Raw genomic sequence first — 57,671 nt, 5'->3', positions numbered from 1 at the left:
TCACATTTTTTGCGGGCATAAAAAAAGCCCTTCGGGGACAACCTCAGGGCTTATAAAATCTGGTTTCCTGAAAGGTCATCCACGGCCTTTCAGAATTTTGAAAGGCGTTGTTACTGCTTGCTCCACAACGGATGCATGCGCAGCTGGGCGTCGGTTCCACGCCGCTGAACAGTTTGTTTGGCATTGTCAAAAATCACATTGGGCATTTTTGTTCCGTTGTTTTCAGTTGCGGCCTGATCAGCCGAAAATTCAAGGGGGGAGGGATGTTAACAACCGCCACAAATCGTGTCAATCAAAAATTAACAAAATATTAACAAATGGCCAGGTCTCAGATCTGGCCTTACTCAGCCGACTTTAAGTCATTGGGGGCTCATTGCAGTCCTTTGAGCCACTGTTCAACGGTGTCTCGGGCGGCTTGCATGTCATGCTTGGAGCGGGCATCCACCAACATCGATGAGCCATGCACCGCATTGGCGATGACATGAAACTCGGCGCCGGCAGCGACCAGGATGTCTCGCTGTTCCTGGGAAGAGGCCAGTTCCATTTCTTTTTCCGGTCGAAAAACAATCACCGGGGCTTGCACTTGGTCAACCCACATCCGGGCCCGACAATCCACCATGGGGCCACCGGCAGCCGGTGAAAAAGCGGCCACGCCAGCGATCCGTTGGGGATTGTCTGCGGCCAATTTAAAGACCAATGAAGCGGTGTAGGAACTGCCCCAAACGACTACTTTTTCGGCCAAATCTTGCTGAACCACATAATCCAAAGCAGCCTGCAAATCGGGGCTGACATCACAATAAGATATTTTTTCTGTCGAGTTCAGCGCACTGGCTGTGCGGTTGTCGTGATCAAAGCGGGCTTTGCCTGATCTCAGGTCCCAGGCAATGGCGCGGAAGCCAGCGGCCTGTAACCAGGGAATGAGGTCGCCATATTCGCCACGACCATTGGAACCGGCTTGGTGGAACAACAGGATCAACGGTGCTTTGGCATCCAATGTCCCGAAGTATTGTTCACCGAAAACCCGCACCCCATCGTTGGCGGTGGTCTCCACTTCTTGTGATTGGGTGGCGTGGGCGGCGGCGGGCGAACCGGCCACAGCCAACGAGTGAAAGCTGAATAACAAAAAGCAGAAAACCATGCGCATGAGTAACTCCGATCCGATAGCAGAATGCATTGGACCCCGTCAGGCCAGTCAGGGTTCCCCAAACTGGGGGCTTCAATCCGTTTGTTTCAGCCGGTGGGCCAAGATCATGAAAAATTCCATGATGGGCAAGGCACCCTGTTTACGTTGTTCGTTGGCCAAATCATAGGGACTCAAACCCGCGGCGTTTTTGGCGTTGGGATTGCCGCCGGCTTGCAGCAACAGGCGCACGATCTCTTCCTGATCATCACCGGGGCGCCACGAAGTGGTCATGTCCCCGCTGGGCCAGGTTTGTCCGGAACAAAAATACAGTGCACTGTTCATGCGTTTGTCCTGGATATTGGTCGATGGGGATTTGGGTCAGTTGTTGTGGGACATTGCCATCGCTGAGCCAAATTTGTTCGGTGCCTGAGCGTTCGGACCAAAATGCAATCAGCGAGCCAATGGGTTGATATAGGGCATGATCCTCACCCAAGTTGGTTCGCTCCCATGCTGGGTAAGTCGCGCTGTGTGCCGCTTCGTGGTCGTCTACAGTCATGTGGGCCACATCACTGTCATGCGGCCCTTTGATCATCAACAAACGGTTACCTGCTGGGTGAAAAACAGGTCGGCCCACCCGCTCGGCCAGGGGCACATTGTTTTGGGTTACTTACCCGGTATAACTCAGGGTGAACAGCTGTCGTCCGGTGCTGAAAATCAAGCGATCATGCAATGGGTCAAAACTCGGGCGAATGATTCGAAAAGGCGCCATGTCCGGGGGGCGTTGAATGGGATGGCTGGAGCGCAAATGGCCGTCCGGCGAGTAGGTGGCATCGAGTTCTTTGTCGTCAGTTGCCGTCAACAAGCGCATGGCACCCTAGTTGTTTTAGAAGGTGTGTAAAGCGCTGTTGCATAAATCCATTCTGTAGTTGTACCAAACACGATAAAAAACTAACCGGTTGCTATCTGGTATTGTGATAAATTGTCCGACTTTAATCTATCACTAAACTGACCCATGAAATTTTCTTTAAGTTGCTTTTCAATGCTGGGACTGATGATGTTGATCAGTTGCCACCCACAAAACAAAACCAAATCTACCATTCAACCCAGAATTGAACCTGTTGAACAAGTGGTGCATGGTTATGAACTGGTTGACCCATACCAATGGATGGAAGCGGCTGACAACCAAAATGAATTAAACGATTGGTTATTGTCAGAGGGACGCCTGACTCATGAGGTGTTGATGCAGCACCCATCCAGAGAGCAGCTGTTGTCTCGCGCCACAGCAACGGAAGGCAACTGGAGTGGAGTAACAGGTCTGCGGCTGTATGGGGAACGGTTGTTTTACTTCCGTCGTGATGTGGGTGCCAGCAAGTTAAAACTGAGGATGCGCGATGAAGCTGGTGCTGACCGATTGGTGCTTGACATGGAAGCCTTTTCCGAAGCCTCAGGAAAAGAACAGAATTTAAATGGTTATGCAGCTTCACCTGATGGACATTTCTTGGCTTTTTTGGTGTCAGAATCAGGTGCTGAGATCACCACGTTGAAATTTTTAAACATTGAAACCGGTCAGCTTTTGGACGATGAAATTCCGCGTATTTGGGGTGAGATGATCCCACAGTGGTTGCCTGATAACAGCGGAGTGATTTATTCCCAGATGGACCCCAACTTACTGATTGATGACTCATTGGACCCGGTTCAAAACATGCAGCTATACATCCATCAATTAGGTGATGATCTGTCTGATGACAAACACATATTGGGCAGTCAGATCGACAATGGCATCATCATAGAACGACAGGAGTTTCCAGGAATCCAATACATCAGCAAGTCAGGTCATGTTGTGGCTTTTGCAGGTGGTGCCAGAAGTGAAAGAAGGTTGTTCATCAGCACCCTGGATAAACTGACAACACAGAATCAACCTTGGCAGACCATAGCGGAGTATAGTGACTTGGTCACAAGGGTCAGTATTGACAGAAACAATTTATATCTGATATCTGTTAAAGATAAACCCAATGGTGAGGTCTTGCAGCTACCTCTTGACAACCCAATCCTTTCAAAGGGCCGTGTGATTGTGCCGCATTCTGATCAAGTGGTTCAATCAATTGCAGCTGCTAAGGATGGTTTGTATATTAAGTCCATGCATGGTGGCTATCACCGACTGTATCGATATGATTATCTCAATCAACATTTATCATCTTTGAACTTACCTTTTGATGGTCGGTTGGACATTGCCACTGACTATCAGCAAGATGGCGCTTATTTGCGCTTGATTTCTTGGACCAGGAAATCAGAAGAGTTTCGTTACTTGCCGGACACAAAAGAGATGTTGTCAATTGACTTTGGCATTCCAGCCGACACTGAAATGGTAGATTATGTGGCCCACAGTGTTGAAGTCCCCAGTGATGGAGGTGTGATGGTTCCTATGACGGTGATTCATCATAAGGATATACAAATGGATGGTACCAATCCCACGATTCTGTATGGTTATGGTGGGTATGGGTCAACCATCATGCCGTACTACATGATAAGTAATGTACCTTGGCTGGAAAAGGGTGGAGTTTATGCTTTTGTTAATGTGCGAGGTAGCGGTGCCAAAGGCCGTCAGTGGTATTTGGATGGCAAAGGGAAAAATAAACAGAATGGCATCAATGATTTCAATGCGGCAGCGGAGTATTTGAGCGAAAAGGGTTATGCTGACAATAACAACCTGATCGCCCAAGGCGTCAGTATGGGCGGTATTTTGGTTTCAAATGCAGTGATTCAACGGCCTGAGCTTTATGCCGGTGCCATGATCAATGTGGCGGTTATCAACTCAACGCGATTTCATAAAGGATTCAATGGAGAGAATCAAATTCCTGAATTGGGTGATCCCAAAAACCCCGATGACTTTAAGCACCTGTTGGCAATAGATGCTTATCAAAACTTGAAGTCAGATAAAAACTATCCGTCGATGATGTTTTCTTTGGGGTTGAATGACAACCGTGTGCCTCCATGGCACACCGGTAAGTTTGCGGCTAAGTTAAAAGCCAGTGAAGCACAAACGAACCCCGTTTTTCTGCGGGTTTCCACAAAAGACGGGCATGGTGTTGGTATCAGCTTGGACAGTTACATTGACCTGAAAGTAGATGGCTGGATTTATGCCCTGATGTCATCTGGACGATGATTTGATCGATTGAAATAAAAAACCAATCAACTCATCAGAGCTGATTGGTTTTGATTTCAAGAATGTAAGGCTTGACCAGCTGGCCAATTGCTGTGCCAGCTCCAGATGATCATAATCAACTGTTGCCAGCTCTTTAAACCAGTCACTCCAAAAAGTCAGTAACCATTCACCATTGGCTTCTTTGAATGCGTCGTTTTCATAAATCTGGATGGTGTGATCGAATAAGTCATTGCGGTACAGCACAAATGGAGATTGACAGCAGCAGAAATCAAACCTGAAGCGGTGCACCATCAAAATAACAGTCTGTAGGCTGGCATCTGAAGCACTGCGCAAATCGCTTACCATGCGGCAGCCAGACGACTGCTTTAATGGTGGAATTATTGTTCTGGAACTCGCGCTTCTTTTCGGGTGGCTGTCTTGATAGGTCACACCTCAGGTTGCTTCAATAAGCCATCGCCACCTTTTGGGGTGGGTTGAGGTAGTCGTAGTCATCGGCGCTGAGTTCATTCAGCCAATCAGACCAGTATTTCAACAACCACTCGGCATTGTCATCACTGAGGGCGCCGTCTTCATAGACGTGAATGGTGTGGTCCAGCAGATCATTGCGGTACAGCACGGGATAGATTCTTTGGTTCTTTAAATCGAAACCCAAGACCACGGCTGGATCACACTTCAACTGGCCATCAACCGAGACCACATGGGCGTATTGCATGAACAGGTCAATGTGTGATGGCGATTTGTTGGGATATACTTGTTTGATGAACAGGCGCTTGCCGTCATCATTCATCAACATACCTTGCTTGAACTGGTTTTGGGGGTCAACAAAACCCCAGTTCAACATCTCTACAAACACATCATTTTCCAAATTTTGGCTCACAACACTGCTCCGAATATTTCTTTTTATTTCCCGCTTTCTCAACGTTTGGTTTAATTCCTCAGAGGACCTGAAGAATCAACTTACTTTTATGATAATCAGAGACATTTGACGGGACAATATGGAATTGAAAAACAATGAAAACTGCAGAAAAAAATCGCCCATTTGGCCGTCAAATTTTCAAATTTGGGATGGGATCGAGGTTTTTTTCACCGCGCTGGTTGATCAACTGTCAAATTTTGACACCCAAATTAAAAAAATGCCTTTGTGGTCAATGCAAAGCCACCACCCGTTATGGCTCCGTATTGGATGATCGATGAATGCAGGAAGACCCATGGTTTCATCATCTTGTAAAACAAGCTTAGTACGAAGCCCACTTGAGTTCCCTGCAAAGATGTGTGCGTTCACTGCAAGTGACCACATACCGTCATCGCACTTCCCTGCACATTCTCATTCACCGGCTGCATTGGGCCGGGTCTGACTTTCCTGCGACGGTGGAAAAATTTATAACGGAATGACCTTCTGGATGCAATTAATCAACGAATGGGAGCGGTTGGCTGGCTCAACACAAGTCAATAAGGTCCACACCGCTGGCTCATTGTCTGGTGGACATCCAGGATGTGAACAAAGCGTACAGAACAACACCCGAAGTGGCCACAACACAAACATTCCAATCAGTGGCTTTGGCTCCATGAGTCCTGCGGGCGTTGTCATCTGCCGGATGCAGGTGCCATTGGCGAGCAACGCCAATCGGGACCATTATTTAACAACCCTTTGGAGAACAAACCAATGAATTTGAAACGCAATCCCATTACCAGCGCGGTCCAAAAAGCCTTGTTGACGGGTTTGGTGGCAGCCACGGCCTTCGGTCCTGTGGCCCAGGCCCAAGACAGTGACGACGAGTCGGTCGAAGAGCAGGGCAAGATCACCGTTACCGGTTCGCGCATCAAACGCTCCGACGTGGAGGGCGCACTGCCCATCACCGTCATCACCCGCGAACAAATTGAACTCAGTGGTGAGTCGAATGCCGCTGATTTCATCCGCAACTTGACTTTCAACAGTGCCGGTTCTTTCCGGCCCCAATCGGGCAGCTCAGCCCAAGGTGACTCCACGGTGTCGCTCAGGGCTTTGGGTTCCGGTCGCACCCTGGTGCTGATCGACAACCGCCGCTTGCCGGTTTCCCCATCCACCGGCTCCTCACAAAATTTGAGCACCTTGCCGATGGGCGCGATTGAGCGCATCGAGGTGTTGACCGATGGCGCCTCGGCGATCTATGGTTCTGATGCCATTGGAGGGGTGATCAATGTCATCACCCGCGATGACTACCAGGGCGCCGAAATCATGTTGGGTGGTGCCGAAGTGTCGATCCCTGCCAATGGCGGCGAACGCGAAGAAGGCTCCATCGTGTTTGGGGCGTCATCGGATCGCTCCAGCCTGTTGGCCGGTGTGTCGTGGAACGACCGTGAAATCATCTTTGCCCGGGATTTGCCATGGCGCAACCCCGGTTCTTCGGTGTTCGGTAACAGCTTCACCACCTTGACCGCGGGGGTGGACAACAACGACTGGACCTCGTACATCACGGGTTGTGATTTTCCAGGTACCGGCTTTTTCACCACGCCAAATTCCAATGCCGTCAATCCCCAACAAACCCGTTGTGCCTATGATTTCACCTTGGTTTCTGCCGATGAAGCCTCGACAGAAAACAAGTCGTTTTATGCCAAAGCCAGCCATGAAATCAATGATTCATGGGAATTGTGGGCCAACGCCACCTTTTCTCAGGCCGAATCATTCGGTCGTTATGCACCGGTGCCTGACTCATCATTTTTCTCCACCCCGTTGACGGTCAACAGCCCGAACAACCCGACCAACCCCAACAGCCCCTTGTACGATCCGTCTTTGGGCCTGGACCCACAGCCGGTCAATTGGTGGCACCGTTTTGATGCCCTGGGCAACCGCGACAACACCGTGACCAACCAAGTGTTGGATTTCTTGGTCGGGACCACTGGACAAATTGGCAACGCCGAAGTGGAATTTGGTCTGCGTCACACCGACAACCGCACCTCAGATGTGGGTCGCAACTACCTGCTGCGCTCGGCCGCCGCCAACCTGATTGAGTCGGGTGCTTATAACTTGGCCAATCCCTATGCCAACCCAGCGACGGTGTTGAACACCATGCGCATCACCATTTTCCGTGATTCGAAGTACGACCAAGACGAGCTGTTTGGTTCGGTGGCTTTCGACATGTTTGATATGGACGGTGGGCCGGCTTCCTTGTACATCGGTGCCGAGCATCGCCAAGAAAAATACGCCGACATCTATGACCCCCAATCGTCAGCGGGTCAAGTGGGTGGTTCTTCGGGTAACTCGGCTGCTGGCGACCGTGACGTCACAGCGGTGTTTTTCGAAGCCTTGTTCCCATTCACCGACAACCTGGAAGTCAATGTGGCCGGCCGCTATGATGACTACTCAGATTTTGGTGACAACTTTGCCCCGAAAGTGTCATTGCGCTATCAACCCCTGGACAACCTGACTTTGCGGGCGTCATATGGGCAAGGGTTCAGGGCACCTACACTGGACATCCTGACCCAACAAACCACTTTCTCAGCCACCACGGTGCGCGATCCCCAGTCATGCTTGGCCCAAGGTCAGGCATCAACCTGTTCATTGCAAATCAATGATTTCATTCAGGCCAATGCGGCATTGCAACCGGAAGACTCCGACCAGTGGTCGGTGGGTCTGGCCTATGAGCCTGTTGATTGGTTCAACTTCACCCTTGACTACTACAACATCGAAATCACCAACCGCATTCGGCAGTTCACCGCGCAAGCCATCATCAACAATGAACTGAATGGTTTGCCGAACCCCCCAGGGCTGTCCTGTCTGCGGGCCCCGTCAGGTTCGATCATTTCTTGCCGCACCGGTTTCGGTAACGACGGCGAAGTGGAGACTTCGGGTTTGGATTTGAATGCCCGCTTCAACTATGAAGTGCTGGGCGGCAACATGACCACCCAGTTTCAGTTGTCGCACATTTTGGATCTGTCGGTTGATGGTGGTCCTGAGTTGATCAAAACCCCCGGATTTCCGCAGCAACGGGCGATCTTGTCGAATCAATATGCGTATGGTGATTGGTCGCTGGCATACAACATCAATTACATCAGTGACCAAAACGCCTCCACCGCCAATTTGTCGGCACCGTCCTGGACCACACACGATGTGCAGTTGAATTACCACGCGCCTTGGGACGGTCGTTTCACCGTCGGTGTGCGCAATGCCGGCGAGAAATTCCCACCAGTGAACCGCGGCAATGTGGGTGATCGCGATTATGACTTCAACCTGTATGACGGTTATGGTCGGGTCACTTATTTCCGTTACACCCAAACCTTCTGATGACAAAACCTCAGAAGCATTTGGTTGTTATCAACGAGGGCATGCCGTGTCGGTATGCCCTCCAACCGAGTTTGTGTCACCACCTGAATCATTTAATAAGTTCTTCTATTAATTGTTTATTCGCGTATCAAAAATTGCATCTATATGGTGAATAAAAAGGGTGGTGGCACAACCCCAAACCGCACCGTTGAGGCCTGGGTTTCAGCGGTGTTTTTGGGGTATCACTCCAGACATCAACGCTGATGATGGAGGTTGATTTTCAGGTATTGAGGCTGTTCAGAGAAATTGTTGTTTTGAGCTACACATGCAGCTTGGTTATCAGTGATTGCATCAGTGGTTCGTAGATTTCCGGTGGTGAGGCAAAAAAGGCTTGGGGGGTTTCGCCGGTGAAAGTTTTGAATTCTTTGATGAAGTGTGATTGGTCGTAATAGTCGGCTTGTAAAGCCGCATCCAAGACATTGTTCTGGCTTTTATGGCTGCACAGAAAATAATGCAATCGCTTGGCACGCAGGTAAAATTTGGGGGTCAGTCCGATCAGTTTTTTGAATTGGCGCTCCAAAGTGCGGCGGGTGATGCGCAGGGCATCACTCAGTTTTTGTACGTCGATCTTGCCTTGGTGTTGATCGATCAGATTCAAAGCCGCTTGGATGTTGGGATGGGTCAAGGCCGGCGGACCGACCACTTCAGGTAACACGCGTTGACAGATCTGAACCAGCGCTTTGGGGTCTTTCACATCGGCTGATCTGAGCTGGGCTGACAACACCGACAAGTGAGTCTGTTGCAGAGCAATGGTTTGGTTGGTCAGTGGTGCCATAGGGTGCTGGGTGCAGCGGTGGGCATGGCCAGGATTCAAGCGGATGGCGAACAGACGGGTTTGTTGCGGCCAAATGATTTTGAACAAACAGTTTCTTTGCCCCACCAAGACATCCTCAGCAACCCATTGACCCGCGGCATCACCTGGCCCAATGGCTTGACGAAAATATGGCTCGCCCAAATTAAAAATCACATCGACAACGCCTTCAGGCACCAGTATGTCGGGTTGCGCTTGTTTGAATTGGGGCTCGAAATACCAGCAGGCCTCAACCATCTGCTGGAGGGCTTTGGTGGGTCTGAATTCCTGATAGGTGGGCTTAGCCATGGATTATTGGGTGTCGCTTTTTTACTATAAGCATCTGATGGGTCATTGCTAGCATAGCAGCTTTATAGTTCAATTCACAACACCCAAATGAGGATCCATCACATGACAAAAAAATCAATCCGCCGAACCATAATCGTTGGTTTCTTGACCATACTGGCATCCCATGTACAAGCCGATGAAACCAATCTTTCGGCGGCCCACATGCAATCCTACCAGGCCAAATACACATACCATCTGCTGGATGACAATCAACAACAGACCCCAGCAGGAATCTGGATTGATCGGTTGACCATTAAGCAAGACCAGGTCATTCGCACCGTGACCAGAAAACCACTGGGTGCGGAAGTTGATTTGATCCGTACGGTGGCGGCCAATCGACACACATTGGCCCCGGTTTTTTCACAACAACGGTTTGGTCCAGACTTGCAAGGTTTGCTTTACACCGAATTCAAATCAAAGCAGCTGCAACAGTTTTACTTGTCGGATGTGGATGTCTCAGCGAAACAAAGTTCAACACAGTTGGCCTCGGTTCCCGTTGAGGTTCATTTGCAAGGCCTGTTGGCTGCTTCTTTGCCATTCACTGAAGCCACCAACATCACCCTCGATGGCTATGTCATGGGGACCAATCCACTTAACACTCAAGTCACTTTTGAAAACCATGGTCAAGAAGTCATTCGCATTGGCGATCAACAATTTACCACTTGGAAAATCGTTGAGCCCAAAAGTCATTGGACTTACTGGGTACAACGCGATTTTCCCTATTTGGTGCAAGTCACCCATCCGATGGCCGATGGTTCGATGTCAATCAGCTTGATCAGTGATTATTCTTTATCGTTCCAAACAATACAACAACCATAGATCATCGATTACCCTGCTGCTTTGTTCAGAGTTTAGCCAGTAAATAGACATTCTGGCACTGATTATTTCAGGCTTGATTTGTCATAATGATTCGGACTGAAAACAAGTGGACATTGATGGTGCAAAAAAAAATGCAATTGAGTGGTTTCTTGATGGGCTTTTGGTGGCTGCTGTTGGCTGCTTTTTCCAACCAAACCCTGGCGGCTGATGACTTCACCACGGGACCGTTTTGGTTGACCACCCCCAAGCAGGAAAAACTCAGTGGCATCATCAGTCGACCGAGCCACGCAGAGGCGACATCCATAGTCATCATCGTCCACGGCTATGGCCGCACCAATGTGGTGCAAGGCGATCACTACCGGACTTTGCGGTCGGCCATGACCGCGCAAGGCATTGCGGTGGTGGTGTGGGACAAACCCGGATGTGGTGACAGCGAAGGTGAGTTTGACATCAATCAGCCGATTGCCAGCAGTGCCGATGAGGTTTTGGCCGCGGTCAAAAAACTGCATCAAAATGAAGAACCAGGATCCGATCAAATTGGTTTGTGGGGTGTCAGCCGCGCCGGTTGGATTGCCCCATTGGCCATCAGCCAAGAACCCAGCATTCGATTTTGGATTTCAGTCAGTGGTACCGAGGTCCATGAAAACTGGGGCTACCTGCTGCGCTCGACGTTGACCATTGCTGGTTATGACGAGGCGAAAGTCAACAGTGTGTATCAAGGTTGGGTTGATAAAAACAAAGTCTATTGGACCGGTGGTGACTATGCCACTTATTTAGCTACCAGCAAACCCTTTTGGCAGGATGCCTTGGTTCAACAGTTAACCGGCCAAACGTATAACGAACCAGAACCAGGTAGCCTGGCATATGCAGCGGGCCGCAAACAATACCTAGAAAACCAAAGCCAGTGGATGGCATCAGGCAGTTCATTCAATCCAAAAAATGGTTTAGAAATCGTGATCAAGGATTTTGAACCCATGTTGCAAGCAGTGTCCATTCCGGTGCTGGCGATTTTTGGTGAAAATGACCGACAAGTGGATTGGCGCATCACCAAACAACTGTATGAGCAAACCATCGGCAAGAATGTGGGTGAGGACCTGGTGATCAAGGTGTTTGAAGGCGCAGATCACAACCTGCGGCTCAGCCCCACCGGCGACTTTTTGGAGACGCAACAAGAAGACTATTGGCAGTACCCACTGGTTGATGGCTACTATGAGTTGATGACTCAGTGGTTGTGTGCCAAAGGGTTTTGTGCAGCAAAACCTTAACCCCTCAGCATCGATGCCACCTTAAAATTAACTGATCTTGTAACTTCAGGCTGGGCTTTGCCCATTGGCAATCAATTCAGATCATGGCTGTCCATTCGGTGCTACAATGACTGGAGTCTGTACTGAGGGTGATGGAGATGAAGGCTGGATTATTGTGGTGTAATTTGCTGTTGATGTGGGTGGCTGATCAGGCCTGGTCGCAGTGTGGTGAGTTGGACACGCAGTGGGAAAACATCGGCCCCACCCCGATCAATTATGGTTTTGGTGGCGGTTGGATCAGTGGCGTGCCCGATCCGGTGAATTCTGTTTTGCCGACCGACCCCAAAGGTGTCTATGAACGTTATTTCTCACCCAATCCTGGGGTCACCGGCGTTGATGCCGTGCGGGTTGGCTTGGGCGGCTTGACCGACGCCAACGATGACATGACTTTTCAAGTGATGGTTTACGATGATGATGGCTTTGGAGCCCCAGGTGCTTTTCTTGGTGGCACTTCAAGCATCTCTCCGACTGTTTTAGGCGTGCCACAAAATGACCCCACCACCAATGAATTTGCAGAATTCTGGATTGATTTACCCACCAATCCAATACCCACCACCGGTGCCTTTCATGTGGGGGTGGAAATCTTTCCGGGTGGGGCTGATGATGTGTTGGTGGTCACCACCTCTTGTTTGGGGCCGCCTGGCTGCCCGGTGGCCGAAGGTGAAGCGGATGAGTCCAATCACATTTTTACCACAGGCTTTGGTTATGAAAATTTACTGACTGTTTATGGTGCCGATTTTGATATCAACATCGTCCCCCGCTTGATCGAACCGGCCAACATCGGTGGTTTGGTCTGGCTGGACCGCAATGGCAACGGAGTCAATGACCCAGCGCCGCCGGCCAATGAAACGCCGATCGATGACCTGGTGGTTTATCTCGATGAAAACGGCAACAACATCAAAGACCCCGGCGAGCCCGAATCAACCACCGCCCAAGGGCTGTATGCGTTTAATTGTTTGGCCGGCGGCAATTACGCGGTGGCCTTGGATGCGCCCACCATCCCCAGCGGTGTGTTATTGACAACAGGCATGAATCCCACCTTGGTCAGCCTCGCCAGCAACCAAACCATCGATGACCTGAATTTTGGTTTTTCACCCATTTTGGATTTGTCGATTGATGATGTGACCTTGCTTGAGGGTGATGCCGGGACCACGGCATTTGACTTCACTGTGAACTTGAGTTTTCCGGGTCTCGATCCAATTGACGTGAGTTATGCCACCGCCGATGGCAGTGCGTTGGCCGGCACAGATTACTTCGCGGTGTCTGATGCCTTGACTTTCGCCCCAGGCGAGCAGCAAAAAACCATCACCGTCGATGTCTTGGGTGATCAATTGTATGAAGGCGACGAAACATTTCAGGTCCAGTTAAGCAACCCAGTCAATGCCAACATCGCCGATGGCTCAGCCACCGGCACCATCCTCGATGACGACGACGTGATTTTTGCCAATGGCTTTGGTGGTGATTGAATCAGTCCGCTTTCAGCAGTTCACCGCCCAGCCAACAGAAACCCACGCCCATCGCCAGGCTGCCGATGGCACCACCCCACATGGGTGACAGCAAGCCAGAAAGCAGGGGTACCAGCAACATACCGCTGATGACCCAAAGCGGCCCAGTTTTTTGCAGGTATCCAGAGAACAACAAAGCCAGCATGTAGACCAGCCACCCCACCCCAAAACCCAAGATGGCCAGCAGCCCACTGGCCAAGAATCGACCAAAATGATCACTGGCATCATACTGATTCATCGCTTGGGGGATGATGCCGGCCAAATCAGGCAACACAAACAAATGATGGAATTCATTGGCAAACATACAAGCGGTGCCAAAAAACACCCAGAAAAAAGCGGCGGTGCGCCAGCGCCGGGCGCGCACTATCCCATCGTGCTGCAAAAACAACCCCACCGAACCGAACAACAAACAAGCCACCGACAAGGTGGCAAAAGCCATGCGGTACATGAAGGCCGCAGATGTGAGGGTGTCGGCATAGGCGGCTTGGAAGTCCACAAAGGGGGTAAAAACCACACTGGAGATGACTAAAAACAGGCCGGCCAAGATCAAGGCCAAGCCACTGTGACGGATCAATTGTTGCATGATATTCGGTTTACTTGAATGAACGTTTAATTGAGGCAAAGCCCCAATCACCGGTCGATCATGGGTTGTTGTGTTCCCGGGTTTGTGCTCAGAACCCAGGCCAGCCAGTATTTAGGCCAACCGCCCATGATCGTTGCTTCATTAAAGCAGAGCCCAATTTGAGCGGCTATCAAAAAATTGCTGGATTGGCCCCGATATCAGCGGCACGGGTGATTGGCCTGGGGTTCAGCTTGTGGATTGGGTCAACAGCTGTTGCCTGAATTCACGTGGCGTCATGTCGGTGTGTTGCTTGAAAGCCCGGTTGAATGGGCCCAGCGAATTGAAGCCACAGTCATAGGCGATGGTGGCCACCTGGCGGTGGTTGTGAGTTGGATCTTTGAACAGCCCGATGGCCCGTTCAATGCGGTGGTGATTGACCAACTGATTGAAGTTGCGGTAGGCCAATTGATTGGTGATACAACGGGTCACTTTGTATTCTTGTGTGGCCAAGTGGTCGGCCAAGTCAGATACTTTTAAATTGGGTTGGGTTAGCAATGCATCGTTTTGCATCGCTTGCAGCACCTGTTCCGCCAATCTTTGGTCGACGTGTTCTTGATTCAGTTCGTTTTTGGCTGTGGTCTGTAGTGTCCTTAAACGGTATGCAACCGCCAAGCGGCTGCCAGCCAAGCCAAACAAAGCACAAGCAGTCAGCAGGGCATCATTCCATGTGCCGGCAAAGGTGTTGGCGTCGGCGCCCATCACCCACAATACAGCCACCGCCACGGGCAGGCTGAATCCGCTCAGAAAAAGCAGGCGGAAGCGACGCTCTGCTCTGGCGCGTATGCTGTGAAAGCCAGCCAGGGCCTCATGCCACACCAAAACAATGGCGGCAATGCAAATGAAAGCGGCCACATTTTCGAACACCCGATGGAATTCAATGCTGCCAGTGCTCAAGCCGGTTTGCGGCATCAGCGCTTCGGTGGCTTCAAGCACCATGATCAATGGGGCCAAGAGCCAGATTTTTGATTTCAATGCGTGCTTGCTGCGGAACAGGAAGCGACTCAACAGCCAAAACCAGGCACAGCCGCCTGAACCCAAAACCACCATCAAGGCGTAGCGCAAACCGGTTTGATCGCTGGCATAGCGGGCCATTGTGGCACAACAAATGCACGCAGCCAAACCCCACCAAATCAAGTTCAAGGGTTCAAATTGCTTGCAGCGTTCCAGCACCCGGGTCCATGAAAATAGGAAGGGGGTGTTGGACTCATGATCGGCAACAAACTGTCTGTGCACTGGGTTCATCGGCTGGCTTTGCAATGGGTTGACCAATACTGGTCGATTTCCAAATCGGCATGATTTGTTCGACCAGAATCCGATAATGGACTGAGTTGTCGAGCAAATTCAAACGGCTGAAAAACATGATACCACAGTTGGCTCTGGCTGCCAGTATCGATGGTCATGGCTTGTGGTTCTGCTGCCGTTGACTTGATTGGCGTTCTTTCATCATTGTTGAGGAATTAAAAATGACCACAAACTCATTACCAACGCCCTGGTGGCAATCGGCTGCATGGGCGCAAAAGGCTTTGCAAAGATCGGCCCAATTCTGGTTTGCCACCGTCTTGCTGGGCCAAGCCATGTTTTCATATTACATCGTCATGTTGTATTACGTGGCCACCTTCAACCAAGACCTGGAGCGATTCAATACCGTGATGCCCGGCGGTCACATCGAAGGGGATGTGGGGGGCAACATCGCGGTGGTGGTGCATGTGATGTTGGCAGCCTCCATCACCGTCGGCGGCTTGTTGCAGCTGCTACCCCAAATCCGCCATCGGTGGCCAGCCATCCACCGTTGGAATGGCCGTTTGTATGTCACCACCGCCCTGCTCATGAGCCTCAGCGGCATGTACATGATCCTCACCCGATCAGAAAAAGTGGTGGGTGGCCTCACCGGGCACATCGCCATCACCATCAATGCCTGCATCATTTTGGTGTGCGCGATCATGGCCTTGCGCTTGGCGCGCCAGCAACGTTTTGCCCAACATCGTGTCTGGGCTTTGCGCTTGTTTCTGGCCGTCAGCGGGGTGTGGTTGTTTCGGGTGGGCTTGATGGCCTGGCTGACCTGGCACGGTCAACCGGTGGGTTTTGATCCGGTCAGCTTCACCGGACCATTTTTGACCGCGCTGTACGGCCTGGTTTACCTCTTGCCTTTGTTGCTGTTGGAGGTGTATCTGCGCGCCCAACGCAGTCCTTCAGTGGCCAAGCGATGGCTCACCGCCGGCCTGGTCATCGTCATCAGTTTGATCCTCGCATTCGGTGTGTTCGGCGCCACCTTGGGCATGTGGTTGCCCAGGATTTGATGGGCCTGGTTGCTGGTGATGGCACTGGTAAGAATTGAGCCGGGAAGGTATCATTGAACCTGAGGCCTTGAAGTGGGGTTTCCGTGACCAAACAGCAACCCCACCTGTTCTGATATGACAGTGTGTTTGTCTTTAGATTTTGGCAAACACCCATTCAAGGCCTTGCCGCTCAAAGCGAATGCCGTGGTCTTGTAACAGGCGCTTGAGAAAATCAAAGGCATGCACTTCCTCGGCCTTGGCATCCACCACCACGCCTTCCAACACATCCAGATTGACCAGAGTTTCTTCACCAGGGACCGACAAAGCAATCAATTGGACGATGTCTTTGGCTGGGGTGGCGTTGAATTCATAGCTGACCAAGGGGCCGCGATCGGCGGGGTTGGCCTCGGCAAAAACCCATTGCGTGCTGCCCAAAAAGAACAGCGCCGATAGGGCCAATAACAGGCCGCCTTTGAGCGGGTGATTCAGTTCAACATCATGATATTTCAGCATTTCATACCTCACATATTTGTGGTTTAAAAAAGTCAAAGAATGCGGCAGCAGCTGGGCCACAGCCACATTCCTCAGGGCGCTTGCATAGTGGTTTTTTTCCGTCTGATTGAGTGACTGAACCACCGAACCATCACAAGCGATTTCCTGGTCCTGAATGAATTCATTCCAGAAAATGTGGACCAACGGATTGCACCAATAAACCACCCGAAACCCTTCGGCCAACAACTGCACGTACAGGTCTTTGCGGCGCAGGTGCATGACTTCATGGGTCAGAATCATGCGCTGTTCTTCGGCGGAGTAACGGTCCGTAAAATCATGTGGTAAATAAATCGCCGCCCGCCACAAGCCAGTGACAAACGGGGTGGTGATGCGATTGGATGCATACACCGCAGGGCGTCGGGATAAACCATCAAAGGTGGCCAACAGGGCCGTGTTCAATTTGACGTCTTGTCGGTGTTGTTTGAGTTGGTTGTTAAAGGCCCGCCAACGGCCAATCTGGTACGCCAACATCAGTCCAGACCCCAGCAGCCAGCAGCCGGTCAACCATTGAATGTGGGCGCTTTGCACAAACACCGGTGAAGCGTAGGTGGGGATGGTCGGGTGTCCAAGCCAACCTTGGATCAATTGGCTGTGGGTGACCACCTGCGATGAATCGCGGAACAGGTAGGCCAACACCGACAAGGGCACCAAGGCCCAAAACCAATAGGCCGATTGCGCGCCCCAACGCCGGCGAATGAATTGGCGGCAAAACACCACCAACAACAAAGCGATTGAGGACAGCATGGCCGACTTGATCAACCAATCAATCATCTTTCAATTCCTTGATGATCTGATTAATCTGTTCAATGTCTGCTGCCGTCAAGTTCTTGTGCTTGGCAAAATAAGCCATCAATGGCCCCACATTGCCAGCAAAGAATTTGTGAATGAATGATTTCGATTCATCGGCCAGCACGGCCGATTTTTTGGTCACCGCTTGGTAAAAATATTGCTTGCCGTCTTTGGCCCGGCTGATGTGGCCTTTCTTGGTCAAGCGGGCCACCATGGTTTTGATGGTGCTTTCATGCCATTGCTGTGCCTCTGGCACCCGCGCAATGATTTGCCCGATGGTCAAGGGTGGGTGGTCCCACAAAATGTCCAGAATCACGAATTCAGCTTCAGAAATGTTCATAACAACTCCAAGGTTTGGCATAGTTTACATATGTAGTCTATTAGATGTCAAGAATAATCCAGAAAGCCACAGAATGATACTCACAGGGGTGACACCACCGACCTAACGGCGGAACAATGAGCCCGGGTCGTGGTCTTACATTGTCATTCAGTCAATCACCAAACAGGAGTCAAAGGATGTCCAAATCAATCGCCATGATGGCCCTCTTAAGTTTTTTATATTCCACCCAAAGCAAGGCTTGCTCCTGCGCCCACGCGACGGTCAGTGAACGCTTCGACGACGCTGATTATGTTTTTTCAGCCGAAATCATTGCCGCTGAAATGGTGGCAGACCCGAATGCTGAATACGATAATTCATACGACACATTCAAAATTGTGATGGGTCCCAGAGGTGAATACAGAAATGATTCAACATCATTGGAATTTCTTTACACCGACATCAGCGAAGCGTCTTGTGGCGTGCGGGTGACCATCGGCGCCCGTCACACATTCATGGTCAAAGACAACGGCAGGGTGTACCTCTGTGGCAGCCTGGTTGAACGCAATGAACAGCAAGCATTCCAGCAATTGTTGCTCGACCGAAAACTGATCGAACCACAGTGATGTTTATCTTTGATCCAAGAACTGAGGTGACTGACACCCCGTCATGCCTGCGCCGGCAGTCATCCCTTGATTCTCTGAACATCCATCCCATCCATGCTTAAGGCCATGTTTTGGGGTGGGCTCTGCCCACCATCATGAGCGCTCGCTTCAAAACAAGCAAATAAACAAAAATGAACAATATTAATGTGTATAATATAAATATACATATTTTTACACAATATGTATGGGTGTGTTGATGGGCTGACAACAGTTTCAGATCCCATCAATCCAGAGCTTGATCTGACAGCATCTGTCAGCTTGAAAAAAGAGAGAGAAAAGTATCATGAAAAATATCCATAAAAAAAGCATCGCACTGTTGTTGATGGCCCCATGTTTAGCGGTCATGGCCGGGCAGTACAGCGAATTCTGTTCTTGGGAAGATTCATCCAGTTGGGGACAAAACCTGGCTTGCCAGTCGCCCAACATCGCCTTTGGCATTTGTGGCAGCGGCAAGAACCAAGACTGTACGGGCGCCACAGGCAAGGTGTCAACCCAGCTGTATTGTTGCAGCGAACCCACAGTGGGAAACCCATCGTCAGAAAAGTTGTATGCCACCAACAACTGGGGCCAACGCTTGGCTTGTCCATCGGGACAAGTGGTGGTGGACTACTGCGGATCTGGTAAAAACAAAGACTGCGCCAACGACAACACCAACTCCATCACCTGTGCCACGGTCGATTCCATCAGCCTGCAAACCAACACGGCCACCTGGTACAGCACCAATGACTGGGGCAAACAATTGGCCTGTCCCAACGCCATGGTGCTCACTGGTCTGTGCGGCAGTGGCCAGAACAAAGACTGCCCCAACAGCATGACCAATGAAATCCAATGCACCACCTACACCATCAACAACTGACCTGAAAGCAAGGCCATCTGCCGATGGCAAAAAAACCAAAACCCATCTTGAGTCGATCAAGATGGGTTTTTTGTGGCAGGATGGATTTTATGGGATGGGGCCAACTCCTTATGACTGAATACAATGAACCAAATGATCGACTTACTGGCAGCGGCCGGCACCCAGTGATTTTTGAAAGGTGTAAAGCTCAGCAGGGTGGGTCATACCCCCAATACATGCCCAAAAAAAACACGTCATTCCTGCGAAGGCAGGAATCCGGGTATGAGGAGCCAATTGAAAAGATAGACGCAATGATGGGCAGAGCCCATCCTACACAGTAAGCAACAATGAACCAGCACAACACAATCACTGGAATATCATTCATCGGCCTGTTGCCGAAGGTTGTTTAATTTGCCCAATTATTTTCAGTAAGTAGGATGGGCTTAGCCCATCAAAATCACTTATCGGCTTTTATCACTGCAGCCCACCAACCCAGATCATCATGGCCCCATTGAACACCCAAGTGATGAGCAATCGTTCTCAACAATTCAATTTCAGTGGCCTGTTTTTCTGCGCTCATTAGGTGGCCTTGTTGAATGTTTCCATCCGCATCCTTGAACTCAATGTCCAGTGAACTGATTTGGCAACCTGGCCCACCCGGCTGCCCCAACCTGTGGTATTCATTTTGGTATGTTCCGTTTAATTCGAGGTATTGCACATATGATTGATGGTCAGATTTGTTGGAGAGGTAATCTGCATAAGCCTGAAAATGAAATTCACATTCCTTCATGAGGTGCTCATGGCCCTTCATCACGTTAACTTCATTGGCCAATTCTTTGAATTCATCCAGCAATTCCATCAATTCAGAACATTGTTCAATCGATGCGCCGTTATTGCCCCAAAGAACACCCGAAGGCAACTCATGAATGGTGTACTCAAGGTAATCAGCAATCCTATGGAATAACCTCTGCTTTGCCAACTGATCAGTGGGGTTGTGCTCAATGGCAGCATAGAGAAAAAACCAGTCTGTGAAATCTTCACCCAATTCGTTTCTGGCCAATGTGGATCGATAAATGTGCTGACAAAATCCAGCCAGCCACCGGGCACAGCCCGGATGTTTACTTTTGAAACCTCCATGCAAAACAGGGAATATGATCTGCTCAAACAAAGGCATGCGAATGAGAAAACCAGACTCACGGTCAATGACATCCTCACTCAATTCATACACCCAGCTTTGATATGTACTCAAGTCTGAATTGAGTATCAACTCAATGAATTGGTTCAGTTCGGTCAGATAAACGCTGCGAATACCACTTTCCTCAGCGGCAACATAAGTTTGCCACTGAGTCAGCTGTTGAGTGTTTAAAAGATTTTCCTTGCTCATGTGTTCATTCTATTCAAGTCGTAGGATGGGCTCTGCCCATCAAGAAGGTTGTTTAATTTGCCCAATTATTTTCAGCAAAGCCCATCTGGTCATGCAATTTGGACAATATTTGTCTTTCAGTGGTTTGTTTTCAACGGCGAGGTTGGTGATGGTGAAGCCACTGACGGTGTTTGCGGTTTGGGGCAGGTTCAATGCCGACGCCAGATGGCCCTGCAACGCCAAAAACTCTTCCAGATAGCAGCCATCACAGAGGATGATGTGATGGCCAGATTCAATGTGGTATTCAGTGAATGGCATTGAGTCATTGAGCCGTTCAACCTGCCCCTCCCAAGCGCCACATACAAAGCAGGGCGTGACCTCCCTAATTTCGAGGGGCGTGTAACAGTTGGGACAGTTATCAGGATTCATTGGCTCGGTAAAAAACGGTGTCTGAATCCATATCATCCTTGTCAGCGTATTGGTAAATCAATCTATGATTGCCAATTTCAAACAACATCGAAGAAAATTTGTTTTCACCACCGATGCATTCGATGTTATTGACACGCTGACCCTTTAGTTTGAGTTCTGTGCCAAAATCAACACAGGTTAGATCTGAGTAATCTGCAAAGGCCGCTTCTTTTTCCAACGCCTCCCAAAAACCAATACCGGCATCCAAAAACAACCGTTGCCACAGGTGTTGCTCCTTCAGTTTGAAAATGATCATGTCAAAGCATTGCGGGTTGCCAGCCTCATAAAATCCATAGAAAGCTTCCACTTCCATGCCTTCCAAATCAGTGCAGGCAAAACTGCAATCATTGATCAACCTTTTTCCTTTCATGTCCTTACCTTCTAATATCTATTATGATGGGCAAGGCCCATCCTTCACTTAATCAATAATTGTAAGACTCAAAACAGCCATCAAAATTTCTGAAATCACCCAAGCCGATCGAATCGAATTCATCTTTTTCTTTATCTTTCACCACGCCTAAGGCTGCGAGAATTAAATTGATGGCGTTCTCTGTTTCAGGAATCAGCTGATTGCCATTTGAATATAATGTCGCATATTGTTCTCCCATACCACCAAAATACTCGGTTCTGATAATCGCATACGATTTCAGCCCCAATTGATTGGCCATGTGGTGTATTACAGGGCAATCGCAAATGATATCACCACTTGCAACATAAGGCATATCAAGCTTTGATGACCAATGATCTGAGTGGTTGGGATGTAGGGCAATGATTGAACTATTACCTCTGCGGAAAACCGGTAAATCAAAAGAATTGGCAACCGCTTCATCAATGGGGTCTTGGGTAATCATTGCTTCAATGTTATGTGCCATTTTTTATCTCAAATCTAACAAAAAATTTTGTACTTTCGTAGGATGGGCTCTGCCCATCAATAATTAATGATAATCTTTCAATTGTGTGAAATCACACCAACCCGGTTCATAGTGACCTTCTTTCACAAATTTTTGAAATGATGAATGCCGCCATGCGCTTGGTTTTTCAACCAACTGATGTTTGACTGGGTTGTAGTGAATGTAGTCAGTTAAATGGTTAAGCTCCGTTTGGTCTCTTATGGTGCGCTCAAAAAATCTTCTTTGCCACACGCCACTTTCTCTTTTGATGATTTTACTGATTGACACTTCATTTGAAAGCTCTGCTCTCAGGGTGGTGGGTAAACTTTTGGTGAAATATATTTTGATCAATGAAATGATTTTTGGATATTCAGTGATGATTTTGGGTCTGATGATTATGTGGAAATGATCGGGCATCAGAGCGATGGCATGAATTTTAAATGCACAAGACTCTTTGGCAGATTGAATGACCAGTTTAAATTCATCTGAAAAATCCGTCAGCAATGTCCGATCACGGTTGTTGATGACAGCAGTGACAAACACAAAACTGTTTTCAACGAAAATCCTTTTAAAGTTTGGCATGGATTGATTTTAGCAGATTTTCAAGCCGCTACTATCATGATGGTCAGCGCTGATTCTTGATGACAATGGTGGTTAAAGGGTCTGAAAGATGGCCTGGGTCCAAACATAAATGATGGTATGCTTTGAACCGGACGCAATGACGGGCAGAGCCCATCCTAAACAGTAAGTAACAATGAACCAGCACAACAAAATCACCGGAATATCATTCATCGGCCTGTTGCAGATCGGCTGCTTGGGTGTCTTGCTGGGCAGCTTGGCGCCGCTGTTGGCGCCGTGGTTTTGGCCGGTGGATTTGTTGGCCAGTTTTCGGGTTCAGTATCTGTTGTTGTCGCTGGTCTTCGCGGTGGTTTTTGTGCTGAAAAAGCAACGGGTTTATGCCTCGATGGCACTGGTCGCTGTGCTGGTCAACGCGGTTTGGGTGCTGCCCTTGTACTCCCATGCCATCAATGGATCGGCCCATGCGGCGGGGCCTGCCCCAGCCAATCGGCTGAAGCTGTTTTATGCCAATGTCTACTCCGGCAACCATCAACACGATCCTTTGATCCAACAGGTCCAGAATGAAAACGCCGATGTGGTGTTGTTGCAAGAAGTGAATGCCCGGTGGCTGACCGCCTTGGATGTGATCAAAGCCAGCTACCCCCACCGCATTGAGATACCCCGTGAAGACAATTTTGGCATCGCCGTGTTCAGCCGATTGCCCTTCGAATCTCAGCAGATTCATGACTGGACTTTGTTGGACATTCCCAGCATCGAATTCGAGATCGAGCAGGGTGGTCAGATGCTGCGCCTCATCACCACACACCCACCACCGCCGGTGAATCGAATCTATTACGACGCCGCACAGCAACAATTCCAGGCCATCGCAGAGCGGCTGAATAATAAACAACAAGCCAGTATCCTCATCGGTGACCTCAACACCACGATGTGGTCGAAACACTACCCGATCCTCACCACCGACACCGGCCTGGTCAATGCCAGCCAAGGCTTCATGCCCACCTGGCCGACCAACTTACTGCCTTTGTTGATCCCGATTGACCATTGTTTGGTGTCCAGACATTTTGAGGTGTTGGACATCCGCACCGGTGCAGGCTTTGGTTCGGATCATTGGCCTTTGGTGGTGGACTTGGGGTTTTGATTAACCAAATTCCTCATGAGCAACTGACGCCATTGGTCTTGATGTCAATTGATCGGAGACTTGACACACGTAATCTGAGGATGAACAATCTTCGATGCAGATCTGTTTTTATGGAGCAACTTTGAATGAAATTGGTTTTGATGTGCATAACTTCTGTTTTCCTGCAGTTGCTGACAACTGTTCAGGCTGCTGAGGTGAAACTTGAGTTCAGCAACGGTTGGGTTGTGATGTTTGAAGACTCAAAGTTTGGTGATTATGATTACAAAGGACCAGAGGAAAAAAAGTGGGTTCATAAGATCTATCAATTAACGGCGTTTACTGGCACAGACCGTATGCTGAATAATGATGCCGTGATCTATCGGTCCGGTGTTTTTCAACACACCTTAAGAAACTATAGATTTCCGGAAAACAGAAGCCTCATTGAATTCACCCAAAGTATCCGGGAAGATTTTGTTGACAACAAAGCCCAGTTGTTTCAACAAGATCAGATATTATTCAAAACCCTCAAAAGAGAATTTACTGGTATGACCAATATCTCTGAGGCGTTGCAATCCAGTATCGGCCAAAAAGGTTTTTATTCTGCGATTCATCTAGTCAAAGACCATCGGGATTCAACCAACAACAAAAAGACTGAGTCCCGGATCACACTGGTTGCCATGACCATCAATGGGGTTCAGCAAGAGAAGAATCACTGATCAATGATGCCATAGTCAGGCACCATCATGTTTTATCGTTTATTGGATGAAATGAAAAAAGTCGCGGTGGATTCGGTAGCCGTCCGTGGTTTTTCTCCAGATGATCAGGGCCCTGGTTTTGGCAGTGACTGCTTGGTCTTGGTCCTGGTAAGTGAGGTGGGATGTGACCAGGCTGGAAACCACCTGGCCATGTGATGCAACATCAAGCAGCTCCAACTCCCAAGCAATTCCTTGACCGTCCAATGACTGCCAATAGGCCTCAATGGCCTTTTGGCCGCGGTGAATCCGGCCGCCTGGTTCCAGCATTTGTGCATCGGTGGTGTAATGCATGGCAATGGCCGACATTTGGTTGGCTGCAAATTGTTGCTCCATTTCCTTGAGCACTGCATTCAAGGCCTGTTTTGGCTCAGTCGAAGGATTTGCTTTTGTGGTCCTGACATACAAGCCGGTGAATCCAGCGGTCCAGGTTTGGCCGTTGTCGGTCGAGTTTTCTGCCGCTTGCAACACGGTGTCATCGCTGGGGTTGTGGGCCCAGGTGGTTCTGGTCAGCGTGCCATTGGCCAATTGGGCCTGCATGGTGATGGCGTGTTCAGTGGCGTCTGTTTCGATGTAGTTGGCCACATTGTTGCGCAAATCCACCCAGACTTGCTTATACAGCCCATCGTTGGGATCATAATAATTCATGCTGCGCCCCTTAAACCCACTTTGGTGGGCGTAGTCTTCATACAAGGTGCAACCGTCTTGGCTTTTATAAATGCGGCTGGTGGCCACTTTGGCTTGGTTGGTGGGGTTGAGGATGTCCCAATCACCCAGCCAGAAATCCAGTTTTTGGGTTTGTTTTTGGGACAGGCAAGGAAATGCATTGTCATGCACTTGGGCATAAGCGGTTTTGAAGGCGGGGTGGTTGCGGTAAGGCGCAAACACCGCTTGGTTGTCGAGCAAGGCGTAATTGGCAAAGCCCGATGCAGGCAGCTGTCCCAGTAACGTGAAGAATGCCTGCTCCTGCTGACTGCCGGCGTAAGCGCGCAACAGGTTGGCATGAGCCGGGTTCACTGGGAATCCATACTTGATGGCGGCTTGCAATGGCTCGATCGCTTGCTCATATTGTTCCAGGCGAATCAGACAAGCCCCCCGAAAAAAATGGGCTTGGGCTTGTTTGGGGTCTTTGGCCAACAACTGCTGTGCGGTTTCAATGCACTGCCCATATTCACCGGCAGCGAAGATTTGACGGAGGTCGCTTTGGGCCAGTGCCGGCTGGAAACACAGGATGATTAAGCAAATTGGGGCGATGCGGTGACGGTTGTTCATGGACATGGTGGCAATGACGTAAAGGATTCAATACACCCATGCTAAAAACTTGGCTGGTGGAAAAATAGTAATTATCGCTTAAGTTCAAATTTGGCCATTGTTTCGAAGTGCGCTTGCCATGGTCAGGGTGATGGCAGGCAATCAGCCTGAACCTGATCAAAGGATCAGATCCAGGCGGGTTTTGATCAGCGGCGTGGCTGGGTCATGATTTCCTCATCCAAAGAGCGGTTGAGTTTGGGGTGGTGGTTTTGCAGGTAGGTTTCCAGGCTCAAGCCAGCCATGCGCAAGCGTTGGTCTTGTTGCCACAGTTCGAAGAGGTCTTGGTTTTCTTCGATCAAGTAGGCCAGCAGGGTGGCGTTGTCCTGCAGGTTTTCGGTGGTGTCATGAGCAAGCGCTTGTTGCAACTCGTATATGTGGCCGTCGTAGGTGCTGGCCAGTTGATCAAGCAAAGGCTGGCGGTAGAATCCTGACAAGGCATGGGCGTATGCCAGCAGCACGTCGGCATGGTCGAACAAAACCAACATGGACTTGTTGTGAAAGCCACAACTGCCACTGGTTCTGACGATGGTTTCTCCGATCTGGATGAAGTCACCAAAGCCAACGATTTTGTATTGGGTGCATGGCTTCAGGCCCGCCGTGGGTGGGTTGATGGTGAACAGCGCCGGTGAGGCCGGCAGGTCATCAATCCAACCGATGTTTTTGTCCGAATACAACCAATTGCCAAAAGGGTCAGACTGACACTTGCCAGCAAAGTCAAACACCGGATTCCAGCGCTTCTTGTAACAAATACGGGTGCCGCTGAACCACATCATGTGGGTGTGATCCATCTCCACATCGATGGTGGTGGCGGTCACGCCCGGGGTGATCAAGTAGCTGGAAATGGGGTCTGGCACCGTGCTCGATGCATCGGTGTTGGCATAAACGGTGCCAATGGTGCGCCATTTGGGGTTCTTCCAATTGCCAAAAATATTGCGGTGTTCACAATGACATTTGACCCTGATTTTGTACTCCGTACTGGCCGCCAAACCGGTGATGGTGAAACTGGTGGCACTGGTGTAATTCACCGTACCGCCACCACATATGGTGGCCCAGGTGCCACCCACTTCATGACAAATCATGTAGTCGTTGGCCAGGTCATTGGACAAACGGTAATCACCGCTGGGAGGGGTCCAACTGAGGCTGATGCTGTCATCGGTCACCCCGGTAACCCACACCGAACCGATACCGGCCTGGGCCGTCATGGAAAGCATCGTCAGGGCCATGATCAGGGGTATGAGGATGGTGCATTGAAATAACTGATTCTGGAGTCGCTGTTGACTCGGATGGGTGGAAGAAGGGTTCATTTTATGTCTCCAATTGGGTTGATAAGCGTGGCCATGCCACCGGAGATTTCAGTATAAAAGCGCCCACATTCAGCGCCAGCGATACCCCAGGAAAGATTGGAACGAGCCGGTAAAAAATGGAAAAATCAGCACAATAATTGAGGGATGACTGGGTGTGTGTTAAGGCCTTTGCTCATCATGTTTTTTGCAATTCCTGTGGCAACAGGAATCTCAATGGTGGGCCAAGCTGATCTGACAAAGCTTGATCAAAGCACGGTTCAGCCTGATGTTGGTTGGATAACTTGTCCGTTTTTCAGCACCAGATGAATGTCCCTGGTGTTGGCAATGTCGATCAGCGGGTTGCTGTGGAGGATGACCAGGTTGGCCTTCTTGTTGATGTCGATGGAGCCATGTTGGTGATCAAGTTCGAGAAACATGGCCGGGTTGATGGTGGCGGTTTTCAAAGCATCAGCTGGCGACAGACCGGCTTTGACCAAATGGTTCAATTCCTCATGCAGCTGATCCATGTTCTCAGCTGTGAGCACGCCCCGATCCGTCCCCGCCAACAACACAACACCGGCCTCATTCAACCATCGAATCATGTCGTGAAACAGGGCCATCAAGCGCCGTCCGGTGGCTTGGGCCGCCTCGCCCTCAAAATTCGAATACATGTCATCCATGGCATACAAAGTGGGGGTCAAAGCGATGCCATTTTGCCGCAAATAAACGGCCCAACTGGCCACATATGACTCATTCAAAGCAGTCAAGGCGTCAGCCAGGGTGTTGACCTCATTGGATGGGTCCAACACGATGCCACTGAGCACTGAATTGATGTGTTCAATGCCCTGAATCCCCACCGCATCCAATTCCATCAGGCCAATGCCCACGGGGATGTGGCCGATGATTTTTAAGCCCAGTTGATCACTGATGCGTTTCAAGTTGTACAGCTGTTCCCTGGGAAAATAATTGTGGATTTTGAAAAAATCAACACCCATTGCACCGAGCTTTTGCACCGCATCATTGATGTCGTCATGGCTTTGTATTTTGTGGTGAAACGGGTCCGCCGCTTGGTTGCCATCCAAGGTCCAACCAGAAAAATAAACATCGGGACCGGTCATCTCGCCACGTGCAATGCCTTGCCTGGCCAGCGCCACTGATTCGGCCACCCCGCCCAAATCTCGGACCCCGGTGATGCCGCGTGCCAACAAATGCCCCAGTTGCGGAACCGCATTGTGGTCCTCGACCAAATGCAAGTGCATGTCAAACAACCCCGGGATGATGAATTTGCCCCGGCCATCAATGACCCGAATGGATGGGTCTTGGGACATGTCAGCCAGTGGCCCAATCTGTTTGATGAAACCCCGTTCAATCCAAATGGAGCCAGCATAGGCCACACCATATTTCACATCAATGATGGTCGGTTCCTTGATGATCAATGCCATGTTGGAGTCATGGTTTGGGCGGATGCTTGTTTGGTCACTGTGGCAAGCCGTCAGCAAAGCCAACAGCAGTGAGGCGATACATAAGTTGAGCACAATTTTTATATTCATCTTACCCTCTGGAGCAAACTTTGGTTTCCACACCAATTAAAGCAAAGCCGGCTTGAATCGGCTATCAAAATATTGCTGGATGAGACAAACCAACATTTCACTTGATGACAGCCCTGCATATGGACAGTGAATCTTGCTCATTCTTGTCATTGTCTGCCAAGCACCACAAGAAAAAACTTGATTCCCGCGTCGCAGAACAGGTGTCAAATTTGTCTTGTGGTTAGGTACTGACCATCATTCATGGCAGATTTAAATTCCAGCCCACTCGAAAGCGTTCAGAAAATATATACAAAAAAGTAAGAATATTTGGATATCACAATCATACATAAATGGACAACAATGGCCCTGAAAGGAATCCCAAGGGAACAGGACGTTTTTTCAACAAGCCACCAGGCTTGTGTGTGTGAGTTAACCAAAATAGGGGAATACAATGAAAATTAAAATCTTAATCACCATCGGCATTTGGCTGTCGGTGTTGTCCGGTTGCACGTCGGTGCGTTTGTCGTTGGAGACCAAACCAATTTTATCCAGTGGCAACAACTGGACCCAACACAAGGCCATCACCTCCACCGGCTCGAAAGGGGCTGAACATCAAGTGGTGGTGACCGAAGCCCAAGACATCCGCATCAACACCCTGGCCAAATCCAAGGATGCCAACATCACCGAAGTCACCATCGATGTGGTGACCAACGGTGCGGGTGGCGTGACCACCCGGCCACCGCATGTGGACACCATCAACCCGGCCAAATCGGAAGTCCATGGCGGCATTCGGATCGGTGCGAATCAATGGGAAAGCCTGACCATCAAGGCTTCGGCAAAGGACAGCAAAGGGCGCCAGGTCACCACTGGCCCATATGAACTGCAATTGTTCCAACTGGAAACCCTGCGTTGGCGCCTGGCCCAAGTGGGCGGTCCCAATGAAATCGACTTCCAAACCCAGTGGATCAGCCGGCGCCCAGCGAACTGGCCCAATGATGATCCGTCAGCGCGTGTGGACAACCGCACCATTGGCTTCATCCAAAACAACGGCAATACCGCAGTCACCATCGACTTTATTTCGATCCAAAATGGCCGGATTTTGGAAACCTTCACGGTGCAACCAGGGGCCGCCAACCGCAACCGCCAATTGACCGGTCGCACCATCGGCAGTGGCTACTTCCGCATCATCGGCGGCACCAACCCAGGCTCCAGCCTGCAAGTGGCTTTTTAAGCAACGCCGCCCATACAGGGGTCAGTGCCAGGCAAACAATTCAAGGCATCTGGCCCCATGCCACTTGGCTCATCAAATAAGAAACCACCCACCTCTTCTGCGAAAGCATGCCCTTTGTGGAAACAAGGGCAGGATTCACGTGGTTGAAAAGCGACACCAATTAGATTCCAGCCTTCGCAGGAATGACGGGTATTGCGGATTGTGGGATCAAAAATGCACCATACTCCAATCGGGCTTTTCCTCTTTGAAAGCGATGGTCTTGCAAACCAAGTCATGGGGTTCGGTCACACAGGCCAAGGCCATGTGCGTTTCGCCGGGCCATTGACTGGAGCGGAAAAACAGCCGGGTGCCACAATCGCGACAGAAGCCCCGCTCTGAGGCTTCACTGGAGCGGTACCAAACCAATTTCGAGGCCCCCGCCAACAGTTCAAAGTGGGCATCAATCACCCCCACCCAAGCCACCACCGAGGCGCCATGAGCCACCCGACAGGAATGACAGACACACTCGCTGACGAATTTGGGCTGTCCGTTAAAAGCAAATTGCAGCGCACCACACATGCATTGGCCGCGGTGTTGTTCAGTCATGATTGGGCTCTGCTTGATTCAAGGCATTCATAGATGTTGAGTATGCATGATCTGAGCTGGATGTTCAAATGCAGGCTCGGATCACTTTGAGTTACCAGAGAATGGTTGCTAATTCTGAGTAAATGCAGACAATGAAGTCATGACCACAGCGGCCCAAGTGGCGGCCCTATCAATCAACAGCTCCAACCAATTCATCCATTTGTGGAATGTCGGTGGTGGAGGCAATGAGGTGTTGCTGCTCACCTGTGAACCAGATTCGGTGGACATCACCACCTTTCCGGTTTTGGCCATCGGTGATGAATTGGACTTCGACAATGACGGCATGGCCGATGCCGTGGTGACTGATTTCAATGCATCGGGCTCACTCGGGCCCGGGCTTTCATTGGGAGAAAATGGCCAAATCCACGTCGAGCTGGACCTCGATTACGGCGCCGGTGACGTCGAAGCCATTGTGCGCTTGGCACTGCCCCCATGCGCCTCGGACCTCATCTTTGCAAATGGTTTTGAAGCACCGTAAAGCCACGCAGGATGGAATCTGCCCATCATCAGATAATAAAGCGCTGCATGGCTTCAACTTAGCCAAGTAGGATGGGCTCCGCCCATCGAACTGCAGCCTGGATTCATGATGGGCCAAGCCCATCCTGCGTCATTGGCTTAATTTACAAAAATCCCAGACATATACCGATGGATGATTGAACAGCAGATTTGGGTGAACAACATGACTTTTGGTGAACCACAGCCGCCCCCTTATTTTTTAAAAATATTCCTGATTGATGCGAAGTCTTCAGAGATAAACCCCACAATGACAGCAGCATAAATTTTTTTTCAGCTACAAACGTCCCTTTTTTCTGTCAATTCACGGAGTAATGATCATGTTTTAGTTAATAGGAGATGAATCATGCGAAACATGATTATAATATTGTTCATGATGGCCACTGGCAATGCCTGGGGCTTTAATTTTTGGCCGGGAGGATCGGGCCCTTGTGGCACCACTTTACAAGCGTGCATCGATGGCGGTCCAGCAGGCGAGTTCATCGAAATTCGCACCAATGCCTTGATCAACGAAAACATTTTTACCAACAAGGTGGTTTCGCTGGTTGCCGGTTCGGGATATCAGCCGACCTTCAGTGTGGGAAATGGCATCCAAATCAATTCCAACACCGCCTCCCCCAACACTTTTAGGGTAGAAGGAATCACTTTCCAACGCGGTGGGATTGTTGTGCAACACAGTGGCGCAAGCGCAACGGCAATCATTGCCAAAAATAGGTTTTTGGATAATCAAGGCAACAACCCCAGCGTCAACATCCTCTCAACCTCAAACGCACAATTGTCATTGCAGATTGACTACAACATCATCAGCAATGAAGTGGAAGGAGGTGGCATCCCCCCTGAGTTTGGCGTGATTCGTGTCAACAAAACCAATGGCGATGCCGGCAGTGTCACTGGCCAGATTTACGGCAACCAAGTCACCTCTATTGGTGTCGATTCAGTGGCAATCATCTTGCATGATGAAACAGATGGTTCATTTGATCTCAATGTCACCGGCAATGAAATATTTGGTGGTGCACAAGGCGGGCTGTTGATACACAGTTCTGCGGGCACCGGTGTCATGAATGTGGATGTGTCAAGCAACGCCTTTTACAAATATGACTCGAATCTACCTTCAGGCATTCATGTGATCAGCGATTCGGGCGCCCTCAATGTGGATGTGGTTAACAACACCATGCTTGATGGTCATTACGGAGTTTTGGCATTGGAGTCATCAGGCAGCTCCGCATCAATCAATGTGTTTAATAACATTGTGGCTTATGCCAACTTTGGATTCAGTTTCGGGGCTGGTGTGGAGGTGGATAATGATCATAACTTGTACCATGCCAATGCCGTTTATAACAACTACGTCCCCGGCCCCAATTCACTGCAAACTGATCCGCTGATAAAAGACCGAAAAAATGCGCGGTTGAAGGCCAATTCCCCCGCCATCAACGCCGGAGATGCTTTATCACTGTTGCTGGTTGCTGATGCAGAGTTGGTGGATGCTGATGGGACTTTCCGGCTTAAATCGGTTGCTGGGCCGGAGCAGATTGATATCGGTGCTTATGAGTTTGGTGATATTAATTTTTGGCACCGCCAGACCCAAAGTGGCACGCATTTGAGTGTCATTGATAATGTGGCAACCAATGGCTTTTTCCCGTTGGATAAATTATTGCTCACATCGGTTTTCAATCCCGAACAAACGGGTGGGGTTTTTAATGATGCCAACGAGGGCCTATTCTATGACGGTATACAGAATAAATGGGTGATCTTTAACCAGGAAACAGGCACCGATATCAACTTCAGTGCCGCCTTTAACATCGCCAAACAAGGGTCTGTTTCCAGAACATTTGAGCATGAGAACACCACTGCTGGTTTAAACAGCACGGAGTTAGACCAACCGGGATTGAATGGCAACAATGATTTAATTCTGCAAGTGGCCCAGAACTGGACTGGCGTCTATAACCCACATCCAGTGGGGGTCATCTATTTTTCAGGCAAATGGAGAATCGTCAATACAGATTTGGCCAATATGCCAGTGGGGGCCAATTTCAATGTGTATTATCAACCCAAAAGCAAAAGTGCCTGGGAACATATAGCCACTGCAGGCAACAGCTCTGGTGGCGTGACTGAATTAGATCATCCATTACTGAATGGCGTGCCTTGTGCTCAGGTCCAAGTCACACAAAGCGCTTCACAAGGCGTGTTTAATGACAGCCCCATAGGCGTCAGTTTTTTTGCCAACCGATGGCGGGTCTTTAATCAAAACGGCAACCCCATGCCGCTTGATTCGGCATTTCATGTCATGATAAATCCTGACCAAATTGCTCAATGCAGTGATTTGATTTTTAAAGATGGGTTTGATTGAACTGTTTGTAAAACCGGCAACTGTGGTCACTGAGTTGGTGAAAACTGGTCCCGATTCATGAGGCCACAGTGGCATTGCAAAAACGGCTGATCAGGATGACCCACCTGGGGCAACAAGCCCAAGTGACCAACCGCCATTTGTATGGTTTCATGTTGATGGCACAGCCACCTCATTGATCGTCTGTTTGACACTTATCTCATTGATATCAAAATGATTTAAGAGCACTTAACAGCGTGGTTTCATGCCTTCATGTTAAAATGGTTTATTTTCTTGGCATCAGTTTTAATGGGCAATGGTCAAATCACAACCCTTTTGGAACAGGCACACATGGGCAATAAACAGGTGTTGGATAAAGTTTATGAATTACTTTATGCTGAAATCAGGTTGATTGCCGGCCATCAGTTAAAACAATTGAAAACTGGCCAAACCATTACACCCACTGTGTTGGCCAATGAGTGTTATTTGAAAATCAGTAACAATAAAAATTTCAGCTCGGCCAACAAGCAACATTTTCTGAATTGCTTATCACTCAGTATGCGGGGTTATCTGATTGATCAATTAAGGGCCCAAAACAGTGCAAAACGAAGGGCACAAAGTGTCAACATGGGTGTGACAGAAATCATCGGAGATCAAGACGTTGCTTTCAGGTTAATGGACATCAACCTGGTGCTGGAAAAAATGCAAGCGATCAATGCCCAGTTGACTGAAGTCATTCAGATTAAATTACTTTTTGGTTTAACATTTGCAGAAATGGCTGATGCCTTACAAATTTCAGAAAGACAAGTGAAACGTCGCTGGAAACAAGGCAAGGCATTGCTGCTGTCATTGCTGGAAGATCAATCACATGAAAGACCTGAAACTGATTGATGTGGAGCAATGGCAATTAGCCGATCAAGCTTATGCTCAGCTCATTGACTTGACGGTGTCAGAAGCCATTCAGCGATTGCATGAAATGACCGACTTGGATGATGAGGTCAAAAGCAAAGTGCTGACTTTGATCATCAATGGCGATCAGTCCAGTCAATATTTCAATCAACATGTGAGCTCCGGTTTTGATTTCAGTCAGCACATCAAACGTGAGTACCAAATTGGCGACCAGGTTGGTGGATACGTGTTGTTGGAGGAAATTGGAACCGGTGGAATGGCCAAGGTCTATAAGGCCATAAAAACCAAATCGAAATCACAAAAAGCAGTCGCCATCAAAATCTTTAACCACCCTTACTTGTCAGGTGTCTTGCTGGATCGATTTGGGGTTGAACAAAAAATCTTATCCAGCTTATCTCACCCGCACATCGTAAACATGCGCCACAGTGGTCGCACTGATCATGGTGTGCCTTATACGGTAATGGAGTTGATTGAGGGGGGTGCTGATATAGATGAACATGTCAGATCCAACCCCACTTCATTGCAACAAATAGTCAGGTGGATGTTGGACGCTGCCAGAGCCATTGCCTACGCACACAGCAATTTGGTCATCCATCGTGACATCAAGCCATCTAATCTGCTGATTGATAAAAACATGCAGCTTAAAATCGTGGATTTTGGCATTGCCAAACTCATGAGCAAAGTCAATGCCACACAACACAGCACCATCATGGCACTGACCCCCACATACGCCTCTCCTGAACAAATCAACTCTGACCACATTACGGTATCAACGGATGTGTTCTCTTTGGCTGCGGTTTGTCTGGGGCTGATCTCTGGGCAAGAACCTTTGCCCAAAGACCGGTTGTTAAAATCTTGTGCCACTGATGAAATATTTATTTCGCGTGGGTTGAAAAAGCATGTCACCAACAAAGATTTAAGGAATATCCTCAACAAAGCGTTGCAGAAAAATCCGTTGGATAGGTATGCCAGCATGGAATCTTTTGCCGATGATTTAAGTGCCTGGTTAACACACAAGCCTGTTAGGGCGACGGGCCATTCTTGGTTCTATGTGGTGACCAAATTTGCCAAAAGAAGGCGCGCACTGTTTACCACCTTAATGATCTCGATGGCCACATTGATATTCATGTTATTTGTGTTGAGCAGACAAAATCGTCTGGTTAACCATGAAAGACAAAAAGCCGTTGAAATCAATGATTTTATGCTCGACTTGTTTGCCTCTGCCGACCCTGGAAAAAACAGCAACGGCAAATTAAAAGCCGTTGATTTGTTACACATGGCCAACAAACAAATCGCCAACAGATACCAGCAAAACCCGGAAACCAAAGCTGAACTGTTAACCATCATCGGATCAGCCTTCATCAGTCTGGGATCTGTGAATGATGGTGAACAATTGCTCTTGAATTCACTGGAGGTGAATCCCAACAACATCGATGCTCAGCTCAAATTAATAGAACATTACATTGATTCCAGCCAACTGGAAGAATCAACCGTCCTCATCAACCAATTGGAAGCGCTGAAGCTGTCCACAGACAGTATAGAAAAACTGAATTTGGATTTACTCAAAGCCTATTCATACTTGATCAAAGAAAATTTCTCTGAATCCATTGCCCTGGCACAAGCCACCCAAAAACAATTCATCCTGTCAGGCAATACCCAGGGAATGGTCAGAAGCACCGAGATTTTGAGTTCGGCATTGTCTTCATTGAATCAGCCTCAAGCTGCCATTGACACCATTTTGAAAATCACGGGCCAAATCGAGCAGACACAAATCATGGACAGTTTAGGGTATATCAAGCTCAAAGAGCTGCTGTCTGTGCTCTACCGGAAATCAGGTGAGTTACAACTGTCTTTACAGGTGGCCAATGAAGCCATTTTGTACATTGAGCGGTTTCTGGGCCTGAACCACCCATTGTTCATTACGGCAGCCATAGAAAAGGCCAGGACACTGTCAGTAATGGAACAGTACGATCATGCCTTGATGACAGCCCAACAGGCCTATGATGTGGCAGCCAAGATGTATGGCGACAGGTCAAAATTAACCCAGCATGCCATGTACGGCCGGGTTTTTATTTATGAGCACAAAGGGGCATTGGGACCTGCCATCAAGACGCAGCAACAAGTGGTTGAGCTGTCTATGGAAAATTATGGTGTCCATCATTTCATCACAATCAATGGTCAAATTGGCTTGGCTAAATTGATGTTTCACAACAACCAACATGAGCAAGCCATCAAATACATTCTGGAACTCAAGGATCAATGGGTCGAGTTGTTTGGTGGTGCCAATGAGCATGTTATCTATGCCACCAATATGTATATTGATTTCATGTATCAACGCAATCAGACCGAATCCGTATTGGAATTGATCAAGCATAACCACCAACTGGCAGTCAACAATTTGGCCAAGGGTCATCCACAAATATCATACGCAAACAATCTCTTAAATAAAATATCAAGGAATGAATGATGGTTTCAGTTTCTGCGAGACTCTTATACATGGTACATTGATGGGCCAAGCCCATCCTACGAGATATTCGTGCCATTGAATGGCATTGTCTCACTGACCCTTGCGAAACACCGCAAAGCTCAGATAAAACAGCCCCATGATGGTGAACAAGCCACCCAATGACGTGCCCAACACCAACCGGCCCATCAACATCTGCTGCTCGGCCGATCCGGGTAAGGGCTTACCCGTTTGTTTGACTTGCCACACTTCCCACAACAAATAGACTTGACCCACCAAGAACCCCCAAAAACAAAGCCAGCGCTCCTGGCCATCTTGGCATCGGCGTGATCTGAACCACAGCACCAACAGCACCACTTCCAACAGAAAAATCACGGCCGCTGGGATGAATTCAAGCATGATTTGGGTTTGGGGTGGTTAATGGCAGCATGGTCATGAGTATGCCTGATTGGGGGTTGATGTTCAAACAATTTGCATGTTTCTGCCCCTTCCATTGAATTGATTAAAAAGTAACTCGAATCCGTGTCTTTGACCCCAATGCTCGCGCAAAAATGTTCTGCCAAAAGAGTAAAAACCCTCTCAATTTTTCAAGCGGGTCTTTTGGCTGAGTGACCGTTCCAGAATCATCTCCAGGAAATTCCTGTGGTTACCGGTATTGACTCAGAAAGGATTGAATTTTATCCCTCAGATCATCCAGTTCAGTGGTTGATTCCAATGCCATGAGCTGCTCTTGATCGGCTGGTAGCTGATGTTGTAAAAATTTGAGCTGGGCCATTCTGAAATCAATCCAATCCTGTGGAATGGTTTGGTCTTTTGTGGGCAGTGCGGCATATAACTGAATGTTTTTGAGGCCAACATCGAGTTGAGACTGGGTTTCTGCGGTTAATTTGGCCAATTGATAAAGGCGCATGGCTGCTGATTCATGATTCAGTTCGTGATCGCCAGAATCAATTGCCTGCATGATTTCGAGTGCTGTTCTGTGGTGACCATAAGCTGAAAACCACATCGCAGCGTCAAACTGAAATTGGTCTACACTGTGTTTAGAAGGCAAATCCAATGCATCAACATACAATTGCTGAACAATTTCGAACGGCTTTTTTTCCAGTAACATGGGCGCTTGCAACAAAAAGGCCGATCTGGCATCAACACCTCGCAATTGATTGAACAGTTCTGGGATCATGTGTTTGTCTGATCCAGCCATCACAGGTGCTTGTTGATGAAAACGAATCAAACCAATGATGGCATCTTGGTGTTGGGGGTCAAGGTTAATGGCCTCGGTGAAGTGTTTTTTTGCCGCCCTGGCAAAGGACAGTTGGCTGAATAAATTGGCTTCCTGTGCCTGTTGAGCTGCGATGCGACCAGCCAAATAATGATACTCAGCTTCTTTCTGAGGCGACTCCAACAGCTGTTCAATCAGTTGCTCAGCCTGATCCAGTTTGTGCGCAACAAGTGCCGCCTTGGCTTGGTTATAAAGATCATTGACTGATGTCTGATCCTTGGCGTTGAGAATGGGGGATGATAACAGGATAAAAAGACAGAACATGCGGTATTTAAAGCACTGCTTTTGATCAAACGTTGATGTGACATGGCATGAATTCATAACGGTGATTCCTTGAATATAAGTTAATAAGAAACGGTGTGTTTTTTTGCTGGACTTTGGGTTTTGCCTTGAAAAACTTTTAATTTAAGCGCCCAGAAATAAATGTATGCCAAGCAAATGACGGTGGGTGTGAACCAGTTGTAATAACCTCCCAATATGTCCTGCGCGACAAAAAATCCAGTGACAGCAGTGGCGTAACCGGCCAGCATTTTTGCCAGGTGGCTGAACAACCAAAACCTCTTGAGTTTTTCGGGTTGATGGAAAATCCATAAGTCAATCAAGCCAAACAACAAGGCAACCGCACCAAATACCGTTCGTAAGGGGCTCAATTCCCCATACACAAAAACAGGGTGTAAAAACAAATAAACACTGACAACAATCAGCATGTAAACCATGCCCTTATCGACCATCAAACTGTGATTCCCGTTTCTGTATGACAGGCTGCGAACACCACCAATCAGGAAATACAAAGTCATCACGCTGATTTGAAACATCGATGGGCTGATGTGAAACGGCATCACCGACACCACCAGGGTGAATGCAGCAGAATAGGTCATTAACCAGAAAAAGATTTGGCCTGATATGACATGTAATGGACTGCCTTTTTTGGCCAACAAGGCAGGTGCCCCCACAATGAATGCCAGGGAGCCAAGAATCACATGCATCACAATCATGGCATTGACCAGTCGAAAATCAAAAAATTGATTCAGCACAAAAGTAGCCACTAGGGCACCAACAGCTGTGATTAAAAGGGTTTTGTTGGCAATCAAATTAAGCATCAGTTTGTTCCGATAAATAAACGCAATGTAATGATTTCATGATCAGAAAACCTCTTAAAAGCTCTTTTGAGAGTATTCTTTGCCTAAAATGATCGACTCTGGTGTTGATTGTGCGGCGTGTTGCCGCATAATCACCCACCTTGTTTTGCATCATCTATGCCAATAGAATTTGAGTCATGACTTTTTCGCTGTTCGATTTATTGCTGCTTATTGGAATCACGCAGGGCGTTGTGGCTGTCATTTTGTTGCTGATCACCCACAAGGAAAGCCCCAGTCATGTCTTTTTGGCGCTGGCTATTTTGACCTTTTGTTTGCTTTTTCTGAAAATCATCATGAACTACAACGGCATGTCTAACATGCAGGCCTTCAGGTATTTACCCAATGCTTTTGAGTTGGCCACAGCGCCGTTGTTTTATTTGTATTTGTTGGCACTGACGGAAAAAGATTTCAAATGGCGGCCAAAATACTTGCTGCATTTTGTGCCTTTTGCCATGGCTGAAATGTATGCTTTGTGGTTGTTCTTTGGTTCTTATGAGTTACCAACAGTCAACGCCAAAGACTTGTTTGCCAATCGTTTTCACTATGGATCCATTAAGGAGATAGAGGATTGGTTGATTGTGGCATCCATCCTGACCTATTTGTATTTTGGTTACCAAAAATTCAGCCATTTCCAACAGCAAGTCAAAAACAACACCGCTGACAGTGCCTATCCCACCTTGCATTGGTTGCGGAATATTTTGTTTTTGAGTGGTGTGTTGATCATTTGGCTTGTGGTCAACATGTTCCTCAGTCGATTGAGTTTAATAGACCAAGAAACACAAATTCATTGGAAGCTGTATTTCATTTATCAGGCGGCAGTGACTTACTATCTGGGATTCATGGCTTACCGACAACAACAGCCGGATCTGGAGCAAATTTATCATTCACAAAATACCCAAGAAAGCCTCAAAGTCACGGCTGAGAAGGCCCAAATGTTGACCACTGAATTGCTGGTTTTATTGAATGAGAAAAAAATCTATTTGGATCCTGGTTTGAACATTCGTCAAGTGGCCAAACGCCTTTCCGTCAGCCCATCTGTCTTGTCACATGTGATCAATGAACGACTCAACAAAAGCTTCCGAGAATTAATTAATGACTACCGCATTGAAGACATCAAAATCAAACTCACCAACCCTGAAAACAAAGCATCCATTTTGTCCTTGGCATTGGAGTCTGGTTTTAATTCTGAAGCCAGTTTTTATCGGGTCTTCAAAAACAGCACCGGTCAAACGCCGAAAGCCTTTATGAATAACCACCCTCGATGATCTGACTTGATACATCAGGCAGACAGCATTCAATGGCAGTTTCATAAGTCGCCACGCGGCATCACAACACCTGCATTGTATTTTTATCAACAGCATATTTATAAAAAATTAACGCAAAATTAGCAAATTGAGTGGATTATTATCTACGAATGATTTAATATTCCTTGCATAGTATGAAAATCTTAGTATGTAATGTGTAGTACTTTGAGCCTGATTGGTTCGTCAGTACCAAGCACCCATTCTATTCATGCTTACCTATATAGATGCTGTAGCGATGTATTTTGAATGATTGAGCACCAATCGAATTTGGCTCGCATTCAAAATGGCTGCTACTGATGAAGTTTTGGATTTTGTCACCATCATGTTGAATGCAATTAATTGGCAGGTGTTGATGAATGATATTTATTTGGAGAACACATAAATGAACATAAAACGTAACCCCATTACAGATGCTGTGCAAAAAGCATTGTTGACAGGTTTTATCGCTTCTTCTGCGTTAGGAACCGTTGCACTGGCACAAGACAGTGATGATGATTCTGTCGAGGAACAAGGTAAAATCACTGTCACAGGTTCGCGCATTAAACGCTCAGACGTCGAAGGTGCACTGCCCATCACCGTCATCACCCGTGAACAAATTGAACTCAGTGGTGAGTCTAATGCCGCTGATTTTATTCGTAACTTAACATTCAACAGTGCCGGTTCTTTCAGACCTCAGTCTGGCAGTTCAGCACAAGGTGACTCAACGGTGTCTTTGCGGGCTTTGGGTGCTGGTCGTACATTGGTGCTGATCGACAACCGCCGTCTGCCGGTTTCACCATCAACCGGGTCATCACAAAACTTGAGCACCTTACCGATGGGCGCGATTGAGCGAATTGAGGTATTGACTGATGGCGCCTCTGCGATTTATGGTTCTGATGCGATCGGTGGTGTGATCAACGTGATCACCCGTGACGATTACCAAGGTGCTGAAATCATGTTAGGTGCTGCTGAGGTTTCTATCCCAGCAAACGGCGGTGAGCGTGAAGAAGGTTCAATCGTCTTTGGTGCCTCTTCTGACCGTTCCAGCTTATTGGCCGGTGTATCATGGAATGACCGTGAAATCATCTTCCAACGAGATGTGCCTTGGAGAATTCCCGGTGCTTCAGTTTTCGGTAACAGCTTCACCACCATCACCAATGGTATCGACAACAACGATTGGACTTCATTCATCACGGGTTGTGATTTCCCAGGTACCGGTTTCTTCACCACCCCCAATGTCAACTCGCCCAACGGAACGCGTTGTGCCTATGACTTCACTTTGGTGTCTGCTGACGAAGCGTCTTCAGAGAACAAATCGTTCTATGCCAAAGCCACCCATGAGGTCAATGACACTTGGGAAATTTGGGCCAATACCACGTTTTCTCAAGCAGAGTCATTTGGTCGATACGCGCCAGTGCCAGACTCATCATTCTTCTCAACACCGTTGACACCGAACAGCCCGAATAACCCAACCAACCCCAACAGCCCGTTGTATGACCCATCTTTGGGTCTGGATCCACAAGCGGTTAACTGGTGGCACCGATTCGATGCCTTGGGTAATCGAGATGACACCGTTACCAATCAAGTGCTTGATTTCTTGGTCGGTACCACCGGTCAAATTGGCAACGCTGAAGTTGAATTGGGTTTGCGTCACACGGACAACAGAACGTCAATCGTCGGTCGTAACTATTTGTTGCGTTCAGCGGCGGCCAACTTGATTGAATCAGGTGCTTACAATTTGGCTGATCCATACAACAATCCAGCCAATATTTTGAATCAAATGAGAATCACCATCTTCCGAGATGCCCGTTTCGACCAAGACGAGCTGTTCGGTTCGGTGGCGTTTGACATGTTTGACATGGACGGTGGCCCAGCTTCAATTTACTTGGGTGCAGAGCACAGACAAGAGAAATATGCTGATATTTATGACCCACAGTCTTCAGCAGGTCAAGTCGGTGGATCAGCAGGTAATTCTGCAGCGGGTACCCGTGATGTGACCGCTGTGTACTTCGAGGCTTTGTTCCCATTCATGGACAACTTGGAAGTGAACTTGGCGGGTCGTTACGATGACTACTCAGATTTCGGTGACAACTTTGCACCCAAGCTGTCTGTTCGTTACCAACCAATGGATAACTTGACGCTGCGTGCTTCTTACGGCCAAGGTTTCCGCGCACCCACTTTGGACATCTTGACCCAGCAGACCACATTTTCTGCCACCAATGTTCGTGATCCGCAATCGTGTGTGGCCCAAGGCCAGCCATCCAACTGTACCTTACAGATCAATGACTTCCAACAGGCCAACGCTTTACTCCAGCCTGAAGATTCAGACCAGTGGTCCGTTGGCATGGCATACGAGCCAGTTGATTGGTTCAACTTCACCTTGGATTACTACAACATCGAGATCTCTAACCGGATCAGACAATTCACGGCCCAAACCATTGTTAACAATGAAATCAATAATTTACCGAACCCTCCAGGTCTGTTCTGTCAACGTGCACCGTCTGGCAGCATCATTCAGTGTTTCACTGGTTTCGGTAATGACGGTGAAGTGGAAACTTCAGGTTTGGATTTGAATGCGCGATTCAACTACGAAGTTCTGGGCGGCAACATGACCACTCAATTCCAGTTGTCGCACATCCTGGACTTCTCAGTCGATGGTGGTCCAGAATTGGTTAAAACCCCAGGATTGCCTGAACAGCGTGCGATCTTGTCCAATCAATATTCTTATGGTGATTGGTCATTCGCTTATAACATCAATTACATCGGCGCCCAGGATGCAGATGCCGTCAATCCATCGGCACCCTCTTGGACCACCCATGATGTCCAAGTGAATTACCACGCCCCATGGGATGGTCGTTTCACCGTCGGTGTGCGTAACGCCGGTGAGAAATTCCCACCAGTTGGACGCGGCGCCGTAGGAAACAGAGACTACGACTTCAACCTGTATGATGGTTATGGTCGCATCACTTACTTCCGCTACACCCAGACTTTCTGATGGGTGTGAGGTAAATAAGCAACCAGTACGCTGCTGCTAAATGAACGAGGCAGCAGCGTCCTGAAACCCGGTTTGTATCATCACTTTATGGCAGTAAAATTGCCCTATTAATTGATAAATGTTCACCATACCAATTGCATCTATATTGTGACGATCAAAGTGATGATACAATTTTAATCAAACGGGTCAAAGTAACTGGAAACATCATTTTCTATCAATGACGCTGACCCCAATGATGATGCAGTGGCACCAACGGGTTTTGCACAGAGCGTGATTGAGAGCCCAAAGCATGTCCAAAAACTCAGGCTTTGAAAATCAAGGAATTCAGTCACATGAAGACCATCACAATGCTCTTTTTCAACATCGTTTTACCCATCTTCCTGGTTCTGATGGGTATTGGATTATCATTCAAAATTGATCATGGCTGGCCTGCCATATTGGGTTTTGGCGCAGCTGGCGTGATCAATCACATGGCCGTTCAAAAGGCAAAAAAAGACCGAATGAATCGAGTTGAACGAATCATAGGCAGTTTGGATCAAGAAAAAAGCAAGGATTAAACCCCGCAAGTCATTTCCACCCCTTTCTCTGGGATGGTTCTGTTTTCTTAATCAAGTCGCTCAAGGACGGGCAAAACTCACGACTCAAAAATCAATTCTGGCCCCTTGATATTCAGGCAGAAGTTCAGCGCGGTGCTGAACTTCTGCCGTCATTAAACAAGACCAATCCTACTTCCTGCGCCGCAACAGGATGATCAGGATTAAGAACAGCAACAGGGCGATGATGATCAACACCCACAGTTGTTTGATGCAACAACCATGGGGGTCATTGAGCTCTTTGTCATCGCCATCGAGAATGCCGTCGTTGTCTGAATCGACATCCTGGAAGTTGGGTTTGCCGTCGTTGTCGGTGTCAACAACCCCTTCTCTGGCATCGGGCACGTCATCACCGTCGGCATCGTCATCGCGATAATCCGGTAAACCATCCCCGTCGGTATCCACGTGGTCACCGCCCTCTATGTGGTTTGGAATGCCATCGCCATCGCAATCTGCGCTGTAACAAGGGGGCAACTCAGCGACATCGACAAAGAAGGCCGAGCGATCGGTTCGTGTAAATTCAGCCACATCGTCCAAGTCAGCGGCGGGATCGCCAAATATGGACTCGCCATCCAGTTTGCGAACATCCTCATCAACCGTGGCGGTCACCACCGCTTCATAAATACCGCGTCCGGCATAGTCATCGAAGTGGGCTGAGACGGTGCCGGTGATGAAGTGGGTGGTGAATGTCAGCGGGCTCTTGATGCCATCTGGACGCAGCACATAGCCTTGGTAATCAACGTTTTCATCCAGTGTGGTGAAATAGCTGGTTTCCAGGGTGATCAGGGTCGGCTGGCTGGTGTCCGTTGTGACGTTGGGTAAGGCATCCACATACAGATCGGGGGCAAAATTCTCCACATGGGCTTGGACAAAAGACCACTGCGGCAGGTTGTTGCCTGAGGCCACTTCAATGCGCCAAAGGCCCGCCTCAGGGGTGGGTAAGCGCACGATCGAGTAATACTTGTCGGTGGTGATGAGGGTGCTGTTGTCACTGGAATAAGTCTGTCCGCTGGGTGAGGTCAGCCGGAAGATGATGTCCCAGGTGTCCATGTCATCATTGCGACCCGACAGAAAAATGTTCAGTCGTTCTGCCGACGTTTCCACCAGAAAATCAAATGAATCAACATAGGGACTGTTGTTAGGCGGATTGGTGGCCCCATTGGTGGCTGTGGTGCCCGAAGTGACAAACGCGTTGTCCCCAAAGGCGGCCACCGAATGGGTGGTTTGTTTGTCGCGCTTGAACGGCTCGACAAAAGATTCCTGACGAGACAGGGTCAAGCTTTCTCCGCGATACCGCGCAAACAATTCGGCATAGATCGGGGGCAGTTCATCGCCGTCAGGCGCATCCAGCATTTCGCCATCGGTTTCTTGGGCCAAGCCACTTAACAGCTCGCGATCCGCGCCATCACCGACCGGGATGGAAAAAATTTGCACGCCCATATCACGCAGCCTGTCGGCGACCACCTCGGGGTCTTCACCGCGATTGTTTTCACCGTCAGACAGCAAGAAAGCAGTTCTTGAACGCACATCAAGACCGTTTTCTTCAGCGATCAAAGCCGCCCTCTGGAATTCAGTGACCGAGCTTTGTAAGGCCGTACCAATGCCGGTGTTGCCGCCATGCACCAAGTCATCCACTTTGGTTTTGAATGGATCCGCATCAGCGGCTTCCAACAACAGCATGGGCCGTTCCAGTTCAGAGGTTTCATTGAAAGAAATCAGCCCCACATCCACGCCCATGCCGGCCTGCAAATCAATGAAGGCCCTGGCCGCTGCTTTGGCAAAATCCAAGCGGGTTTCTTCGGCATCTTCGCGGATGGGCGCATCCATGCTGCCTGATCGATCTATGAACAAGATCACCTGATCTGAGCCAACGATCTTTTCGTCGAAGGTCAACTCGGCCCGACAGTTACCGGGTTGGGCTTCCACCGGGGTACCGGCTGGCACCGTCACAAAGGGGTAATTGGCTTTCAAGGTCGCCCAATCAGACTTGTTGTGTATCGCTGTTTGTTGGGTCAGTTCATAACGCTCCGTCACGGGATCCCAACGGGGAATGCAGTTACCCGCACCGTCATCGATACAGATTTTGGGGTTTTCATGAAAACCATTCACCTCATCCACATCACCAAAGGCGATGGGCACTGACAGGTCATCGGCCCCATTGGCCAAGTTTGCCAGCTCCAGGGTGAAATCAGCCGGTGTTACCGACGCCAATGGAAAGCGGTCTTTGTCATCCTCGGTGCCGCTCATCACAATTTGGGCGGTACCCAGGTCTCGGTAATCGCCAGCCGTGCCCCCATCAAACGCACCATCATCGATGGCAAAGTGGACATCCCATTCATGATCGTCGGTCTTCACCACATAGGCGTAAATGAGGTGATTGGTCGACAAGCTGTCCATCACGTTGAATTTGGTCACCACCACACTGCTTGCTTTCGCCGTGGCAAAACTGCTGTCATCAAAAGCGCCCACAGCCAGGTCCGGATCCACCGTGGCTTTGTAAACCAAATCACCGTCGTCATTGGTGGTCATGCGGCCGCACATGTAATAGGGCAAAACCCCTCGATTGAGATCGTGGTTGTCATCGACCGACAGTTCGGTCCAGCTGGAACCATGCATGATTGAACTGTTACCGGCTTCATCTTTAAGGAATGACGTGTCAGCCGGATCCGCAGTGGTTTTGAAATTCTTGCCAATACAACGGTCTTCTTCGGCATACTCATCGCCAATGCCAAACGCATGGTGCCCCAGTTCATGGGCAATGATGCGACCGATCACGTCATCTGAATACAAATTCACATGGCGTCCATCCGCCCCTAAATTGTCGCCGTTGAGATAAAAAGACACCGCGCTGCGGCCGGTTTGAGGCAACAGCCAAATGTCCCCTTTGGCTTCACTCATTGCGCCCCCGGTGATCTTGACTTCGCCAAAGCGGATCTGACCGTCAGTCACATCACAAATTTGATCCGCGGCCAAGCGCGTTTGCTCTTTTAAGCTGTCGATTTGTGCCTGCGTGGGGACGTACCGGTAGTGGAGCTCAAAATCCATGATCCCCGTTGTTTCATCAATCGACCCGCCCCCGGCATAAGCCAATTGGCTCAGACAAGCAATCAGACTGAGGCCCCAAGCCATCCAGGTTAAATGTAAGTTTTTCATGTGAATTCTCCCAATAATTGCCAAATAATTGAACATCAATCAAGGCAACCATTGGGGTTTCGATACCGCTGCCGCCTGTCGATGCGGTCAAAGAAAGGAGCCAAAGTATGGAATTAATGGTTATATAAGAAAAACTTCAACCCACTCAGCAATTCATTAACACAAACCCTTTATTCCCTTGATCTGTACCATCGTGTACTAAATATGGATTCACAGATATGGCAAATTTCTTAAACGCCTGTCAATGATTTCTTACAAGGGAGTGTGGGGAGATTGATTGGAAGGGGGGGGCAATTGGGGAAGTTTGGATTGATTCATCGAAAATCAATGTTTCTGACCCCATTGGTTTAAAGCTAGTTTTCAATTGAATCTGTCGAGGTGTTCATATATGACCCCGCAGAAATAACCCCGCAGATAAAAACCTTTTTCTTAATCAAGCCCAGAAACGTGATAAAACTTTCCACAGGTAAAAAAAACAACATGATCATCGATGGAATGGCAGTCCGCGAAAAAAATTGACCAAGCACTGTATCGGTTCATTGATCCTGAACAACCATTGCTTGAAAACGATGTGTTTCTTCCCAGCGTGGATTTTTCTGTCATCGAACTGATTTGGGTGGTGTTTTGGGTGCTGGTGTTTGCAACAGGTGTGTTGGGTATTTCATATGGGCTGATTGATCAGTGGCTGACTGCTGATCATGCCCAGTTAATGCAAGGATCAATCATCGCCTTCAATGCCTTGTTGGTGGCGGCCTGTTTATTTGGGGCCTACAAGACATGGCGTTCCTTTTATTGGAAACTGTTTCGTCGCAGACTGTTCAAAGCTGGCCGTTATCGGCACGGGCTGTTTGTGCTAGAGGATGGCTTGTTACTGCATTCGATGTCACAGATCTGCCTGATTGATAAGTCACGCATCCGCCGGCTCCATGTGGTTCACAAAGGGCGGGGTGATCCGCTGGAACTGCTCTTGATACTGCATAAAAACGGTCAAGAAAATGTACACATCAACCTGAAAATGCTGCAGCTGTCTCACACGGCAACAGAACTGGAAAGATCGTTATGCCAATGGATCAACAGCGGGGTCTGGAAGATCAATTGACCAACCTGCGGACAGGCACCGCTAAAATAAAGCTGTCATGATGCGGTCAGTCTCTTCGGGACTGGCAGCAAGTTTCGGCAAAAAGATTGTTCGTTTCACCGCCTGTGATTCGTTTTAGTGGTAAAACAGTCAGGAGAACAGTCATGAAGTCGATATTTCGATGGCTTGGTATGGGTTTGGTTTTGCTACAAGCAGCCCCGGCGCCAGCCGCCATTTTTTGTGTGACCAACAGCACCGAATTTTTGGATGCTTTGGATCAAGCCAAAAACAATGGCCAAAATGATGAAATCAGGTTAAAGCCAAACATTTACAGCAATGGCAGCACCGGTTTCATCTATTTCAACCTCGATGACAAAAACCTGTCCATATCGGGTGGTTGGCAAGGCATCAATGCCAGCAGCTGCAATACCCAGTCAACCGGTGTATACAACACTGTGTTTGATGCCAATTTCCAAGGTCCCAATTTGAGCATTGACATGCAGCAAGGTGGCCAATTGACTGTATCTGATTTGGGCTTTGTGAATGGACAGGCCCAAGTGACCAGTGGTTTGGGTAGCAGTGGAGTGGGACTGTATGTCAATGCGTTGAGTTCATTGTCTGGTGATGTGGTGATCGAACGCAACCTCTTTCAAAACAACACGGCCCAAGCCGTTGCGGCCTTGGAGGTGTTGAGAGGCCACGATTCGGTGCGGGTCCGCAACAATGTGTTTGAAGGAAACAACAGTGTGACTTCAACCGGGAACATCCGATTGAACAGTTATGGTCAAGGCGTTTATTTTGTCAACAACACCGTCATCAACAACAGCGTTGACAGCACGTTGCCACAGGCATTTTCCGGCGTGGAAGTGATCTTACAAGATGAGGCGTCAGGTCTGCTGGCCAACAACATTTTTTGGGGTCATGTCGATGCCGATTTCTTGGTTCGCCGCACCAGCAACAACACCACCGGTTTGATTTATTTATACCACAACAACTATGTCACGGGGACGGGTGAGGTGGATGATGAATTCGGTAACCTGAGCGTGGACCCGCAATTGACCGGCAGTGCCATTTTTGCCTATGTTCCAGACTTTTCATCGCCGATGTACAACGCAGGCTTGGTCAGTCCTCAGTTTGTGGTGCCCGGGGTGTTCCTTTCTGAATGGAGTTATGGCCTTGAAGACCTGATTGGCACCAATCGGGTACAAGACGGCCGGGTCGATATCGGCGCTCGGGAATCGGTTGCTGAAACCCCCATTTTTGAAGATGGGTTTGACTGAAGCCAACGGGGCAGTCATGGCTGGTAATTTGTTTCATCCGGTTTACCCTTAAATTCCAGCCAGAGAAAATCAGCAGGGTCATGTCTGAGCCTGTTGATTTTTTGCGTCATCAGCCAATCATCATTCAGTCATCAATCAAAAAAAACCACCTGTGGGTACACTGAGCCTCTTTGTTATTAACAAGGTGGGCAAGTGACCAAATTAACCTATGTGATGATTTTTGCCATGGCCAGTGGTTCGGCATGGGCACAAATCAATGAAATCATGGATGCCGCTGGTGATGGCATGGGACAAGCGCTGGAATTTCCGCGTGCTGTGGTGGTTGACAGTCAGGGCCGTGTTTACGTGGCTGGCATGGATTCGAACAACGTGTTTCGATTGGACACCGCAAGCCCCTGCAACACCAGCAGCCAACCGTGTCAATGGACAGAAATCATGGACAGCAGCGCCGCCGGGGTGCCCGGCCAAAGCCTGTTGGCGCCCCACGCGTTGGCCGTGGACGACCTGGACAACCTGTATGTGGCTGGACGGTTCAGTGACAATGTGTGGCGCATCAACAACCCACAAAATTGCAGCACCAGCAGCACACCTTGTGACATCCACGAAATCATCAACATCGATGGGGATGGGACCCATGAAATGGACGGTCCTTTTGATGTGGTGGTGGATCCCATGAACCACGTGTATGTGGCTGGCACCTCATCCAACAATGTGTTCCGCTTGGCCGCATCTGACAGCTGCAGCACCGGTGGCACACCTTGTGACATCACCGAGATCGTTGACGGCACGGGCGATGGCAGCAACAACTTTTTTCAACCCGGCGCTTTGGCCATCGACCCCATGGGTCATGTTTACAGCAGCAATTTCGGTGACAACGTGTTCAAAATCGAACTGCCTGGCGATTGCAACACCACCGCCGGTGACTGTGTGGTGACCGAAATCATGAATGAGGATGATTTTGGCACGTTGGACCTGGGTAACGGCCTGGTTGCCGACAGCCTGGGTCATGTGTATGTCAGTTCGCTGGGCTCGGGCGTTGGGCCGAAAGTGTATCAAATCGATGTGTCACAAAGCTGTGGTACGTCGGGTGCCGGTTGTGCCATCACAGAAATCTTCAGCAGCACCAGTCCACAACAAGTCTTTGCCTTGGCCATTGATGCCGCCGACAACGTCTATCTGGCTGGCGGCAATGGGGACAACGCCTTCCGCATAGACCGGCCTGAGGATTGCAATGCCCTCACCGATCCGTGCCAAATCACCAGCCTGATTGATGCGACGGGTGATGGCAGCGCCATGCTATCCGGTGCCCGCGAACTGGCGGTTGGGGGTCGGGACGTGTATGTCTTGGGCGCCGACTCAGACAACGCCTTTCGCCTCCATGGCGTGGCCGATTTGTCAGACCTGATTTTCGAAGATGATTTTGAGTGAACCGGGCGCAGCTTTGGGTGTATTCATTGGTGGCCATGCTGCGATGGAGTCAATGACCCTGAAACAATGACCCTGGATCTATGACCCTGAATCTTTGAACTTGCCCCCATTGATTGATCCCATGTGGTTGTCATTGAAGAAAAAAAATGGGCGTTATGTCGTAACACTGTTTAGCAAATACTTTTAATGAGGAGTTTTTATGTTTAAGTTTCGCAAGAATATGGTTTTTTTAGGTACCCTGTTGATGGCACAGGACGTCAGTTCCTATTGCGTCGACCCTGACAGGGCTGAATTTGACCCAGGCCCCATTCCAGTTTATATCAGCAGTGGCATTTCTACGGGTGTCAGGAACATTGGTTTGCAGTATGATTTTGATGCCAATGTGGACAATGATGACAGCAACAACTACGAGATAGAAAGGCGTTGGGTACAAGCGGCCATCGAAGTGATCAACAGTTCTGGCTCTGGCGCCCCGCCCTTGTATTATGCAGGGCTGACCAATCAATTGGCACCTAACTATTCTTTTAATGATTTAGAACCAGGTATTACCATAGCCAGCTGGAGCTGCGCGACCCAACCTGGGAACAGCATTGCTGGACAAACTCCCAATGGCAATAAGTCACTGATCCGTTTCAATCGAGGCGGATCCAAAAGTTGTTCTGCCACTTGTGACTGGGATAACGACCCACACGGCTGCCACGACAGCTGGTATGTCGATCCTGATCAGCGGGTTTCTCTGGGAACTGAGCACGATTTTTTGGGTGTTTTGGTGCATGAATTGGTCCATTCACTGGGCCTTGGCCACAGCAACGAGCCTGAAAACACATGGAATTTACACTGTGAAAACCCCTATCCCGGCGAAGTGGCTGCATCTGTCATGAACACGGCTTATAAAAAAGACTGGCGGCACGCTTTGCGTCGAGATGACATTGAGGGGCTGCGAGCGATTCATGGAAAACCCAATCGCACCATCCATGCACGCAATCTGGATACCATGTTCTCTGCTGCGTCACCTCAACGAGAAGCCTGGACTGATGCGCTGCCCTTGGGAGAGAAATTGATCACCAATACCCCTGTGGCGCTGTCCAGCACCGCAGACAACAGTTCACCTTACCTGCTGGCTGGTTATACCAGGGGAAAAAGTGATCGATTCCGTTTTTTCAGCGGGCATTGGTATGGCTGGGATATCGGACCTGAAGGCAATGGTTACAAAGTACCTTCAGACATTGGAGATAAAGTGAAATCCTTTCAACCGGTTGCGGTGGCTTATGGTTCACCGAGATCCTATGCCGGTACGGAACGAAAACTGTTTGCCTGGGTGGGCGGTATCAACACAGCAACCGAACAAACGGATGAACATCAGGTGCGTATGCGTTGGCGTGTGCAAAAAGGCGACTCCTGGTTAAGCAGCCAATCCAGCGAAAAAACCCATTACACCAACTTGAGTACGGCTTATGACCCTTCCACTGATCGATTTATTTTGGCCTACCTGGATAACAAAGATTCCAACAACGCAGAAGACATGCATGTATACATCCAAACCATCAATGCCTGGAGTGGCGAGAAAAGCTGCTTAACGGTTTTGGACTCCTTGACCGGCATTCACCCATACAAGATTGGCGACATGAGCTGCGACTATTACAACAGCAGTCACAGCACCCAATGCACCATCCCGATCAGCGACCTGTCCAATGAGGGTCCGCACCTACAATTCATCCAGGGTCAAATTGGTCCGTTACCTGTCTCAGGACAACAAACCAATCACATGTGTTTTCAGTTGAATGAAGAAGAGCCCATATGGGATTTTCCGCAGTTGATTTTTAATGATAGTGCGGAGTATGTGAACAGTTTTGGCGACATTGGTTCAGCCACCCGCGGTTATGATTCGATTGGCCCCATTGGACCAGGTAGTTTCAATCTGATTGGATACAGTGACATATTGGTCACCCACATGAATGGCGACAGCGCCGATGGTTCCTACCAAACCTTTATCCTTTCAACAGATGCCAACGGCATCAACGGAATCCTTGATCATGGAACGGATATATACACCAACTACTGGCCACTGAGGGTAGGCAGCATGTCATGGGCCAGCCAAGCGTCAGGCCGGGCCAAGTGGCGGGCGATCACCTACCAATGATTTGAGATTAACCAAAAATGGGGCCAGAGAAGTTGATTTTTAAAGAAACTGATTTTTAAAATCATTAAACTTCCTGTCCCCACCATTGGGCAAAGGATTGCCCCTGCTGCCAGTATGTTCTTCGGTTGGTGTATGGAAATCATGTCAGTGACTCTGATCCCGCTGATTTATGCCGATTCTGCCCGTACACGTCATACCGGCGTAGGCCGGATTAAATGGCAGGATTTCCATTGAACCATGCGCAGCACCCGTAGGGATGTTGACATGGATGTCAACAGATACATCCAGTGTCTTTGGTCCAAGTTTAAATGAAGTATCAGTCTTCAAAAAAGGGCTGAGCCCGTCCCACATGATTCTGATCCCTCAATTCGAAAATTGGAACCAATCAGTGACTCTGACCCCATTGATTTACTCCTGGTTTTGAATTGAATGATGTCTTTGGTATGGATAACAAAATTTTATCTTGCCACCCTTCAATGGGACCCTTGGCGGCGTCTTTTAACTTGGGTTCTCTGGCCAAGCCAGATGTGTGGCTGGCCAACTGTTTGAAGGTTATTTTTGTCGAATCTGAATATCCGTCCAGCTGTCGTATTTCTGGTAAGTATTTCTCAATGGGGTCATTGAGATCAATGATTCCATCTTGAACCAATTGCATCATGAGAAATGCAGTGAATGATTTTGATATTGAACCAGTTCGATAAATGGTTTCAGAGTCAGCCGCGATGTTCTTGGCTTTATCTGAAGGCACATAAGCTTTTGACCATATGATTTGATTTCCTTTGACAATAACAGCAGAGATGCTCCCATTGATGTGGTCATCAGACAAATCCTTTTGAAGCTGGCGGTCAAATTCATTAATTACTGCCTGGAGTGGAGTTTCATGTTTTATATCATTGCTTAATGGGTTGCTGTAAATTTCTATAGAAATAAGCATGAATACCATTGATACACTGATGATCATCTTCGTTTTCAAGGCAACTCCTCATTAAACTAATCAATTTATTATGAGCGCATTAATGCTCATTGAAAAGTAAAAACCAGCTCAATTTCTTAAGCCGTTCTTGCTGTTGGGCGCCTATTCCTTGGTGCCTTTCTGGAAGAAGGCAAGGACATGCACCTCATTAGGCGGAAATGCAAATCAAGGATCAGAGTCGTTGAAAGTCAATAAAATTCAACGTCTCTGACCAAGGTGATTGAGTTTCTGTAGAGAAGGAATACTTTTCTTAGATTTAATGTGTTATACTTGGCCAATGTTGAATAAAGTTGATTAATATAAAAATGAAAGATTACCTTACTATTAAAGAAGCTTCTGATTATATTGGTGTGTCAACACAAACTCTTCGTCGTTGGGATAAGGCTGGAAAACTAAAGTCTATCCGGAATAATTCTAACGGGTATCGTTATTACAGCAGATCAGATCTGGATCCCTACAGAATTGATTATCAAGCAGCACAAACAGATCGATTAAGTCATTTAGATTTCTTTCAATCATCAATTGCAGATGTTGAAGGCAACAGTCTATTGCGGGATCCACAAAAAGACTCTCATCGTAAAGTTAGAGAGTATTTCTCATCAAATACAGATGGTCATGCAATATTGCAAATTCCTGTTGGTTGTGGCAAAACTGGTGTGATAGCTACATTGCCATTTGGAATAGCAAAAGGTCGAGTTTTAGTAATTGCACCTAATCTTGAAATTCGAAAAGGAATTGCAAATGCGTTAGATATTGCTAATCCAAACAATTTTTGGCGTAAAACAGGAGTTCTTTCTTCATTTGATAAGGGTCCATTTTGTGCAGTATTGGACGGGTTAGATGCTAACTTGCATGATTGTAATGATAGCCACTTTGTTATTGCAAATATTCAACAGCTAGCTAGTTCAGCTGACAGGTGGCTTCCACAGTTTCCACCAAACTATTTCGACATGATTCTAGTTGATGAAGGACATCACAATGTTGCTAATAGTTGGACTCGTGTATTTGAAAAATTTCCGAATGCAAAAGTTGTAAGCTTGACAGCCACACCTTTTCGGAGTGATGGTGCTAGACCAGCTGGAGATGTCATTTATCGATACTCATTTACTAAAGCAATGCTCAATGGGTATATAAAACAAATTCATTCTCGAAACTTTGCGCCCTCCGAGTTGTACTTTACATTTAATGAAGATGCTAAAAAGCATACGCTTGATGAAGTACTTGAACTCCGTGAAGAAGCATGGTTTAGAAAAAGTGTGGCTCTATCACCAGAATGTAACAGGCACATTGTTGATGCAAGCCTAAAATATTTGATTGAATTGAGAGAGCGTACTGGATTTAATCATCAAATTATTGCTGTAGCGTGTTCTGTAGATCATGCAAGGCAAGTAAGGTCTCTTTATGAGGAAAGGGGGATCAAAGCAGCTGAGATACACAGCAAAATGGAGAGAGAAAAGCAGGATGTCGTACTCGAAAAACTACGAATTGGTAAGCTTGATTGTATTGTTCAAGTACAAATGTTAGGTGAAGGTTTTGATCATCCACCTTTGAGCATTGCAGCAATTTTTCGACCTTTTAGGTCATTATCTCCTTATATCCAATTTGTTGGTAGAGCGATGCGGTCAGTACAAGAAGGAAAGGTTGATCATCCAGATAATAATGCTTACATAGTCTCACATGTTGGGCTAAACAATGATGAACACTGGGAGGACTTTAGAGAAATAGACTTGGACGACCAAGAAATGATTCGAATGTGGTTATCAAAGAAATCTAATGATGAGAGTATTCAAGGAAAAGGGGTGGCCCGCCGGTTTGATCAAACCACACTAGTTGAAAATGAAGTAATTGGTGAATTTCTCGAAAAATCCTTCCTAGATCCAGAAGATGATCGTGTGTTAGATGAGATTTTGAGTAAAGAAATAGCTGGTGGAATAACTTTAGGGAGTTTGCTAAGCAAGAGTCAATTACGTCAAAAGTTAAGGATGGTACAAAGCGATAAACAGAAAGAACTTGTCGCAGTCCCGGTTTCACCACAAAGAAGAAGAATAGAGGCTAGAAAAAGGCTTAATGAACGTAGTAAATCTGTTGGAAATCGGGTTCTTTCAGATTTGGGTTATTCGCATGTAGGTCATAACATAGATAAAATGCAGCCTAACACGCGAGCAATTGCTGGCTTGATGGCGCAGGCAGTTAATAAATACTTAAATATTGGATCAGGTCAAAGAGATACGATTTCTTATGAACAGGCTGAAGAAGCATTAAGGAATCTTGACAAAATAGGAGATCAGGTACGTAATTCAATAATGGATAAAGGAGAAAGCTCATAATGTCCAAAATTCGAGATATATTAATTCATGTTCATGTTGAAGAGGCAATGAGAACAAGAAAGTGTAGCAGGAATAAAAAAATTACTATCCCTAAAGGTGAAAAATGTTTGGTTGTGAAAACTGGGTCAATGAATTCTCCCAAGAGTTATAGTTGTGAGAACGCTCGTCCAATGTTGGATCAAGCTTGGAATAAATTAAAAAAGGTCTATGAATCATTAGGATTGAAGCCACCGAAATATTAAATATTAGTCGGGCAAAAGATCTAATATTTCGGTGAAAACAAGTAGGCTGAAGTCACAAAGTTTATTAATTTAATTTTTTACATTTAGATTTGCATTGAGGAAATTTTTAGATTTGGTTTAATATGATTATTGTTTATTAAATGCCAAATATAATTTTGAGTCTTTGTAAATATTCAGAAAAATCATCAGGAGATAATGTATATCCCAGCCTATCATTGAATACTTCAAATGTAACTAAATTTACATTTGTCTCAAAAAACCTAATAAAGGTTTTATTAGAAATAGATTTAACTATATCTTTATCTAAAATATCTATTAGTTCTGAAGGAATCTTATTTGAATTCCAAGAAGCTCTCATCAAATAAACTTTATCTGATTCATACGCTATGCCCAGTTTATTTATGATTTCAGTATATTCATTTATGGGTGATTTAATTTTTTGCTTAAGAGACTTATATGCTTCTAAGTATCCACAAAACAGGTCATATATAAGATTAATTATCGATATTTCTTCTTTCTCTAAAATTTCTTTTTTAACAACTGAGTTCCATTTAAATTTATTATCTGAATCTAATAACTTTTGGGAATTTAGAGTCAGTTGAAGTTCGTTACTTGAAATATCAGTATAAATGTAAGTGATAGGTAAATTCTTGTGGTTAACAAAGCCTCTAAATTGATAGCAAAACCGATATGCAAAATGATTGTCATAGATGTTAGAGAAAGTTTCATCAATCTCTTCTTTCAGATTTTCGTCAAAGTGTTTTTCACAAATTCCAATTACGTTATTGTAAAAAACATATACTCCAGAAACGGCGTTAATTAGTTTGTAATTTAAATACCTTATGATTCCTTCTTTTTCGAAATCAGTTAATACCTTTTTGTTAATGACATTTGGTTTAATAAAGTTTGAATCGCCCCGGGTTTGTCGGAGACTAAATAGTTTGAGAGAATTAGTCTATGAATACACGAATCCGTTACGCCCCCGAGGTGAAAGAACG

The 57,671-nt window shown here is 47.9% G+C and carries 49 protein-coding genes and 1 tRNA gene (1 of these 50 running past the window's edge); 24 read left to right on the top strand and 26 right to left on the bottom strand.

Annotation, left to right across the window (positions count from 1 at the left end; translation table 11 throughout):
- The 3 genes from K7G70_RS00250 to K7G70_RS00240 form a co-directional block, all read right to left on the bottom strand.
- Positions 1 to 2 (bottom strand) — tRNA-Arg (locus K7G70_RS00250); it reaches 111 nt to the left of the window's first position.
- A 368-nt stretch (positions 3 to 370) separates the two neighbouring features.
- Entirely contained in the window at positions 371 to 1,144 is a 774-nt protein-coding gene (locus K7G70_RS00245; RefSeq protein ID WP_223786581.1) for an alpha/beta hydrolase, read from the bottom strand.
- A 72-nt stretch (positions 1,145 to 1,216) separates the two neighbouring features.
- A complete protein-coding gene (locus K7G70_RS00240; RefSeq protein WP_223786580.1) occupies positions 1,217 to 1,414 on the bottom strand; it encodes an ankyrin repeat domain-containing protein in 198 nt (65 codons plus the stop codon).
- Between K7G70_RS00240 and K7G70_RS00235 the strand changes: the two genes are divergently transcribed.
- Positions 1,413 to 1,553: a hypothetical protein gene (locus K7G70_RS00235; RefSeq protein ID WP_223786579.1), complete on the top strand. Its 141-nt coding sequence runs from the start codon at positions 1,413 to 1,415 to the stop codon at positions 1,551 to 1,553. The genes K7G70_RS00240 and K7G70_RS00235 overlap by 2 nt on opposite strands.
- Before the next feature lie 237 nt (positions 1,554 to 1,790).
- Here the strand turns inward: K7G70_RS00235 and K7G70_RS00230 are convergent, their stop codons facing one another.
- On the bottom strand, positions 1,791 to 1,985 hold the full coding sequence (locus K7G70_RS00230; RefSeq protein ID WP_223786578.1) for a hypothetical protein: 195 nt from the start codon (positions 1,983 to 1,985) through the stop codon (positions 1,791 to 1,793).
- Between the two features lie 150 nt (positions 1,986 to 2,135).
- On the opposite strand from K7G70_RS00230, the gene K7G70_RS00225 reads away from it, so the two are divergent.
- Positions 2,136 to 4,286, top strand: coding sequence for a prolyl oligopeptidase family serine peptidase (locus tag K7G70_RS00225; RefSeq protein ID WP_223786577.1), 2,151 nt, complete (start codon positions 2,136 to 2,138; stop codon positions 4,284 to 4,286).
- Here the strand turns inward: K7G70_RS00225 and K7G70_RS00220 are convergent.
- Positions 4,272 to 4,715, bottom strand: coding sequence for a hypothetical protein (locus tag K7G70_RS00220; protein WP_223786576.1), 444 nt, complete (start codon positions 4,713 to 4,715; stop codon positions 4,272 to 4,274). The genes K7G70_RS00225 and K7G70_RS00220 overlap by 15 nt on opposite strands.
- A gap of 13 nt (positions 4,716 to 4,728) precedes the next feature.
- Complete coding sequence (locus K7G70_RS00215; RefSeq protein WP_223786575.1) at positions 4,729 to 5,163, bottom strand: hypothetical protein; 435 nt, start codon at positions 5,161 to 5,163, stop codon at positions 4,729 to 4,731.
- Positions 5,164 to 5,949: 786 nt separating this feature from the next.
- Between K7G70_RS00215 and K7G70_RS00210 the strand changes: the two genes are divergently transcribed.
- Entirely contained in the window at positions 5,950 to 8,547 is a 2,598-nt protein-coding gene (locus tag K7G70_RS00210; protein WP_223786574.1) for a TonB-dependent receptor plug domain-containing protein, read from the top strand.
- A 298-nt stretch (positions 8,548 to 8,845) separates the two neighbouring features.
- On the opposite strand, the gene K7G70_RS00205 is transcribed toward K7G70_RS00210, so the two are convergent.
- Positions 8,846 to 9,685 carry an AraC family transcriptional regulator gene (locus tag K7G70_RS00205; RefSeq protein ID WP_223786573.1) on the bottom strand — a complete coding sequence of 280 codons (840 nt, stop codon included), beginning with the start codon at positions 9,683 to 9,685 and terminating at the stop codon, positions 8,846 to 8,848.
- Positions 9,686 to 9,787: 102 nt separating this feature from the next.
- On the opposite strand from K7G70_RS00205, the gene K7G70_RS00200 reads away from it, so the two are divergent.
- From K7G70_RS00200 to K7G70_RS00190, 3 genes are all read left to right on the top strand, one after another.
- A complete protein-coding gene (locus K7G70_RS00200; protein WP_223786572.1) occupies positions 9,788 to 10,543 on the top strand; it encodes a hypothetical protein in 756 nt (251 codons plus the stop codon).
- A 116-nt stretch (positions 10,544 to 10,659) separates the two neighbouring features.
- Positions 10,660 to 11,808 (top strand): alpha/beta hydrolase family protein, encoded by a 1,149-nt coding sequence (locus tag K7G70_RS00195; protein ID WP_223786571.1) that lies wholly within the window; start codon positions 10,660 to 10,662, stop codon positions 11,806 to 11,808.
- Positions 11,809 to 11,945: 137 nt separating this feature from the next.
- Positions 11,946 to 13,313 carry a Calx-beta domain-containing protein gene (locus tag K7G70_RS00190; RefSeq protein ID WP_223786570.1) on the top strand — a complete coding sequence of 456 codons (1,368 nt, stop codon included), beginning with the start codon at positions 11,946 to 11,948 and terminating at the stop codon, positions 13,311 to 13,313.
- A 1-nt stretch (position 13,314) separates the two neighbouring features.
- Here the strand turns inward: K7G70_RS00190 and K7G70_RS00185 are convergent, their stop codons facing one another.
- Positions 13,315 to 13,935, bottom strand: a complete 621-nt coding sequence (locus K7G70_RS00185) for a hypothetical protein (RefSeq protein ID WP_223786569.1) — start codon at positions 13,933 to 13,935, stop codon at positions 13,315 to 13,317.
- 225 nt (positions 13,936 to 14,160) lie between these two features.
- Complete coding sequence (locus tag K7G70_RS00180; RefSeq protein ID WP_223786568.1) at positions 14,161 to 15,216, bottom strand: helix-turn-helix domain-containing protein; 1,056 nt, start codon at positions 15,214 to 15,216, stop codon at positions 14,161 to 14,163.
- Between the two features lie 221 nt (positions 15,217 to 15,437).
- Between K7G70_RS00180 and K7G70_RS00175 the strand changes: the two genes are divergently transcribed.
- Entirely contained in the window at positions 15,438 to 16,271 is an 834-nt protein-coding gene (locus K7G70_RS00175) for a DUF2306 domain-containing protein (protein ID WP_223786567.1), read from the top strand.
- A gap of 132 nt (positions 16,272 to 16,403) precedes the next feature.
- Here K7G70_RS00175 and K7G70_RS00170 read toward each other — a convergent pair whose 3' ends face one another.
- Positions 16,404 to 17,573, bottom strand: coding sequence for a M56 family metallopeptidase (locus K7G70_RS00170; RefSeq protein WP_223786566.1), 1,170 nt, complete (start codon positions 17,571 to 17,573; stop codon positions 16,404 to 16,406).
- Entirely contained in the window at positions 17,566 to 17,931 is a 366-nt protein-coding gene (locus K7G70_RS00165) for a BlaI/MecI/CopY family transcriptional regulator (RefSeq protein ID WP_223786565.1), read from the bottom strand. Before K7G70_RS00165 ends, K7G70_RS00170 begins: the two co-directional genes overlap by 8 nt.
- A 176-nt stretch (positions 17,932 to 18,107) precedes the next feature.
- Here K7G70_RS00165 and K7G70_RS00160 point away from each other — a divergent pair, with 176 nt between their 5' ends.
- Together K7G70_RS00160 and K7G70_RS00155 are read left to right on the top strand one after the other, a co-directional pair.
- Complete coding sequence (locus tag K7G70_RS00160; RefSeq protein ID WP_223786564.1) at positions 18,108 to 18,533, top strand: hypothetical protein; 426 nt, start codon at positions 18,108 to 18,110, stop codon at positions 18,531 to 18,533.
- Positions 18,534 to 18,855: 322 nt separating this feature from the next.
- A complete protein-coding gene (locus K7G70_RS00155; protein WP_223786563.1) occupies positions 18,856 to 19,428 on the top strand; it encodes a hypothetical protein in 573 nt (190 codons plus the stop codon).
- A 436-nt stretch (positions 19,429 to 19,864) separates the two neighbouring features.
- Here K7G70_RS00155 and K7G70_RS00150 read toward each other — a convergent pair whose 3' ends face one another.
- The 5 genes from K7G70_RS00150 to K7G70_RS00130 form a co-directional block, all read right to left on the bottom strand.
- A complete protein-coding gene (locus K7G70_RS00150) occupies positions 19,865 to 20,791 on the bottom strand; it encodes a hypothetical protein (protein WP_223786562.1) in 927 nt (308 codons plus the stop codon).
- Positions 20,792 to 20,830: 39 nt separating this feature from the next.
- Complete coding sequence (locus K7G70_RS00145; protein ID WP_223786561.1) at positions 20,831 to 21,199, bottom strand: hypothetical protein; 369 nt, start codon at positions 21,197 to 21,199, stop codon at positions 20,831 to 20,833.
- Positions 21,189 to 21,608, bottom strand: coding sequence for a hypothetical protein (locus tag K7G70_RS00140; protein ID WP_223786560.1), 420 nt, complete (start codon positions 21,606 to 21,608; stop codon positions 21,189 to 21,191). Before K7G70_RS00140 ends, K7G70_RS00145 begins: the two co-directional genes overlap by 11 nt.
- A 52-nt stretch (positions 21,609 to 21,660) precedes the next feature.
- Entirely contained in the window at positions 21,661 to 22,110 is a 450-nt protein-coding gene (locus K7G70_RS00135) for a hypothetical protein (RefSeq protein WP_223786559.1), read from the bottom strand.
- A gap of 63 nt (positions 22,111 to 22,173) precedes the next feature.
- A complete protein-coding gene (locus tag K7G70_RS00130) occupies positions 22,174 to 22,710 on the bottom strand; it encodes an REP-associated tyrosine transposase (protein WP_223786558.1) in 537 nt (178 codons plus the stop codon).
- A gap of 172 nt (positions 22,711 to 22,882) precedes the next feature.
- Here K7G70_RS00130 and K7G70_RS00125 point away from each other — a divergent pair, with 172 nt between their 5' ends.
- Together K7G70_RS00125 and K7G70_RS00120 are read left to right on the top strand one after the other, a co-directional pair.
- Entirely contained in the window at positions 22,883 to 23,845 is a 963-nt protein-coding gene (locus tag K7G70_RS00125) for an endonuclease/exonuclease/phosphatase family protein (RefSeq protein WP_223786557.1), read from the top strand.
- Positions 23,846 to 23,970: 125 nt separating this feature from the next.
- Positions 23,971 to 24,540 (top strand): hypothetical protein, encoded by a 570-nt coding sequence (locus K7G70_RS00120; protein WP_223786556.1) that lies wholly within the window; start codon positions 23,971 to 23,973, stop codon positions 24,538 to 24,540.
- A 39-nt stretch (positions 24,541 to 24,579) separates the two neighbouring features.
- On the opposite strand, the gene K7G70_RS00115 is transcribed toward K7G70_RS00120, so the two are convergent.
- From K7G70_RS00115 to K7G70_RS00105, 3 genes are all read right to left on the bottom strand, one after another.
- A complete protein-coding gene (locus K7G70_RS00115) occupies positions 24,580 to 25,848 on the bottom strand; it encodes a YybH family protein (protein WP_223786555.1) in 1,269 nt (422 codons plus the stop codon).
- 185 nt (positions 25,849 to 26,033) lie between these two features.
- Complete coding sequence (locus K7G70_RS00110; RefSeq protein ID WP_223786554.1) at positions 26,034 to 27,191, bottom strand: fibronectin type III domain-containing protein; 1,158 nt, start codon at positions 27,189 to 27,191, stop codon at positions 26,034 to 26,036.
- 257 nt (positions 27,192 to 27,448) lie between these two features.
- Positions 27,449 to 28,720: an amidohydrolase family protein gene (locus K7G70_RS00105; RefSeq protein WP_223786553.1), complete on the bottom strand. Its 1,272-nt coding sequence runs from the start codon at positions 28,718 to 28,720 to the stop codon at positions 27,449 to 27,451.
- Positions 28,721 to 29,150: 430 nt separating this feature from the next.
- Here K7G70_RS00105 and K7G70_RS00100 point away from each other — a divergent pair, with 430 nt between their 5' ends.
- On the top strand, positions 29,151 to 29,930 hold the full coding sequence (locus tag K7G70_RS00100; RefSeq protein ID WP_223786552.1) for a hypothetical protein: 780 nt from the start codon (positions 29,151 to 29,153) through the stop codon (positions 29,928 to 29,930).
- Between the two features lie 207 nt (positions 29,931 to 30,137).
- Here K7G70_RS00100 and K7G70_RS00095 read toward each other — a convergent pair whose 3' ends face one another.
- Positions 30,138 to 30,515 (bottom strand): GFA family protein, encoded by a 378-nt coding sequence (locus K7G70_RS00095; protein ID WP_223786551.1) that lies wholly within the window; start codon positions 30,513 to 30,515, stop codon positions 30,138 to 30,140.
- Between the two features lie 139 nt (positions 30,516 to 30,654).
- On the opposite strand from K7G70_RS00095, the gene K7G70_RS00090 reads away from it, so the two are divergent.
- Positions 30,655 to 31,032 carry a hypothetical protein gene (locus K7G70_RS00090; protein ID WP_223786550.1) on the top strand — a complete coding sequence of 126 codons (378 nt, stop codon included), beginning with the start codon at positions 30,655 to 30,657 and terminating at the stop codon, positions 31,030 to 31,032.
- Positions 31,033 to 31,509: 477 nt separating this feature from the next.
- Here the strand turns inward: K7G70_RS00090 and K7G70_RS00085 are convergent, their stop codons facing one another.
- Positions 31,510 to 31,797: a hypothetical protein gene (locus K7G70_RS00085; RefSeq protein WP_223786549.1), complete on the bottom strand. Its 288-nt coding sequence runs from the start codon at positions 31,795 to 31,797 to the stop codon at positions 31,510 to 31,512.
- Positions 31,798 to 32,004: 207 nt separating this feature from the next.
- Between K7G70_RS00085 and K7G70_RS00080 the strand changes: the two genes are divergently transcribed.
- The 3 genes from K7G70_RS00080 to K7G70_RS00070 all read left to right on the top strand — a co-directional run bounded on the left by K7G70_RS00080 (position 32,005) and on the right by K7G70_RS00070 (position 36,766).
- Positions 32,005 to 33,414, top strand: a complete 1,410-nt coding sequence (locus K7G70_RS00080; protein ID WP_223786548.1) for a DUF7452 domain-containing protein — start codon at positions 32,005 to 32,007, stop codon at positions 33,412 to 33,414.
- A gap of 249 nt (positions 33,415 to 33,663) precedes the next feature.
- Positions 33,664 to 34,281, top strand: a complete 618-nt coding sequence (locus tag K7G70_RS00075) for an ECF-type sigma factor (RefSeq protein WP_223786547.1) — start codon at positions 33,664 to 33,666, stop codon at positions 34,279 to 34,281.
- On the top strand, positions 34,259 to 36,766 hold the full coding sequence (locus K7G70_RS00070) for a serine/threonine-protein kinase (RefSeq protein WP_223786546.1): 2,508 nt from the start codon (positions 34,259 to 34,261) through the stop codon (positions 36,764 to 36,766). Before K7G70_RS00075 ends, K7G70_RS00070 begins: the two co-directional genes overlap by 23 nt.
- A 90-nt stretch (positions 36,767 to 36,856) precedes the next feature.
- On the opposite strand, the gene K7G70_RS00065 is transcribed toward K7G70_RS00070, so the two are convergent.
- The 3 genes from K7G70_RS00065 to K7G70_RS00055 all read right to left on the bottom strand — a co-directional run bounded on the left by K7G70_RS00065 (position 36,857) and on the right by K7G70_RS00055 (position 39,076).
- Positions 36,857 to 37,162, bottom strand: a complete 306-nt coding sequence (locus tag K7G70_RS00065; protein ID WP_223786545.1) for a hypothetical protein — start codon at positions 37,160 to 37,162, stop codon at positions 36,857 to 36,859.
- A 247-nt stretch (positions 37,163 to 37,409) separates the two neighbouring features.
- Positions 37,410 to 37,874, bottom strand: coding sequence for a hypothetical protein (locus tag K7G70_RS00060; RefSeq protein ID WP_223786544.1), 465 nt, complete (start codon positions 37,872 to 37,874; stop codon positions 37,410 to 37,412).
- A gap of 512 nt (positions 37,875 to 38,386) precedes the next feature.
- The gene (locus tag K7G70_RS00055; protein WP_223786543.1) at positions 38,387 to 39,076 is read right to left on the bottom strand and encodes a DUF2306 domain-containing protein; all 690 of its coding nucleotides are present in this window, start codon (positions 39,074 to 39,076) and stop codon (positions 38,387 to 38,389) included.
- A gap of 398 nt (positions 39,077 to 39,474) precedes the next feature.
- Between K7G70_RS00055 and K7G70_RS00050 the strand changes: the two genes are divergently transcribed.
- The 3 genes from K7G70_RS00050 (at position 39,475) to K7G70_RS00040 (ending at position 44,016) form a co-directional block, all read left to right on the top strand.
- Positions 39,475 to 40,446 carry a helix-turn-helix domain-containing protein gene (locus K7G70_RS00050; RefSeq protein ID WP_223786542.1) on the top strand — a complete coding sequence of 324 codons (972 nt, stop codon included), beginning with the start codon at positions 39,475 to 39,477 and terminating at the stop codon, positions 40,444 to 40,446.
- A 421-nt stretch (positions 40,447 to 40,867) separates the two neighbouring features.
- On the top strand, positions 40,868 to 43,459 hold the full coding sequence (locus K7G70_RS00045; RefSeq protein ID WP_223786541.1) for a TonB-dependent receptor plug domain-containing protein: 2,592 nt from the start codon (positions 40,868 to 40,870) through the stop codon (positions 43,457 to 43,459).
- 332 nt (positions 43,460 to 43,791) lie between these two features.
- Complete coding sequence (locus tag K7G70_RS00040; RefSeq protein WP_223786540.1) at positions 43,792 to 44,016, top strand: hypothetical protein; 225 nt, start codon at positions 43,792 to 43,794, stop codon at positions 44,014 to 44,016.
- Between the two features lie 168 nt (positions 44,017 to 44,184).
- On the opposite strand, the gene K7G70_RS00035 is transcribed toward K7G70_RS00040, so the two are convergent.
- The gene (locus K7G70_RS00035) at positions 44,185 to 47,205 is read right to left on the bottom strand and encodes a VWA domain-containing protein (RefSeq protein ID WP_223786539.1); all 3,021 of its coding nucleotides are present in this window, start codon (positions 47,203 to 47,205) and stop codon (positions 44,185 to 44,187) included.
- Between the two features lie 490 nt (positions 47,206 to 47,695).
- Here K7G70_RS00035 and K7G70_RS00030 point away from each other — a divergent pair, with 490 nt between their 5' ends.
- The 4 genes from K7G70_RS00030 (at position 47,696) to K7G70_RS00015 (ending at position 53,131) form a co-directional block, all read left to right on the top strand.
- Positions 47,696 to 48,304: a hypothetical protein gene (locus K7G70_RS00030; RefSeq protein ID WP_223786538.1), complete on the top strand. Its 609-nt coding sequence runs from the start codon at positions 47,696 to 47,698 to the stop codon at positions 48,302 to 48,304.
- 143 nt (positions 48,305 to 48,447) lie between these two features.
- Positions 48,448 to 49,563, top strand: coding sequence for a hypothetical protein (locus K7G70_RS00025; protein WP_223786537.1), 1,116 nt, complete (start codon positions 48,448 to 48,450; stop codon positions 49,561 to 49,563).
- Positions 49,564 to 49,755: 192 nt separating this feature from the next.
- Positions 49,756 to 50,991, top strand: coding sequence for a Vgb family protein (locus tag K7G70_RS00020; RefSeq protein WP_223786536.1), 1,236 nt, complete (start codon positions 49,756 to 49,758; stop codon positions 50,989 to 50,991).
- 220 nt (positions 50,992 to 51,211) lie between these two features.
- Positions 51,212 to 53,131, top strand: a complete 1,920-nt coding sequence (locus K7G70_RS00015) for a zinc metalloprotease (protein ID WP_223786535.1) — start codon at positions 51,212 to 51,214, stop codon at positions 53,129 to 53,131.
- 385 nt (positions 53,132 to 53,516) lie between these two features.
- On the opposite strand, the gene K7G70_RS00010 is transcribed toward K7G70_RS00015, so the two are convergent.
- On the bottom strand, positions 53,517 to 54,104 hold the full coding sequence (locus tag K7G70_RS00010; protein WP_223786534.1) for a serine hydrolase domain-containing protein: 588 nt from the start codon (positions 54,102 to 54,104) through the stop codon (positions 53,517 to 53,519).
- A gap of 305 nt (positions 54,105 to 54,409) precedes the next feature.
- Here K7G70_RS00010 and K7G70_RS00005 point away from each other — a divergent pair, with 305 nt between their 5' ends.
- On the top strand, positions 54,410 to 56,431 hold the full coding sequence (locus K7G70_RS00005; protein WP_223786533.1) for a DEAD/DEAH box helicase family protein: 2,022 nt from the start codon (positions 54,410 to 54,412) through the stop codon (positions 56,429 to 56,431).
- Positions 56,432 to 57,671 lie beyond the last annotated feature (1,240 nt).

It is taken from the genome of Marinicella meishanensis, from assembly GCF_019931145.1.
In the GTDB taxonomy this organism is placed as follows: Bacteria; Pseudomonadota; Gammaproteobacteria; order Xanthomonadales; family Marinicellaceae; genus Marinicella; species Marinicella meishanensis.
This window is presented reverse-complemented; position numbering and strand designations above follow the sequence as displayed.

Excerpts from the sequence above, each read along its gene's own strand:
- K7G70_RS00245 (WP_223786581.1), bottom strand. The coding sequence starts at position 1,144 with ATGCGCATGGTTTTCTGCTTTTTGTTATTCAGCTTTCACTCGTTGGCT.
- K7G70_RS00235 (WP_223786579.1), top strand. The coding sequence starts at position 1,413 with ATGTCCCCGCTGGGCCAGGTTTGTCCGGAACAAAAATACAGTGCACTG.
- K7G70_RS00240 (WP_223786580.1), bottom strand. The coding sequence starts at position 1,414 with ATGACCACTTCGTGGCGCCCCGGTGATGATCAGGAAGAGATCGTGCGC.
- K7G70_RS00225 (WP_223786577.1), top strand. The coding sequence starts at position 2,136 with ATGAAATTTTCTTTAAGTTGCTTTTCAATGCTGGGACTGATGATGTTG.
- K7G70_RS00210 (WP_223786574.1), top strand. The coding sequence starts at position 5,950 with ATGAATTTGAAACGCAATCCCATTACCAGCGCGGTCCAAAAAGCCTTG.
- K7G70_RS00205 (WP_223786573.1), bottom strand. The coding sequence starts at position 9,685 with ATGGCTAAGCCCACCTATCAGGAATTCAGACCCACCAAAGCCCTCCAG.
- K7G70_RS00200 (WP_223786572.1), top strand. The coding sequence starts at position 9,788 with ATGACAAAAAAATCAATCCGCCGAACCATAATCGTTGGTTTCTTGACC.
- K7G70_RS00195 (WP_223786571.1), top strand. The coding sequence starts at position 10,660 with ATGGTGCAAAAAAAAATGCAATTGAGTGGTTTCTTGATGGGCTTTTGG.
- K7G70_RS00190 (WP_223786570.1), top strand. The coding sequence starts at position 11,946 with ATGAAGGCTGGATTATTGTGGTGTAATTTGCTGTTGATGTGGGTGGCT.
- K7G70_RS00185 (WP_223786569.1), bottom strand. The coding sequence starts at position 13,935 with ATGCAACAATTGATCCGTCACAGTGGCTTGGCCTTGATCTTGGCCGGC.
- K7G70_RS00180 (WP_223786568.1), bottom strand. The coding sequence starts at position 15,216 with ATGAACCCAGTGCACAGACAGTTTGTTGCCGATCATGAGTCCAACACC.
- K7G70_RS00175 (WP_223786567.1), top strand. The coding sequence starts at position 15,438 with ATGACCACAAACTCATTACCAACGCCCTGGTGGCAATCGGCTGCATGG.
- K7G70_RS00170 (WP_223786566.1), bottom strand. The coding sequence starts at position 17,573 with ATGATTGATTGGTTGATCAAGTCGGCCATGCTGTCCTCAATCGCTTTG.
- K7G70_RS00165 (WP_223786565.1), bottom strand. The coding sequence starts at position 17,931 with ATGAACATTTCTGAAGCTGAATTCGTGATTCTGGACATTTTGTGGGAC.
- K7G70_RS00160 (WP_223786564.1), top strand. The coding sequence starts at position 18,108 with ATGTCCAAATCAATCGCCATGATGGCCCTCTTAAGTTTTTTATATTCC.
- K7G70_RS00155 (WP_223786563.1), top strand. The coding sequence starts at position 18,856 with ATGAAAAATATCCATAAAAAAAGCATCGCACTGTTGTTGATGGCCCCA.
- K7G70_RS00150 (WP_223786562.1), bottom strand. The coding sequence starts at position 20,791 with ATGAGCAAGGAAAATCTTTTAAACACTCAACAGCTGACTCAGTGGCAA.
- K7G70_RS00145 (WP_223786561.1), bottom strand. The coding sequence starts at position 21,199 with ATGAATCCTGATAACTGTCCCAACTGTTACACGCCCCTCGAAATTAGG.
- K7G70_RS00140 (WP_223786560.1), bottom strand. The coding sequence starts at position 21,608 with ATGAAAGGAAAAAGGTTGATCAATGATTGCAGTTTTGCCTGCACTGAT.
- K7G70_RS00135 (WP_223786559.1), bottom strand. The coding sequence starts at position 22,110 with ATGGCACATAACATTGAAGCAATGATTACCCAAGACCCCATTGATGAA.
- K7G70_RS00130 (WP_223786558.1), bottom strand. The coding sequence starts at position 22,710 with ATGCCAAACTTTAAAAGGATTTTCGTTGAAAACAGTTTTGTGTTTGTC.
- K7G70_RS00125 (WP_223786557.1), top strand. The coding sequence starts at position 22,883 with ATGAACCAGCACAACAAAATCACCGGAATATCATTCATCGGCCTGTTG.
- K7G70_RS00120 (WP_223786556.1), top strand. The coding sequence starts at position 23,971 with ATGAAATTGGTTTTGATGTGCATAACTTCTGTTTTCCTGCAGTTGCTG.
- K7G70_RS00115 (WP_223786555.1), bottom strand. The coding sequence starts at position 25,848 with ATGAACAACCGTCACCGCATCGCCCCAATTTGCTTAATCATCCTGTGT.
- K7G70_RS00110 (WP_223786554.1), bottom strand. The coding sequence starts at position 27,191 with ATGAACCCTTCTTCCACCCATCCGAGTCAACAGCGACTCCAGAATCAG.
- K7G70_RS00105 (WP_223786553.1), bottom strand. The coding sequence starts at position 28,720 with ATGAATATAAAAATTGTGCTCAACTTATGTATCGCCTCACTGCTGTTG.
- K7G70_RS00100 (WP_223786552.1), top strand. The coding sequence starts at position 29,151 with ATGAAAATTAAAATCTTAATCACCATCGGCATTTGGCTGTCGGTGTTG.
- K7G70_RS00095 (WP_223786551.1), bottom strand. The coding sequence starts at position 30,515 with ATGACTGAACAACACCGCGGCCAATGCATGTGTGGTGCGCTGCAATTT.
- K7G70_RS00090 (WP_223786550.1), top strand. The coding sequence starts at position 30,655 with ATGACCACAGCGGCCCAAGTGGCGGCCCTATCAATCAACAGCTCCAAC.
- K7G70_RS00075 (WP_223786547.1), top strand. The coding sequence starts at position 33,664 with ATGTTAAAATGGTTTATTTTCTTGGCATCAGTTTTAATGGGCAATGGT.
- K7G70_RS00070 (WP_223786546.1), top strand. The coding sequence starts at position 34,259 with ATGAAAGACCTGAAACTGATTGATGTGGAGCAATGGCAATTAGCCGAT.
- K7G70_RS00065 (WP_223786545.1), bottom strand. The coding sequence starts at position 37,162 with ATGCTTGAATTCATCCCAGCGGCCGTGATTTTTCTGTTGGAAGTGGTG.
- K7G70_RS00060 (WP_223786544.1), bottom strand. The coding sequence starts at position 37,874 with ATGTTACTGGAAAAAAAGCCGTTCGAAATTGTTCAGCAATTGTATGTT.
- K7G70_RS00050 (WP_223786542.1), top strand. The coding sequence starts at position 39,475 with ATGAACTACAACGGCATGTCTAACATGCAGGCCTTCAGGTATTTACCC.
- K7G70_RS00045 (WP_223786541.1), top strand. The coding sequence starts at position 40,868 with ATGAACATAAAACGTAACCCCATTACAGATGCTGTGCAAAAAGCATTG.
- K7G70_RS00040 (WP_223786540.1), top strand. The coding sequence starts at position 43,792 with ATGAAGACCATCACAATGCTCTTTTTCAACATCGTTTTACCCATCTTC.
- K7G70_RS00035 (WP_223786539.1), bottom strand. The coding sequence starts at position 47,205 with ATGAAAAACTTACATTTAACCTGGATGGCTTGGGGCCTCAGTCTGATT.
- K7G70_RS00030 (WP_223786538.1), top strand. The coding sequence starts at position 47,696 with ATGGAATGGCAGTCCGCGAAAAAAATTGACCAAGCACTGTATCGGTTC.
- K7G70_RS00025 (WP_223786537.1), top strand. The coding sequence starts at position 48,448 with ATGAAGTCGATATTTCGATGGCTTGGTATGGGTTTGGTTTTGCTACAA.
- K7G70_RS00015 (WP_223786535.1), top strand. The coding sequence starts at position 51,212 with ATGGTTTTTTTAGGTACCCTGTTGATGGCACAGGACGTCAGTTCCTAT.
- K7G70_RS00005 (WP_223786533.1), top strand. The coding sequence starts at position 54,410 with ATGAAAGATTACCTTACTATTAAAGAAGCTTCTGATTATATTGGTGTG.